The 45650-nt window shown below is 36.7% G+C and carries 42 protein-coding genes; 26 read left to right on the top strand and 16 right to left on the bottom strand.

From position 1 onward, the window contains the following. The first annotated feature begins 273 nt into the window (after positions 1-273). The 3 genes from ACEVFT_RS05290 to ACEVFT_RS05280 are packed head-to-tail and all read left to right on the top strand — an operon-like array spanning position 274 to position 2137. Positions 274-477 (top strand): PLDc N-terminal domain-containing protein, encoded by a 204-nt coding sequence (locus ACEVFT_RS05290; RefSeq protein WP_016992404.1) that lies wholly within the window; start codon positions 274-276, stop codon positions 475-477. Next, on the top strand, positions 474-1358 hold the full coding sequence (locus ACEVFT_RS05285; RefSeq protein ID WP_205446407.1) for an ABC transporter ATP-binding protein: 885 nt from the start codon (positions 474-476) through the stop codon (positions 1356-1358). Before ACEVFT_RS05290 ends, ACEVFT_RS05285 begins: the two co-directional genes overlap by 4 nt. Further along, on the top strand, positions 1355-2137 hold the full coding sequence (locus ACEVFT_RS05280) for an ABC transporter permease (RefSeq protein ID WP_393948571.1): 783 nt from the start codon (positions 1355-1357) through the stop codon (positions 2135-2137). The genes ACEVFT_RS05285 and ACEVFT_RS05280 overlap by 4 nt, the downstream gene beginning before the upstream one ends. Before the next feature lie 54 nt (positions 2138-2191). Here the strand turns inward: ACEVFT_RS05280 and ACEVFT_RS05275 are convergent, their stop codons facing one another. Both ACEVFT_RS05275 and ACEVFT_RS05270 read right to left on the bottom strand, forming a co-directional pair. After that, positions 2192-2845, bottom strand: coding sequence for a GAP family protein (locus ACEVFT_RS05275; RefSeq protein ID WP_393948569.1), 654 nt, complete (start codon positions 2843-2845; stop codon positions 2192-2194). Then, positions 2842-3594, bottom strand: coding sequence for a MerR family transcriptional regulator (locus tag ACEVFT_RS05270; RefSeq protein WP_393948573.1), 753 nt, complete (start codon positions 3592-3594; stop codon positions 2842-2844). The genes ACEVFT_RS05275 and ACEVFT_RS05270 overlap by 4 nt, the downstream gene beginning before the upstream one ends. Before the next feature lie 193 nt (positions 3595-3787). On the opposite strand from ACEVFT_RS05270, the gene ACEVFT_RS05265 reads away from it, so the two are divergent. Then, entirely contained in the window at positions 3788-4492 is a 705-nt protein-coding gene (locus ACEVFT_RS05265) for a CBS domain-containing protein (RefSeq protein WP_393948567.1), read from the top strand. A gap of 24 nt (positions 4493-4516) precedes the next feature. Here the strand turns inward: ACEVFT_RS05265 and ACEVFT_RS05260 are convergent, their stop codons facing one another. Continuing rightward, the gene (locus tag ACEVFT_RS05260; RefSeq protein WP_205446412.1) at positions 4517-5236 is read right to left on the bottom strand and encodes a YetF domain-containing protein; all 720 of its coding nucleotides are present in this window, start codon (positions 5234-5236) and stop codon (positions 4517-4519) included. 102 nt (positions 5237-5338) lie between these two features. Here ACEVFT_RS05260 and ACEVFT_RS05255 point away from each other — a divergent pair, with 102 nt between their 5' ends. Beyond that, positions 5339-6544: an MFS transporter gene (locus ACEVFT_RS05255; RefSeq protein WP_342533704.1), complete on the top strand. Its 1206-nt coding sequence runs from the start codon at positions 5339-5341 to the stop codon at positions 6542-6544. Between the two features lie 27 nt (positions 6545-6571). On the opposite strand, the gene ACEVFT_RS05250 is transcribed toward ACEVFT_RS05255, so the two are convergent. Beyond that, complete coding sequence (locus ACEVFT_RS05250; protein ID WP_205446414.1) at positions 6572-7258, bottom strand: adenine nucleotide alpha hydrolase family protein; 687 nt, start codon at positions 7256-7258, stop codon at positions 6572-6574. A gap of 564 nt (positions 7259-7822) precedes the next feature. On the opposite strand from ACEVFT_RS05250, the gene ACEVFT_RS05245 reads away from it, so the two are divergent. The 7 genes from ACEVFT_RS05245 to ACEVFT_RS05215 are packed head-to-tail and all read left to right on the top strand — an operon-like array spanning position 7823 to position 13598. Beyond that, complete coding sequence (locus ACEVFT_RS05245) at positions 7823-10234, top strand: Na+/H+ antiporter subunit A (RefSeq protein WP_342533705.1); 2412 nt, start codon at positions 7823-7825, stop codon at positions 10232-10234. Continuing rightward, positions 10224-10646, top strand: a complete 423-nt coding sequence (locus tag ACEVFT_RS05240; RefSeq protein ID WP_205446416.1) for a Na(+)/H(+) antiporter subunit B — start codon at positions 10224-10226, stop codon at positions 10644-10646. The genes ACEVFT_RS05245 and ACEVFT_RS05240 overlap by 11 nt, the downstream gene beginning before the upstream one ends. Before the next feature lie 3 nt (positions 10647-10649). Then, positions 10650-10988: a Na(+)/H(+) antiporter subunit C gene (locus tag ACEVFT_RS05235; RefSeq protein ID WP_004233143.1), complete on the top strand. Its 339-nt coding sequence runs from the start codon at positions 10650-10652 to the stop codon at positions 10986-10988. After that, positions 10981-12486: a Na+/H+ antiporter subunit D gene (locus ACEVFT_RS05230; RefSeq protein ID WP_342533706.1), complete on the top strand. Its 1506-nt coding sequence runs from the start codon at positions 10981-10983 to the stop codon at positions 12484-12486. The genes ACEVFT_RS05235 and ACEVFT_RS05230 overlap by 8 nt, the downstream gene beginning before the upstream one ends. Then, positions 12486-12968, top strand: a complete 483-nt coding sequence (locus tag ACEVFT_RS05225; protein WP_205446418.1) for a Na+/H+ antiporter subunit E — start codon at positions 12486-12488, stop codon at positions 12966-12968. Before ACEVFT_RS05230 ends, ACEVFT_RS05225 begins: the two co-directional genes overlap by 1 nt. Continuing rightward, positions 12968-13252, top strand: coding sequence for a Na(+)/H(+) antiporter subunit F1 (locus tag ACEVFT_RS05220; RefSeq protein WP_205446419.1), 285 nt, complete (start codon positions 12968-12970; stop codon positions 13250-13252). Before ACEVFT_RS05225 ends, ACEVFT_RS05220 begins: the two co-directional genes overlap by 1 nt. Continuing rightward, positions 13230-13598, top strand: a complete 369-nt coding sequence (locus tag ACEVFT_RS05215) for a Na+/H+ antiporter subunit G (protein WP_205446420.1) — start codon at positions 13230-13232, stop codon at positions 13596-13598. The genes ACEVFT_RS05220 and ACEVFT_RS05215 overlap by 23 nt, the downstream gene beginning before the upstream one ends. 542 nt (positions 13599-14140) lie before the next feature. Here ACEVFT_RS05215 and ACEVFT_RS05210 read toward each other — a convergent pair. Then, positions 14141-14857 (bottom strand): winged helix-turn-helix domain-containing protein, encoded by a 717-nt coding sequence (locus ACEVFT_RS05210; protein ID WP_342533707.1) that lies wholly within the window; start codon positions 14855-14857, stop codon positions 14141-14143. Positions 14858-14871: 14 nt separating this feature from the next. After that, positions 14872-17880, bottom strand: coding sequence for an ATP-binding protein (locus ACEVFT_RS05205; RefSeq protein WP_393948561.1), 3009 nt, complete (start codon positions 17878-17880; stop codon positions 14872-14874). A gap of 421 nt (positions 17881-18301) precedes the next feature. Here ACEVFT_RS05205 and ACEVFT_RS05200 point away from each other — a divergent pair, with 421 nt between their 5' ends. The 3 genes from ACEVFT_RS05200 to ACEVFT_RS05190 all read left to right on the top strand — a co-directional run bounded on the left by ACEVFT_RS05200 (position 18302) and on the right by ACEVFT_RS05190 (position 20604). Continuing rightward, positions 18302-19096 carry a transporter substrate-binding domain-containing protein gene (locus tag ACEVFT_RS05200; protein ID WP_205446423.1) on the top strand — a complete coding sequence of 265 codons (795 nt, stop codon included), beginning with the start codon at positions 18302-18304 and terminating at the stop codon, positions 19094-19096. A 133-nt stretch (positions 19097-19229) separates the two neighbouring features. After that, on the top strand, positions 19230-19889 hold the full coding sequence (locus ACEVFT_RS05195) for an amino acid ABC transporter permease (protein WP_036075291.1): 660 nt from the start codon (positions 19230-19232) through the stop codon (positions 19887-19889). After that, positions 19882-20604 carry an amino acid ABC transporter ATP-binding protein gene (locus tag ACEVFT_RS05190; protein WP_393948558.1) on the top strand — a complete coding sequence of 241 codons (723 nt, stop codon included), beginning with the start codon at positions 19882-19884 and terminating at the stop codon, positions 20602-20604. The genes ACEVFT_RS05195 and ACEVFT_RS05190 overlap by 8 nt, the downstream gene beginning before the upstream one ends. 50 nt (positions 20605-20654) lie before the next feature. On the opposite strand, the gene ACEVFT_RS05185 is transcribed toward ACEVFT_RS05190, so the two are convergent. The 5 genes from ACEVFT_RS05185 to ACEVFT_RS05165 are packed head-to-tail and all read right to left on the bottom strand — an operon-like array spanning position 20655 to position 24831. Further along, positions 20655-21698, bottom strand: a complete 1044-nt coding sequence (locus ACEVFT_RS05185) for a saccharopine dehydrogenase family protein (RefSeq protein ID WP_393948556.1) — start codon at positions 21696-21698, stop codon at positions 20655-20657. Next, a complete protein-coding gene (locus ACEVFT_RS05180; RefSeq protein ID WP_393948553.1) occupies positions 21695-22399 on the bottom strand; it encodes a class I SAM-dependent methyltransferase in 705 nt (234 codons plus the stop codon). Before ACEVFT_RS05180 ends, ACEVFT_RS05185 begins: the two co-directional genes overlap by 4 nt. A 33-nt stretch (positions 22400-22432) precedes the next feature. Continuing rightward, on the bottom strand, positions 22433-23101 hold the full coding sequence (locus ACEVFT_RS05175) for an ABC transporter ATP-binding protein (RefSeq protein ID WP_342442175.1): 669 nt from the start codon (positions 23099-23101) through the stop codon (positions 22433-22435). Positions 23102-23138: 37 nt separating this feature from the next. Beyond that, a complete protein-coding gene (locus ACEVFT_RS05170; RefSeq protein ID WP_393948550.1) occupies positions 23139-23882 on the bottom strand; it encodes an ABC transporter permease in 744 nt (247 codons plus the stop codon). Beyond that, positions 23857-24831 carry an ABC transporter substrate-binding protein gene (locus tag ACEVFT_RS05165; protein ID WP_393948548.1) on the bottom strand — a complete coding sequence of 325 codons (975 nt, stop codon included), beginning with the start codon at positions 24829-24831 and terminating at the stop codon, positions 23857-23859. The genes ACEVFT_RS05170 and ACEVFT_RS05165 overlap by 26 nt, the downstream gene beginning before the upstream one ends. A 112-nt stretch (positions 24832-24943) precedes the next feature. On the opposite strand from ACEVFT_RS05165, the gene ACEVFT_RS05160 reads away from it, so the two are divergent. From ACEVFT_RS05160 to ACEVFT_RS05120, 9 genes are all read left to right on the top strand, one after another. Further along, complete coding sequence (locus ACEVFT_RS05160; protein WP_393948546.1) at positions 24944-25996, top strand: helix-turn-helix transcriptional regulator; 1053 nt, start codon at positions 24944-24946, stop codon at positions 25994-25996. A 418-nt stretch (positions 25997-26414) separates the two neighbouring features. Continuing rightward, positions 26415-26876, top strand: a complete 462-nt coding sequence (locus ACEVFT_RS05155) for a GNAT family N-acetyltransferase (protein WP_393948543.1) — start codon at positions 26415-26417, stop codon at positions 26874-26876. An 80-nt stretch (positions 26877-26956) separates the two neighbouring features. Then, positions 26957-28021 carry a hypothetical protein gene (locus ACEVFT_RS05150; protein WP_393948541.1) on the top strand — a complete coding sequence of 355 codons (1065 nt, stop codon included), beginning with the start codon at positions 26957-26959 and terminating at the stop codon, positions 28019-28021. Positions 28022-28040: 19 nt separating this feature from the next. Then, the gene (locus ACEVFT_RS05145; protein ID WP_342442182.1) at positions 28041-29153 is read left to right on the top strand and encodes a hypothetical protein; all 1113 of its coding nucleotides are present in this window, start codon (positions 28041-28043) and stop codon (positions 29151-29153) included. Between the two features lie 27 nt (positions 29154-29180). Next, the gene (locus ACEVFT_RS05140; protein ID WP_393948539.1) at positions 29181-30299 is read left to right on the top strand and encodes a hypothetical protein; all 1119 of its coding nucleotides are present in this window, start codon (positions 29181-29183) and stop codon (positions 30297-30299) included. A gap of 41 nt (positions 30300-30340) precedes the next feature. Beyond that, positions 30341-30853, top strand: a complete 513-nt coding sequence (locus tag ACEVFT_RS05135; RefSeq protein WP_205446435.1) for a phage tail protein — start codon at positions 30341-30343, stop codon at positions 30851-30853. Positions 30854-30868: 15 nt separating this feature from the next. Continuing rightward, positions 30869-31369, top strand: coding sequence for a phage tail protein (locus ACEVFT_RS05130; RefSeq protein WP_393948537.1), 501 nt, complete (start codon positions 30869-30871; stop codon positions 31367-31369). Positions 31370-31383: 14 nt separating this feature from the next. After that, a complete protein-coding gene (locus tag ACEVFT_RS05125; RefSeq protein ID WP_393948535.1) occupies positions 31384-31908 on the top strand; it encodes a phage tail protein in 525 nt (174 codons plus the stop codon). 17 nt (positions 31909-31925) lie between these two features. Next, complete coding sequence (locus ACEVFT_RS05120) at positions 31926-37547, top strand: InlB B-repeat-containing protein (protein ID WP_393948533.1); 5622 nt, start codon at positions 31926-31928, stop codon at positions 37545-37547. Positions 37548-37596: 49 nt separating this feature from the next. Here the strand turns inward: ACEVFT_RS05120 and ACEVFT_RS05115 are convergent, their stop codons facing one another. Then, entirely contained in the window at positions 37597-38304 is a 708-nt protein-coding gene (locus tag ACEVFT_RS05115) for a response regulator (RefSeq protein WP_393948531.1), read from the bottom strand. Positions 38305-38840: 536 nt separating this feature from the next. On the opposite strand from ACEVFT_RS05115, the gene ACEVFT_RS05110 reads away from it, so the two are divergent. Then, positions 38841-39656, top strand: coding sequence for a metallophosphoesterase (locus tag ACEVFT_RS05110; protein ID WP_342442188.1), 816 nt, complete (start codon positions 38841-38843; stop codon positions 39654-39656). 14 nt (positions 39657-39670) lie between these two features. On the opposite strand, the gene tatC is transcribed toward ACEVFT_RS05110, so the two are convergent. The 4 genes from tatC to ACEVFT_RS05090 are packed head-to-tail and all read right to left on the bottom strand — an operon-like array spanning position 39671 to position 43233. Further along, positions 39671-40516: a twin-arginine translocase subunit TatC gene (tatC, locus tag ACEVFT_RS05105; RefSeq protein ID WP_342442189.1), complete on the bottom strand. Its 846-nt coding sequence runs from the start codon at positions 40514-40516 to the stop codon at positions 39671-39673. An 11-nt stretch (positions 40517-40527) separates the two neighbouring features. Then, the gene (tatA, locus tag ACEVFT_RS05100) at positions 40528-40731 is read right to left on the bottom strand and encodes a twin-arginine translocase TatA/TatE family subunit (protein ID WP_205446442.1); all 204 of its coding nucleotides are present in this window, start codon (positions 40729-40731) and stop codon (positions 40528-40530) included. A gap of 27 nt (positions 40732-40758) precedes the next feature. Then, the gene (locus ACEVFT_RS05095; protein ID WP_393948528.1) at positions 40759-42471 is read right to left on the bottom strand and encodes a GMC family oxidoreductase; all 1713 of its coding nucleotides are present in this window, start codon (positions 42469-42471) and stop codon (positions 40759-40761) included. Between the two features lie 12 nt (positions 42472-42483). Next, a complete protein-coding gene (locus tag ACEVFT_RS05090) occupies positions 42484-43233 on the bottom strand; it encodes a gluconate 2-dehydrogenase subunit 3 family protein (protein ID WP_393948525.1) in 750 nt (249 codons plus the stop codon). A gap of 329 nt (positions 43234-43562) precedes the next feature. On the opposite strand from ACEVFT_RS05090, the gene ACEVFT_RS05085 reads away from it, so the two are divergent. Beyond that, entirely contained in the window at positions 43563-45560 is a 1998-nt protein-coding gene (locus ACEVFT_RS05085; RefSeq protein ID WP_393948523.1) for a methyl-accepting chemotaxis protein, read from the top strand. Positions 45561-45650 lie beyond the last annotated feature (90 nt).

Here is a 45650-nt window from a genome sequence, read left to right as displayed (position 1 = left end):
AGGGGATTTAGCGTCACAGAGGAGACCCTGGAGCGAACGGAAGTGAGTAAAGCGGCTCATCGGACGCCCCCTGGAAAGGACGCTGGCGGAACGGAAATCAATCCCTCACCTTGCAAAGTTGTTTTTTCTGCTGTTGACACCATCTTTTTTCAACAACATGAGATGTACTAATTAAGGTACATCTTTTTTTTATGGTGTAAGAGATATTTTGTTCTATACATATTAGAACAAAGTTGTTATAGTTAGTATATAACAAATAATGAGGTGATCTGTATGATGGAGGAATTAGCAAAAGTTCCATGGGCAGTTATAGCACCGCTCATCATCGTTCAAATTATTTTGATGATCGTAGCACTTATTGATTTACGTAAAATTCATGCAACAAACGGGCCTAAAATTCTTTGGGTATTTATCATTATCTTTGCTAATCTATTAGGGTCAATTGCGTACTTTATAGTAGGGAGAAAGCAGTCATGACAACTTTACTTCAAGTTACAGGTTTGACCAAGCAATTTGCAGAGCACAAAGTTGTAGATAATATTCATTTCAACTTAGAGGAAAAAACTTCTACGGCTTTAATTGGTCCAAATGGAGCTGGCAAGACAACGACTTTATCTATGTTAACGGGGCTTTTAAGACCGACTGCTGGAAGTGTAAAGATGCTAGGTAATGATTTACGTGCGAATATAGGTTTTTTACCACAATATCCACAGTTTCATCCTTGGCTAACTGCGTTAGAGTTTACAGAAATGGCTGCAAGGTTGAATGGTGTAGCAGCCAAAAAGGCTAAATTAGAAGCACAAAAAACCTTAGAATTTGTAGGGTTAGGGGATGCCCAACATAAAAAGATAGCCACTTTTTCTGGTGGGATGAAGCAGCGACTTGGTATTTCCCAAGCAATAGTGCATAAGCCTAAATTACTGCTATTAGACGAACCTGTTTCAGCATTAGATCCCGTTGGACGTAGAGAAGTGCTCGATTTATTAAAAGGATTACAACAAGAGACGACTATTTTATACTCAACGCATATTTTAAATGATGCTGAAGAAATGACAGACCAACTCTTATTCTTGCAAAATGGCAAGCTCGTAGAACAGGGAACATTACGTGAGGTACGGCAACGTTTTGATGAGCAAAATTATGTCATTGAATTTGGCAGTGAAGAAGAGGCTAAGCTTTTTGCAAATCCATCTAATCATGTAATCGGTTGTTATGTCTATATTGAGATAGTGAATGAGGAGCCAACGATGAAGAAGTTGCTTCAACGTTTAAGTGAATGTCCTTATACAATTAGAAAGGTAGAGCGACAGACAGCATCTCTGGAAGAAATTTTCATGAAGGTGGCGAAAAAAGCATGAGAGGATTCAATGTACTTCTACAAAAGGAATTTAGAGAAGCATGGCGGAGTTGGAAGTTTCTATGGATTCCTCTTGTGTTTGCTCTGCTTGGAATGAATGATCCACTAACAAACTACTATATGATGGATATTTTAAATGCTGTTGGGAATGTACCAGAGGGCTTTGAAATGCTGATGCCAGAATTAATGCCACTTGATTTAATTCAAGCTGCTATCGGGCAGTTTCAAACGATCGGCTTATTGGTGATGATGGCTTCGTTTGTAGGGGCTATTAGTAAGGAACGAGCTAATGGTATGGCAACATTATTATATGCTCGGCCCATTTCATTTGGCGCATATTTTTTAAGTAAATTTGTTGTCATGAGCACCATTTGTTTTGTTAGTATTTTCGCTGGGTTTGCTGCTAGTGTCTATTATACAAGTATTCTATACGGAACGTTGGACATTGGTGCACTGTTAATAAGCTTTTCGACGTACTATATATGGTTGCTATTTGTGATAGCTGTTACGTTAATGATGAGTGCCAGTTTTAAAACCGTTATTGCTACTACATGTGCATTTACAGTGATCTTTGTTGGGCAAATCGTCGATATGATTGTAGGAATCTTTTGGACAATATCACCGTGGAAACTAGCAAGCTACGGAATTGCAAAATTTCGAGGAACAATAGAGGTGTCAGATTACTGGTGGAGCTTAATAATTACGCTAGCATTGACAATCATCTGTATCAGCATTGGCATCGTGATGATGAAAAGAAATGCGTCTATGACAAAAATCTAAAAGAGTATAAAACGGTAAAAACCAACTTATAATGGGTTTTTACCGTTTTTCGTTTTAAAACATCCCACCATTTATAAGTAAAATTAGTCCCAAAAAGAACATGATCCAAGAAAGGGTAGAACTTGTTCCTTGATCAAAAAGTGTTTGAATTTTTCTTAAAGGTTTATTCATAAATCGGCGGAATAATAGATGTAAGCACAGTAGGATAATCCCTGGTGCAATCATTACCAAATTGTAACCTGCCAATAAAGGTAACCATTCATAAAACGTTAATTGATTACTCGTTAAAATACCTATTGCGGCGAAATAAGGAAGGGCGGTTGCAACTTCTAAAATAGAAGTTGTGAAACCTAAGGCTACCATAGAGGTCACATGTAAAGACTTTGGTTTAGGTGCTCCATTTGCCTTTCTCTTTGGTACTAACCAACTGCCGATAAATAAAATTGCTCCCACAATGGTCATGATAAATCGAGCTGAGTAGCTAGTTAGCAAATTAGAAATCGGGTCGAAGATGACGCCTAGACCTAACATTAAAAAAATCCCAGTACTAAAGTAAAACAAGGCAACAGTCATTAAATAGGTTAATAAAAGGCGGATTTGCTGCTTTTTAGCTACAAGCAATACATAGACAGACACACCAATAATAGAAGGACTAAACATGTCTAATAAAGCTAAGGTACCTATCAGTAGCAACATTTCTATGTTCATGGTTGTGACTTTCCTGACGCCTGTTTTTTTGATTCATAAATATGAAAAGCCTGCTCAATAAAATGTAGAAATTCTTCCTCTAAAGGATATAATCCCATTTGCTCAGATTTGTGAGGTGACCTTCGTATAGTCCACATCTTCTCTAAAAACTCATCATTTCCTTTGTATTCTACTTCGGTCTTTTCCATCATTCGTTTGATAATAAACTGAACGGAATCTGCTTCAGGGCTTTCCTTACGAAGTTGCTTTAATTGACCCAATAAGCCAATCCACTCTAAAGAATTAGGATCATTTCGGTTTAAATTAGGCAATTTTTGAAAAAGGTCCATTTCGGCAGCTGCAAAAATCTGCTGGCGGAAAGCTTGCTTTTTATCTCGTTCTTGACTCGAAAGTTTAATGTACTTTTGGATAAGGGACTCTGTTAATCCACCTTCGATAGACGAAGCATTCTTTAATCCAAGGATGGCGTTCTTCATCTGCTGTAGTTTCTTTTGTTCCTCTGCTACAAAAGCTAGCTGATGGTCTAAACTTGCTTCCCACTCCCACGAATTATTGATAAGTGTCTGAATTTCTTTCAACTTGAAACCTAATGTTTTTAAAAATACAATTTGTTGTAATGTTTTTAGCTCATTCTCGTCATAAATCCTGTGTCCCCCCTCGGTCTTTGCTATAGGAAGTAACAAGCCAATCTCCTCATAGTAACGTAATGTGCGAACAGAAATACCAGTTTGTTTTGATACATGATGAATCGTAAGTAAAATAACGAATCCTCCTCCCTGTTAATGACATTATATAAAATGACGTAACGTCACTTTCAAGAGGGAATGTAAAACTACATTCTTGGAATCTCCATAACTTAGGAATATAATGGGGGTGTAACTCGAAATTTGTCAAATAACTCGGAAAATATATAAACTACTATAGAAAGAAGGGACATGAAAAGTGGGAACTGAAAATTCCAATCGTTTCCTGACAGCGTTTAATCGAATAGATCATAGATTACGAGATATTGTAGGTGCTAAGGATTTTATGCCTTTTTATCGACTTATTGATCAAGCAAAGAAAAAGGATGTCTTGGTGAAGAAATATGAAGATGATCTACGCTCCTATGCCGACTTACGAAATGCGATTGTGCATCATCGTACCTCTTTACATTATGTGATTGCAGAGCCACATACCGATGTTGTAGAACGAATTGAATACATAGATGCTACTCTCGCTAAGCCAACGCTTGTGGGGCAAATGTTCCGTAAAAGAGTACTGATTTTTCAAGAAAATGATTCTTTAAAACATGTTTTAAAAGTGATACGTCTGCGCAAATATACACAATTTCCCGTTTATTATAATAAGCAATTTAAGGGGCTAATCACGACAGTAGGAATCACCAATTGGCTTGCTTCAAAGATGGGTGGCGATCATTTACCAAAAAGAATTCCAACATTGCATGATATTTTAATGCATGAGAAAAATAGAGTGAATTATAAATTTGTCAGCAGATCCATATCCATCTATGAGGCTGAGGAAATATTTAAACAGGGGGTCGAAAGAGGGAGGCGATTTGAGGCATTATTAATAACGGAGCATGGTCAACCACATCAAAAATTACTCGGCATTATTACACCATTAGATATTGTCAAAATTGATTAACAAAAAACGAGACTAGACAAGCAATTAAGGGCTTGAATGTCTCGCTTTATCTTTTAAGCTAATGTACAGGGAACCATTTGTTTGGACTTGAGCAAAATAAACTTCTTCTACGGAATGCACATTTTGCTTTTTCAATTTCTTCATGACCCAGTCTTCTGTCAGCTCTATTTCAACAATATTTTCTATAATAAGTTGACCATCAGAAATGACTTCTGTAGGAAGATAAGTAGGCGGTGATACATCTGCTTTAACGTCCTGCTTTGTAGCCACCTGTTCAGAGGTTTTTTGTAGCACACTGAGTTTCCCGTTCGTTTCTAGTAAGGCATATTCAACGTCCTGTACAGAGAAAATGGCTTGTTCACGTAGCATCATTGTCAGCTCATCTAGATGAAGACGATTTTTTTGTAGTGCTGATTCTAATATAAGACCTTTTTGAATAACAATCGTTGGCTTATCATCAATGAGAACACGAGCTTTTTTAGATTTAATCGTAATAACGGTCATCAAATACGTTAAGGCACTCCACCAAACGAGGGAAATCATACCATCTAAAAATGGTGTTTCTTCCTGAGAGGCAATTTCTGAAGCGATCGACCCAAATGTAATGCCGGTAATATAATGGAAGAATGTTAACTGGCCCAATTGTTTTTTTCCAAGTATACGTGCCAGAATAAGTAATGCAAAAAATGAAAGTGTTGTTCGAAGAATCATTTCCCAAAAGTGAGCATGAATAAAGCTTTCCATGCATATATCAACTCCTTTTACAGCTGTCAAACTATAGCTTGTGCAAAATGGTCGATAGTATGCGACAATCATGTATAACCAAAATAAGAGTGAGGTGGCAACATGAATAAACAATTAAATGTAACAAATCCAATGTATCCAATTATGATTGCAATCGGTGTTGCTCACCTTATCAATGATACGATGCAAGCTGTTATCCCAGCGATGTTTCCCATATTTAAGAGTGAATTAGGTTTGACCTTTACACAAATTGGTATGATTTCTTTTGTTTTAAACATATTTGCTTCTGCCTTACAGCCTGCTGTAGGCTTTATCAGTGATAAAAAACCAATGCCCTATGCTTTACCTATTGGTATGATTAGTTCATTTATAGGGATTGCCATTATAGCGTTTACAACACAGTATTGGATTATTATTATTGCGGTATTATTTATCGGCTTTGGTTCAGCTATCTTTCATCCTGAGGGATCAAGAGTTTCATTTATGGCAGCTGGCTCTAAAAGAGGACTTGCTCAGTCTATCTATCAGGTGGGGGGAAATTCAGGACAAGCTCTTGCACCGTTAATTAGTGCTTACATCTTTGATATTCTCGGGCAACGTGGTGCTGCGATCATATTAGTTATTGCAACGTTTGGTATCATTTTATTAAGTAAAATTGCAACATGGTATAAAAAACAATTGGAGCAGGAGCGTATAGCGAAGAAAAAACGTGTACTCGTCTCAACATTGCCTCCTTTAACAAAGAAACAAGTAGGAATTGCGTTAACGTTATTATTTACAATTATTTTTGCACGATCATTTTATACAACAAATATAACTAGCTTTTATGTGTTTTATTTGATGGATCACTATGATGTCAGTCTTCGACTAGGGCAAATATTAATATTCACCTTTATGGCATTTGGGGTAGTAGGTACATTTTTTGGAGGCTCTTTATCAGATCGTATTGGTAGAAAGAATGTCATAATTCTTTCTGTTGTAGTACCAATGCCATTTTGTTTAGCATTGCCGTATGTACCATTATGGGCCGCTATGATATTTTTAGTCATTATCGGTACATTAATCATGATTAGCTTCTCCGTAACGGTGGTCTATGCTCAAGAGCTAGTTCCAACAAAAATTGGCACAATGGCAGGTTTAACAACGGGCTTTGCTTTTGGTATGGGAGCAATAGGGGCAATGGTTATCGGGGTTTTAATGGATCATAAAGGCATTGATTTTACAATGATTGTCGTTTCATTATTACCTTTATTATTGCTAGTAGCCTTCTTCTTACCGAAGGATAAACCTGCATCAGCTGCTGTCTAATAAAAAAACGCGTAGATACGCGTTTTTTTATTGTCTTAATGGAGCTAAAAATTCTGCTGGCAGTTTCTCCTGATCGACTACATAGCCCTCTGAAATATGAACTTCATGCATTTTATCGTTGTAAGTAAATTTAAAGATGCCATTGTCAAAATCTGTGCCAATTTCTTTGAAAAATATACCCTCAATCGATACATATTTAGGACATGTAAATGCTACTTTAAAGTTATCCTGCTCTTTAATTAGGTAAGCACGTACTCCTTTTTCATATGTTTCATTTGCATCATCGTCTGTTGGGCGTTGAACAGCTACAATATGAAAATCAACAAAAGGAACTTCTTTTAACAGTACATTTAGGAACGAACCTTTAGTAATTTCCTCCCAACGGCTTTGTGCGCTTTGCCCTACGATAATTTGCGAAATGCCATAATTCTTTGCGACTTCTGCAATAACTTTTTGTATGGGGCGTTTTTCATTATCTTGCAAAATAAATTTTTCAACCTCAAGCTCATCTGATAACTTCTTCCATTGCTCTATATAACTAGATTTCTCTGCGTCAAATGCATCAAGGGGTTGCGAATCGACTGAAAGAATATAGAGTGGGCAATCAAGCATTGTGGCCATCTTATGACCACGATGTATTAAACGCTCGCCATTTAAGCCGTAGTAAACACAAACTAATATACTTTCATCCAAACGCCCTTTTACATGCTTCATAAAAAATGTACACCTCTTATCTGTTGGTATTTTGTTAATTTCACTGTTGATTTTGAAAAAATTATCCTAAAACAGCTAAAATCAATGCTGTTACAGTGCATTATGCTCATTTATAATGTATACTTAAAAATGTATAAAAGTTAACGGAAATATATTGGAAAACCCTTGAAGGATGAAGCTTAAATCAATAATTTGAAATTATTTAATTTATGCATTCTGTGCATCAAAGCTAAATTGCTTTCATATGCCACACTATTATGCAGTGAGTTAAATAGATAGTCAAGTGTCTTCATTGTGCTGATATAAACTAAGTTGTAACTGTATAAATTATCTGATTTTCCACAAGTTATTTAGGCTTGCATCGGGTTAGAAGTGACTAAATAACTAAAATAACCATTTTTATAAACGATAAGGCACTTTAACACCCCACCACATTCCTTTAAAAAATTTCAAGAATACATCTAATATGTTACTTAGCTTGAACAAATTTCTAAAGTCTTAGCACTTTACATGCCAATCACCACAAAAATTTGCTAGATGATTTTGATAGTAGGAGGTTTTCATTTGGTCACAGTTCTCATCGCGATACTTTTGCCATTTGTTTGTGCTGCACTGATTCCATTGCTTTACAGGCGACTAAGGCGTGTCACACATCTTGGCTGGTTTGTTTTATCTGTTCCATTCATCTTATTTCTTTTACTCGCTCGCTATATTCCTCAATTAGCCGAGGGTAAAACGTTTATTCATACATATGAGTGGATTCCCTCTTTTAATATAAATTTCACAACTTACCTAGATGGACTCAGTATGATTTTTGGTCTGCTGATTACTGGTGTAGGTAGTTTAGTCATTTTATATTCTATTTTTTATTTATCAACGAAAGAATCTCTTCATCATTTTTACTGCTATTTATTACTATTCATGGGCGCTATGCTTGGTGTTGTTTTTTCAGATAACCTAATGGTATTATACACATTTTGGGAACTGACAAGTGTGTCATCATTCCTATTAATCGCATTTTGGCATCATAGAAAGGCATCTCGTGCAGGGGCCAAAAAAGCGATGATGATTACAGTCTTTGGCGGACTATCCATGCTTGCAGGCTTCTTAATGCTCTATGTAGCTTCACATACATTTAGTATTCGTGAAATTGTAGCGAATGTAGAGATTATACGGGATCATGCTCTATTTACGCCAGCCCTCATTTTAATTTTACTAGGGGCTTTTACAAAGTCTGCACAATTTCCATTCCACATTTGGTTGCCTGATGCTATGGAGGCCCCAACGCCTGTTAGTGCTTACTTACATTCCGCAACAATGGTTAAGGCAGGCATTTATTTAGTTGCTCGTTTTTCACCAGTTTTTGGCGGAGAAGCAACGTGGTTCTGGCTAGTTAGTGTTATCGGTCTAGTTACATTATTCTGGGGTTCATTTAATGCAGTTCGTCAAACAGATTTAAAAGCTTTATTAGCCTTTTCAACAGTGAGTCAGCTTGGCTTAATTATGAGTCTATTTGGTCTTGGGTCTGTTGGTCACTATTATGGCTATGGTGAAGATTCTATTTTATACACACAGGCAAGCTTTGCAGCACTATTTCACCTCGTGAATCATTCGACTTTTAAAGGAGCCTTATTCATGATGGTTGGAATTGTCGATCATGAAGTAGGTACTCGGGATATTCGTCGTCTCGGTGGCTTAATGTCTTTAATGCCTATCACTTTTACAATCGCAGTCATTGGTGGCTTCTCAATGGCAGGACTACCACCATTTAATGGCTTTTTAAGTAAGGAAATGTTTTTTGCAGCAGTATTGGCTATTCGCGATGTAGAAGCATTCTCTATTGCCGATATAGGGTTATTTTTCCCATTAGTAGCATGGGTGGCAAGTATTTTTACCTTTGTCTATAGTTTGATTTTAATTAGTCGTACATTTTTGGGTAAACTACAGCCTGAGAAGATCGATAAAAAACCACATGAAGCTCCACTTGGCATGTTAATTTCGCCAATTATTTTATGCTTGTTGGTAGTTGGTATCTTTTTCTTCCCGAATGTGTTAGGTCACTATATTTTAGAGCCTGCCATGGCAAGTATTTATCCTACATTCCCGACTACAAGTGAATTAACACCACATATCCATGCATGGCATGGCATTAATGCAGAGTTATTGATGACAGTAGGTGTCATTATTATTGGGATTATTTTATTCAAAACTTTAAAAAGCTGGAAGCCGCTCTATCGTCTGTTTTCACAAAAGTATACGTTTAATACGTATTACAATCGAATGATAGAGATGAGTGAAAATGGCTCACAGAAGCTTACTAATAAATATATGACAGGTAATTTAACACATTATTTTGTCTATATATATGTATTTTTTATTGCACTTATAGCTGGTTATTTTGTTTGGTCAGATGCTATGACTTTTAATTTTGACAAAGATTCCGCTATTGAATACTACGAGTTAATCCTTGTATTTGTCATGATCTTTGCAGCCGTTTGGATGATTTTCGCAAAGGGTCGAGTGACAGCGATGTTGCTTAATGGTGTACTAGGCTATTCTATTGCCTTCTTCTTTGTTATTTTCCGTGCACCAGATCTAGCTTTAACACAATTAGTTGTTGAATCGGTCACAACAGCTTTATTCCTTTTATGTTTTAAATATTTACCAGATTTAATGCCAGAGGTACCACGTAAAAGGGTTCAATGGTCAAAAGCATTGATTTCTATTTTTGTTGGGGCAACCGTAACAATTGTTGGTTTAGCAGTTGTACACTATGATCGCTTTGAACCAGTGGCTACTTACTTCAATGATGCTTATGAATTGGCTGGCGGTTCCAACATCGTTAATACAATATTAGGGGATTTCCGTGCTTTTGATACGATGCTAGAGGTTGTTGTTCTTCTGATTGCTGGCTTAGGGGTCTATGCTCTGACAAAGCTTAAGCCACGAAAGGAGGAAGCAGATCATGAAAATTAATGATGTGATTTTAAGAACCATCACCAAGGCAGTCGTGTTCATTATTTTAACACTCGGTGTGTATTTGTTCTTCGCTGGGCATCACGCTCCTGGTGGTGGCTTTATAGGTGGTCTGGTGTTAGCCTCGGGCATTGTTTTATTATATTTAGCCTATGATATTGAAACTGTGCATAAAGGGATGCCTTTCGACTTCAAAAAAGTTGCAGCTCTTGGTGTATTGCTTGCAACTGGAACTGCAATAGGTTCGTTGTTTTTCGATGTACCATTTTTAACACAAGCACATACGTATATAGATGTTCCTATATTTGGGAAAATGGGTTTTTCAACTGTCACTATTTTTGAAGCGGGTGTGGCTTTAACAGTGGTGGGGGTTGTTGTAACAATTATTTTAAGTATAAGTGAGGATGAGTAGCCAATGGAGTCTTTAATACTTGTTTTAGTAGGTATATTAGTAGCTGTTGCGACGTACTTAATCCTCTCGAAGCAGTTATTGCGTGTTATTTTAGGTACTGCTGTTTTATCACATGCTGCCCACTTACTGATTCTGACAATGGGAGGTCTAAAAAAAGGAGATGTACCATTATTAGGGGAATCAGAGGGACCATATACAGATGCGTTACCACAAGCATTAATTTTAACAGCTATTGTCATTAGCTTTGCTGTCACTGCCTTTGTTCTCGTTTTAGGCTATCGTGCGTACAAAACAAATGGTTCAGGGAATTTTGATGAATTGAGAGGTACGCCGGATGAGTAATATGATTGTTTTACCATTAATTGTACCGGTAATTACAGCTATTTTACTGGTGTTTTTAAAAGAGCATGTGATGTTACAACGTATCATCAGCTTATTGACATTGAGCTTTATTATTATCATTAGCATCATTTTATTAGTAGAGATTCAAGAACAGGGTGTGATGCGCATTGATTTTAGTGGTTGGGCACCTCCATTTGGAATCTCATTTGTTGCAGATTCATTTGCGACACTTCTAGTGTTAGTTGCAAATCTTGTAGCCCTCATTTGTATGTTATATGCAATTTTTACGATGGAGCTAAGGTATGAAAAAATGTATTTTTATTCATTTACCTTACTCATGGTAGCAGGCGTCAATGGTTCATTTTTAACTGGAGATATTTTTAACTTATTTGTATGTTTTGAAGTAATGTTGCTCGCTTCGTATGCACTTATCAGCTTAGGTGGCGAAAAAATTCAGCTACGTGAAGCATTGAAATATGTACTCATCAACATTGTTGCCTCTTGGATTTTCTTAGTGGCGTTAGCTTTTCTGTATGGAACAGTCGGCACTTTAAATATGGCTCATATTTCCGTTCGTGTAATGGAGGCAGGAGCTAATCCACTTATTACAACAGTGGCGCTTATTTTCTTAATCGTCTTTAGCTTGAAGGCTGGACTTTTATTATTCTTCTGGTTGCCAGGTTCATACAGCGTACCACCAACTGCCATTGCTGCTTTATTTGCTGCTTTATTAACAAAGGTAGGGATCTATGCACTTGTACGTAGTTTTACATTGCTGTTCCCTAATAATACTGAGGTCACACACACAGCGCTTGGCATCATGGCTGGAATTACAATAATAGCAGGATGTATCGGTGCTCTTTCAAGTCGTGATGTTAGAACGATAGCTTCCTACAATGTGCTAATTGGTGTTGGCTTTATAATAGTTGGACTAGCGGTTGGCACTGAGTCAGCATTACAAGGTGTTATCTATTATTTAATGCATGATATGGTAGCAAAGGCTATGTTGTTTTTAGCAGTTGGTATGATGATATATGTCACTGGGGAAACAGTAATTGATAAAATGAGTGGACTGATTCGTAATTATCCTTTCTTTGGGTGGCTATTCTTTATAGCGATGTGCTCATTAGCTGGTATACCACCATTAAGCGGTTTTTTAGGAAAGGTTTTAATTGGACAAGGTGCGATAGAAGGTGGCCATTTCGTTCTATTAGGTCTAGGGTTTTTCTCTAGTTTAATTGTTTTATATTCACTGCTACGGATATTTCTTTCTTCCTTTTTTGGCGAAACGATTATTAGCTTAGAAGATGAAAAACCTTTACCAAAACGTATATTGTTGCCATTAACATTACTGGCTGCTTGTACAATTGGTTTAGGTATTGGGGCAGAAAAATTGGCACCATTTGTAACAGATGCAGCTGAAACACTTTATACACCATCTATCTATATCGATGCAGTTTTAGATGGCGAACAATGGCAAGGTGAGGTGAATAAATAATGGCGATGCAGTTTATTTTAAATTTATTTATCGCAGCACTTTGGTTACTCCTACAGGATGAAGTGACACCACAATTTTCGACATTTTTGATGGGCTTTTTTGTAGGTATGGGTATTCTATATGCAATGCATCGCTTTTATGGTACTCAATTTTACTTGCGAAGAGTCTTTTCAATCATTAAATTATTATGGCTGTTTAACTGGGAGCTATTTTTATCAAGCTATAGTGTATTAAGACAAATCACTACACCTAAGCTAAACATTACGCCTGGTATTTTCACATATAAAACTGTACTAAAGGGAGACTGGGAGATTACAGCACTTGCATTACTGTTAACATTAACACCTGGCTCTGTCGTCATGGAAGTGTCTGAAGAGGGCGATGTTTTTTATATTCATGCCATGGACATAGAACAGTCTAAGGATGCTGTTATACGATCAATTGGAAAATTTGAGCAAGCAATAATGGAGGTGACACGCTAATGATTAACAATATATTACTTCTTGCACTTGCTTTCTTTAGTATTTCCATTGCGCTGTCGTTGTATCGTGTGATCCGTGGCCCATCAATGCCTGATCGAGCAATAGCTCTCGATACAATTGGTGTTAATCTATTATCGGCTATTGCGATTGTCTCTATTATATTGAAGACAAAGGCATATTTAGAGGCTATTCTTATTTTAGGTATTTTAGCGTTTATCGGAACGATTGCCTTTACAAAATATATAGAAAGAGGTGTGATTGTTGAACGTAAATCAGATGATTGAATGGGCGGCAGTTATCCTTATTCTTATAGGTTCCATCGTGAGTGTGATTAGCGCATTTGGAATGATTCGCTTACCAGATGTCTATACACGATCACATGCTGCTACGAAAAGTTCTACGTTATCAGTTTTAACCTGTTTATTAGGAGCGTTTATTTATTTCTGGGTGCATGACGGTTTTGTTAGTGTACGGCTCATTTTAGGTATTCTTTTCGTCTTTGTGACAGCACCAGTCGCTGGACATTTAATTTGCCGTGCAGCCTATCGTTCTCACGTTCCATTAGCAGAGGGCTCTGGAGAGGACGAATTAAAGTCAAAATTATTTCCTGAAGAACATTCGATAAAATAGAAGGAGGAGGCTGGGACAGAACTCGATTATCTTGAATAATAGCGAAAATTGATGATAACTTTTTCGCTTTGATGAGTAGAGTGTTCCTTCCTAAATCAATAAATGTTAGTCCGAAACAATCGGTCTAACATTTTTTCTTTTGGTCTCAGCCTCTCATAGTCTTGAAAAACAAAACCAATTGAATTTTTGTGAAAGGTGAAAATGGATTTCCGTTGCAGGCTACTTGCTTTCCTCCGCTATCGCTCCGTTTAGAGGCTCACCTGTCTCGCTATGCTACTATGAAAATTTTTTGCAGAACGGTTGATTGGAGTCGAGCCAGCGTCACTCCAAGGGGATTTAGCGGCTCATCGGACGCCCCCTGGAAAGGACGCTGGTGGAGCGGAAATCAACCCCTCACCTTGCTAAAAGGTTGATGGATAGATTTTTACAAGGGGGGATACAATTCTGAACTAGATGAGAGAGTAGTGGATTCTAGTCAGTAATCATTGGGCAATTCAAGTGGAAAAGGGAAGTTGATCGGTTTAATCAACTTCCCTTTCAAATTATTCAGCTTGAAAAACTAATTGATAGCCAGAGCCTCTTACCATAACAATTTTTGCTGTGTGTCCTGGGATCGTTTCCAGTTTTTTTCTTAAATTGCTGATATGAACTCGTAATGCTTGTGTTTGTCCAAAGCTATCCTCGCCCCATATAAGTTGATACAGCTCAGCAGCTGGAAAGGCTTGATTGCTATGCTGTGCTAAAAAGGATAAAATTTGAAATTCCTTTGTTGGTAAAGTTAATACAGTATCACCAATTGAAACTTTCCCTGAGTGTATATGAAAGTGTAATGTGTGAATAATTTTCGTTCCTTCATTCACAGAAGTATAATCAATTGGTTGTATCAACTTTTTATGACGCTTCCGTTCAAGTAGCCGCTCAATGGTTTTTAAAAGTCGGCTGTGGTCAATGGGCTTTAAAATATAATCTATAGCCTGTACATTAAAGGCCTCTAAAGCATAATTTTCATATGCTGTCACAAAGACAATATCCATGTAGCTTGAGACATCTTCTATTTTAGAAGCAAACTCAAGACCAGTCATTTCGGCCATTTCAATGTCTAAAAACAGAATATCAGGTTTTAATATATCAATATTTACTAAACCATCCTTTGGATTCTGGAAGGTTCCAATAATCTCTATAGAGCCACTTGCCTTTAGCATGGATTCTAATAAACGAATGGCTAAAATTTCATCATCTATAATAACTGCTTTTAACAAGCTGCTCACATCCTTTATGTAGTAATTATCGGAAATCTTATTTCAACAGTCGTTCCTTCATTTTCAAGGCTATCAAAATGGATAGTAGCGTTATCGAATTTTTTTAATCTTTTTGAAATATTTAGAATACCAATACCTTGACTAGCGGTTTTTTCACCGTTTTGAATTTGCTGTAAAAGCTCTGCAGATATACCAATGCCATTGTCTATCAGTTGGAAAATCACCATTTGCTTTTCCTCCTTTATAACTAATTGTAGCCTGCTATGCCCTTTTCCTACTTTCAGACCATGAAGAAGTGCATTCTCCACTAAAGGTTGAAGCAATAAAGGGGGAATAAGACATTGAATAGGCTCATCCATGCAAATTTTAAATTCTAATTGCTCTGGATATCTAGTTCGATGAATATTTACATAAGCCTCAATAAGACTAAGCTCTTTTTCTAAAGGAACAAGACTGTTGGCATTTTCAAAGGCAAAACTATTACGCAAAAATGTAGCAAAATCTGTAATCATTGTCCGTGATTTATCTAAGTCTAAATAGCTAAGTGAAAGAATGGAATTTAAGACATTATAAATAAAATGCGGTTTAATTTGTGCTTGTAAAAACGCGGTTTCCATTTTCACAGCTGTTTCTGCAGACTCCTTTAATAAAAGAAGATTACGAACTCTTGTCTTAAGCTCGGTAGCATCCAAGGGTTTATGTAAAAAGTCATTTGCACCAGATTGAAAGGCTGCAATCATATCCTCTGGGCGAATCGCTGCTGTCAACATTAAAATAGGTAGCTCTGTAGACGTGTAATTTTGTCTAACCTGTTGGCAAATCTCGTAGCCAGAAATAGTGGGCATCATAATATCCAAAATTAATAAATCAATACCAGGTTGTTGTGTAAGGTATTCAAAAACATGGTGTCCATTATCAATTGCTATAATGGAATAGTTTTCTTGCGTCAAAATATCTATTAACACCTTTAAGTTAACAGCGTCATCATCTACAATTAGGATTTTTTTCTTCCCTATATTTTCAACAATATGTGGGAATGTTAGGAAGGGATGTTGATATGTTTGGATTGGCATTGATGGTAATTCCTCGTTTGTCGGCTGTGCTTTTCGTAATTTGATTGAAAAGGTTGCGCCTTGTCCAACAATAGATTCTACAAAAATTTTTCCACCTTGCCGCTCAACAAGCTCCTTTGTAATATGTAAACCTAATCCACTGCCATCAATTGAATAGTTGAATTGTTGAAATGCATTAAAAATAGTTTTTAAATTTTCTGGCGCTATTCCACAGCCAGTATCCATTATTTCAATCACTAAAAATGACTGTTTCTCATAACAAGTTATATCAATTTTTCCTTCATTTGTATACTTCACTGCATTATGAATTAAATTATATAAAATTTGGCGAAGACGATTTTCATCGGCTTGGACAAAGGTTCCCCGTTCAATATGATTATAAATTTTTACATTTTTGCTGATCGTATAGGATAGCACTTCTACAGTCATATGTGTAATTGCATATAAATCTACAGAGGTCATACGCAATGTTAATTGGTTCTCCTTCAGCTTTGAAAAATCAAGTAAATCATTGACTAAATAGGATAGACGTTCAGCAATATTGAAAATAAGTGATACTTTTTCTTTTTGTTCGTCCGCTGAGATGGGAACGCTATTGTCTTTCAGCATAGACTGCGAAATGCCAATAATACCATGTAAAGGTGTTTGGAATTCATGGGATGTTTTAGCAAGAAATTCATCCTTTAATTTATCTACACGGATAAGTGCCTCTGTTAGCTTGCCTTTTTCTAAATAAGAATCTGCAAAACGATGAGAAATATATAGTGAAAGCATTGTTAGGCAAATAAATGGCAACAGCGGTGGTAGGGCATTCAGTTCTAGATTAATATTTGTATTTAACGTTGCAACGATAAAATAAAGCAAAATGGCTAATGAGCTTAAAGTTAAATACATTACACCAGTAGCACGTTGGTAAATTGCCATAATTTGCGCATAGAAAATATAAACAATATTTGCGAATACATATAATGAGTTAATATTCTGAAATAGCGAATTAATTGATGTGGGAAGCATTGCAACAAGAATAAGAAGGGTTCCTACAGCGCAAAGCACTTTCACAACCAAACGATTCATATGTTTTTTTAGAGCACGGTAAAAATATAACAATATGAAAAGACCGACAGCTATACTAGAGATCATTTGCATTTTCTGAAATGGTGCGTAGGGCATATCTATAAAGGCTAGTAATAACTTTTCGCCATGTGTAAGGGTGTAGAGACCACTTGAAAAGCAAAATAAAGCAAAATAAAGCTGCTCTATACCAAATTTTGAATAAAGATAAGAGCCAAAAAAGTAGATAAACATTGTTAAAAAGCCTGCTAAGGTAATTAAATCGTAGAATAGTGCACCCTCTCGTAGCTTGGCAATACTAGATTGATCTCCTAAAAAAATGGAGCTAATAATTCCTCCGCCGGGTGCATAATCAAAATTTGCCACATGTACAATCAATTCAAGTTCTTTTTTATCAGGCGAAAAATAAGCAGTATATGGAGTATTGTGTGGTATATAACTGCTATCCTCAGCTGGCTCTCCGCTGTGCCCAACTCGCTTTCCGTTAATATACAATGCGTTCGACATACGGATGTTACTTGTCTTAATCCCTAAAATATCTTCGGTATCATCGATTAAAACCTTGAGACGATAAGTCCCGCTATCAAATACAGGTATTTGTTGCCCATCAATTGTATATTTTGTCCATGCTGAAGGGACATCGACAAGATAGCTTTTATAAGTATCAAAGGCTTCACCGTCAACTAAATGATTCGGGATGAATGACCACTCCCCATCCAATTTGATAGGCGTATTATCGTTAAATGTATGATGGCGTAAATCCATCACACCTTTAATCGCTTGTTGCCCATGCGACTTAGGTTGAGTTAAGAAAAAGGTGATGCCTGCTATCAGCATTGAACCAATAATAATGGCGAACAACAGCGATAATTTTTTCATTATAAAAATCCCTTTCAAATGATTTAGTTGGATTATACAAGATAACTTACGCCATTAATATAAAATTCCTACTAACGATGAAATCTAAAAATTGTGAGCTTAAATGATGATGATCAATCCCTTTATATGAACCGCCTAATTTAAGTTGTTTTATGATCGAGGAATAAATAATGATAAAACGGAAAATAGTAAAGTTACCTTATAGAAAGAACGAAAGAAAAATAAATTGACTTATCAGAAAATTATGTATAAAACATTTAGCTAAAAATTTTTTAGTTTATCTTGATTATTATTTCAAAAGAGTATATCTTAATTAGCAGATAGATTTTTTATTCTTCAATATGAATAAATATCCAATCGACTATTTTCGAGAAATGTATTCTCATACACAATAAATTATAAATAAAAGGAGTTACTGAATATGAAGAACAAGTTATTCATCACAATGCTTGTATTAGTAATAGGTGTTCTTGCAGCATGTGGCACTAAAGATAATAATGCAAGTGATACAGGATCTACTACTGATACAGAAGGTAAGCAAGTATTAAAAGTTGGAACTTCAGCAGATTATGCACCATTTGAATATGTGGATGCAGCAAAAGGTGAAGAAATTATTGGCTTTGATATTGATTTAATTAAACTCGTTGGTGAAAAAATCGGTGTTGAAATGAAGGTGCAAGATATGGATTTCAATAGTCTAGTACCAGCTTTACAAGCAGGAAAAATTGATGTCGTTATTTCTGGTATGACACCGAACCCAGAGCGTGAAAAAGTGGTTGATTTCTCTGATAAATACAATGAAACAGAGCAAGTAATCCTTGTTAAAAAGGATAGCGGTATTAAAAAAGAAGCTGACTTAGCTGGTAAAAAAATAGGTGTACAGACAGCATCTATCCAAGAGAACTTAGGTAATGCAATAGCGAAAAAGGTTGATGTAAAAGTCGAAGGGCGTACACGAATTCCTGAGATCGTTCAAGATATGATGTCTAAACGTTTAGACGCAGGTATTTTAGAGGGTGGCGTTGCGAAAGGCTATTTAAAAACAAATGATCAATTAGAAGCTTTTCCTGTAGAAGAACAGCCTGAAGATTTCAAAGCAATCGCTGTGCCAAAAGGAAGCGATTTAAAAGATAAAATTAACAAAGCATTAAAAGAGCTAGCTGAAGAAGGCAAAATTCAAGAGCTAGAAGAAAAATGGCTAGAAAAAGTTGAATAATAATTGCGTGCGATAGCTCTATTTTTGGGCTATCGTTTGTGCTTTTCATTTTTATCCACTATATTTCTTCCAAATTTGTGTTTGGTACAAAAAACAAAGCTACATCATGATGAAAAAGAAAGGAGGGAGCGCTGTGAATTTAGATTTTACAGCTATTGTTCCCTCTATTCCTTATATTTTAAAAGGGATAGGTGTTACACTTCAAATTGCAATCGGTGCATCCATCATCGGTTTTATCGTAGGTATACTTTTAGCATTATGTAAAATTGGTAAAGTGAATTTTTTACGTTGGTTTGCCGATTTCTATACGTCGATTTTCCGCGGTACACCACTTGTATTACAATTATTAATTATTTATTATGCAGTACCACAATTACTAGATATCCAAATTGAGCCTATTCCAACAGCTATTATTGCTTTTGGTTTAAACTCAGGTGCATATATTTCAGAGATTATCCGTGCTGGTATCAATGCAGTTGATAAAGGACAAATGGAAGCGGCACAAGCACTGGGGATTCCATATGCAAAAATGATGAAGGATATTATTATTCCGCAAGCAGTAAAAAATATTTTACCATCCTTAGTAAATGAATTTATTACATTAAATAAAGAAACGGCAGTTGTGACAGTAATTAGTGCATTAGATATTATGCGCCGTGCCTACATTGTAGGGGGTTCGACATATCGTTATCTTGAGCCATTACTTTTTGCAGGGGTAATCTATTACATCATGACGCTTGTTTTAACGTTCCTTGGTAAACGAATCGAGAAAGGAATGAGAAAAAGTGATTAAAATTGAAGATTTACACAAATCCTTTGGACAGAATGAAGTATTAAAGGGTATATCAACTGAAGTTAAAGAAAAAGAAGTAATTGCGATTATTGGACCCTCTGGATCAGGTAAATCGACATTTCTTCGTTGCTTAAACTTATTGGAAACTCCTACAAGTGGAAAAGTAACGATTGCAGGGGATGTCCTTACAGATAAAGGGACAAATATAATGAAAATACGTGAAGAAGTAGGTATGGTATTTCAGCATTTTCATCTTTTCCCACATAAAACGGTGCTTGAAAATTTAACCTATGCGCCAATCAATGTAAAGGGTATGGATAAGGCAACTGCTATCAGCAAAGCAGAAGAATTACTAAAGAAAGTAGGTCTGTTTGAGAAGCGTCAAGAATATCCAAATCGCTTATCGGGGGGGCAAAAGCAGCGTGTTGCCATTGCGCGAGCACTTGCCATGGACCCTAAAGTTATATTATTTGATGAGCCTACATCGGCACTTGACCCTGAAATGGTGAAAGAGGTATTAGCTGTTATGAAAAACCTCGCCGATTCTGGTATGACCATGTTGATTGTGACACATGAAATGGGCTTTGCTCGTGAGGTTGCTGATCGTATTCTTTTCCTTGATGGCGGCAAGCTTATTGAAGATGCTTCACCAGAGCAGTTTTTTACAGCGCCATCAACACAGCGTGCTAAGGATTTTTTAGAAAAGGTTTTATAAAAAATAAAAGGCATTTAGCTCCCCGTCTAGGCGAATGCTAAATGTCTTTTTTATTGAATGGACAGTTCGAATTGAGCCTGTAAGGTTTCTAAAGTAAATAGCTCCTCAATATGATAGGCTCCTGATGGATGATTGTTGTTAAGGAGTTCTTTCGCAATAAATGCTGCAACTTTCGCTGTTACGAGAGATTCATCGCGTTCTAGAAAGTCTAATGTATAACTTGTTTCTTTGTGATGTTTTTTTCCAATGGCTTGTATTTGTATACTACACACATCAGAACCAATTTTAATTTTTTGAATAAGTGAAGCGAGCAAGGTTTGGATACGGTCAAATTTTAATAAGTAAGCAATTCTACTTTTTTGTAAAAAGGATACAAATCTATTGAGCGACTCTACATCAAAACCTAATCTTGTTTCGATAGGAATAGAAGGAAAATGCTTTGTTAATGTGTGCTGATCAGAGAAATTAAATTGATACACACTACGTTTTCCAATCTTCTTAAATTTCACGGTTCTCTTATTAGTGAAATTAGCAACTCTCTGATTGTTGTAGCTACTGAACGGTTTATTTAATTGATGCAATATCCAAAGAATTGCTGCAGTGCCATGCGTATCGCCTGCCCCGAGTAAGATAGAAATATGCAGCCCCTCTACGGAGGATAATTGCTTTGCAGCATGCATGGCCATTAAATTGGTCAATCCTGGAGCCATACCAACACTAAATACGGCTGTTGAATGATTCTGTTCAGCTAGTAAATGGAGTGCCTCTAACTTTTTTAGGAAGGTATAGCTTGCAGTAATATCGATATACATAATCCCTTCATTTAAGCAAAGCTGTGCAAATGCAGTATCTTTTTGCTCTAAACACATAATGACCAGTGCTACATTATCTAATTGCTCTGGGTGCACTTTTTTCGACACATCCAATTGTAGAGGTCTTACTAAGTTATTGTGCTGGGCGCAGAAATCCTTTGCCTTTTCTATATTTCTTCCGGCAATCCATATTCTGTTAGGATAGCTTTGCAACAATAATTTTGCAATTTTCCCTCCCACTTCACCATAGCCTCCGATGATTAAGATATTCCCATTTTTCATAAAGTAGTTTCTCCCTTAATAGCGACTAAAGCGTCAATCATATGTGTTTTAAAATATGGAAGGATTGTCGTAAAACCAGCCTCTTTCAGCAAATCAATAAGCAATTCAAGAGTAATCGGGTGAGTTGTCATGCGAAAGGATTGTTCAAAGCGTTCCCAATGATCCTCGCTTATGCCGTTATGAAGCATGGAACTTCGCCAATAACGAAGCTCGTGTTTGAATGTTGGGGAAGTTAAATCAGCATTAATCGATGAGATAAATAACACACCATTTTCATTTAAGCTATCCGCAATTTTTTGAAGCATTGCCCTCTTCTGGTCCAAGTCTTCAATAAAATGTAAAACTAAATGACAACTAGCTACATCGAATAACTCATTCACTCTTAGGGAGAGTAAATCCTTCTCAAGCCACTTAATAGTAAGCTCGTGTGGTAGCGATTCAATTTGTTTAGCAGCCAGATCCAGCATTACCTTTGAGGTATCGACTGCTGTGAAATGGGCAGAAGGAAAGGATTTGCCTAATGTGAGTAATTCCTGTCCGCCACCAGCACCTACTACTAAAAATTTATTTGCAGCAGTAAAATTGTGAAGTATACTGGCCATCATGTCATAGATAAGATCATAGCCTATGATTTTTTGTCGAATGGACTGTTGATATGTGTTGACAGAAGGACTGTCCCAGTTATGTAAAGATCTATTCATTAAAATACCTCCAAATTAATTAATTTCTATACGTTAAGATTCCGAGAGCAATTCCTTCATCTTTAAGCAATCATTCGGATGAAAGGCTGATGATTGTTTAGTGAAGTCACCCAGTATTTGTGTAGGACTATTCCCAAAAATAAGTATTCGTTGTCCAAGAAAAAGAGCCTCGTGTAAATCATGTGTCACTAATAAAACGGTTGGTTGATAGTCCAACCAAAGTGTATGGACTAACTGCAACATTTCCTTTTTTAAACGGACATCCAGTGACTGGAATGGTTCATCCATTAATAAAAGAGCTGGTTGATTAACCATCGCTCGAATAAGTGAGACTCGCTGTTTCATACCTCCACTTAATTGATGCGGATAGTGTGCTTTATTGTGATAGAGCCCTGCAATTTTTAATAATTGATTTATCCGTTCCACATCAACTGTCTCACTGACCCATGCAATATTTTCAAATACGGTGAGACTAGGAAGAAGACGTGGCTCCTGAAAAACATAGCCTAAAGATCCAGTAGGAGAGCTTATTAGCCCTGAATCGGGTGATATAAGCTTTGCAATAAGCCTTAATAATGTCGTTTTTCCGATACCTGAAGAGCCTAAAATACATGTCACTGTCTGAGGGGCAATTTGTAATTGAAACTGCTGAAAAATTTCCTTTTGATTTCTTGAAAAGGATAGATTCTCAAGGATTAACATAGGCTAAGCTCCTTTCTAAAGATGTACAGGAATAATACTAGATAGATTGCTTTAGTAGTCTTTGTAGGAAAAACTCCATAGTTAGACCAACTAATGCAAGTATGATCGTCCAGGCAAACACTGTTGGGGTATCAAAGAAAACACGTGCTTGACTAAGCTGCTGACCAATCCCTCCATGACCCACAATTAACTCTGACATGACAATTGTCTTCCACCCCATTCCAACTGCTATTAATAGGGCTGAATGTAAGTAAGGTGATACTTGTGGAAAATAAATATCTCTTATCACTTTCTTACGTGAAACTCTAAAACATTGAGCTATTTCGAGCAGTTCTTGAGGAGTTTGAAGTATCCCTTTCATGACATTAAAGAAAAAGATAGGCACTAAAGTGACGAAAATAATAAAGATTTGAGCACCACCCTGTTCTCCAAACCATAAAACCGTAAATAACATCCATGAAACGGGAGGGATGGATTGAGCTAATGTAATAAGCGGTTTTATAAAATCTTTTAACTTATTTGATAAACCTGCTGCGATTCCTAAAATACTACCCAATAACAAAGACAGCAGTATTCCAATAAGAAAGGACAGTATTGTAATAAAAAAGGCGGACCAAAACACAGGGTTTCCTAATAGTTTGAATAAGACAGAAACAACTACAATAGGGCTAGGTAATAGTACGTCAGGATATTTAGTAGCTAATATAATCCAGAGAAGTATTAGCACGATCATGCTACCTGTTGAACGAAGTAGGCTATTCATTGTAATAGAAGTCTTCATTAGGTAATGCACCACCTATAGAGTCAGGTGCAATCTCTAGTAAAATCTTAAAATAAGCTTCTGTTTCATTCCGCGCTTGTTGAGCTGTTTGAAAGTGTAAGGAGCTATTTGTTAATGCACGTTTCATGATTTTTTCATTGCTTTTGAAAAAATCACTCAATAAGGGCAAGGAAACATCAGACTGTTGATATAAATCAGTAATTGCTTGTTCAGAAAGCGCTTGAAATTGTTTAATAGCATGTTGATTACTAGATGCCCAAGCCTTATTTACAAAAATACCGGTTTGAGGTAATTGTTTGCTAAATTGTTTCTGCCATACTTCTTCAAAATTGATGGCAATATGTAAATCTGTCTGTAAATTAGCTTGCACTATACTTAACAATGGCTCTGGAATAACAACATGTTGAATAGCTCCTGATGCTAGTTGTTGACCAATTTCAGTTAGATTGACAAAGGAGAGCTTAACACCTGGGATATTATTTTGAGCAATTAAGTAATTTGTTAAAATATCTGGTGGACCACCTTGACTAGGTACGAAAATAGTTTGATGTGCTAAATCTTCTAATTTTTGAACCTTGTCATCCGTAGAAACAAGAAACATAGAGCCAAATGTATTGACTTGAATAAGCTGTAAAGGCATACCTTTTGCATATAGATTTGCCCCCATATTAAGAGGAAGTGCAATAAATTGTGCTTGTTTTTTTTGTATTTGAGCTAAAAGGGTATCTGCTGTTTCCCAGGTAATAAGTTCAATATCCTTCTGTTGCTCTGCCAATAAGATACTTGGAAAAATAGCTGGCGATTTAGGTGCACTAATAGTAGCTTTAAGAGTTTGCTGTTCTTCTGAATTCTGATCACCCGCAGTTGCTTGAGATGATTTCTCTGAGCAGCCACTAATAACGGCAGTTGTTAGTAAGACAATAAAAAATAAAAAATAAAATTTCTTCAAAATAGTATTCCTCCTTGTTGAACTTCTGTACAATTCAATTAAGAATTATTCTCAATTATAAACTTTCGGAAAAAAAGAACTATCCCATATTTCTGGGGGGAGGTAGGTTTTTATGAAGGAAGCACACTATTGGCAAAGAAAATCTGAACAATGCTTCAAGCACAGCAAAAATTCATTTGAATATCGTCAATTGATGATAGAAGCTCTACGAACACATATAAATTTTGATGCTTATTGCTGTACATTAACGGATGCACATACACTTTTTTCAGTAGGAGCAGTCACAGAACAATCAATAGAGGCGATTCATCAGAAGATTATGGAGTTGGAATATACGACAGAAGATGTAAATAAATATGGATTCTTAGTACAAAGTGGTCAAAACATAGGCAGGTTAAGCGATTCGTCAAGTCAAAGCTTCCGTTATAAAGAAGTGTTTATGCCCAATGGTTTTAGTGATGAAATAAGAGCTGCATTAACCTATCAAGGACAATGCTATGGGTTTTTAACACTTTTCAAAAGAGCTGAAAATGAGCAGCCTTTATTTCAAGATCAAGATCTAGTGCTTATAAAAATACTGATGCCAATTATGGGGGAATCGTTAAAGGAGTTCCATCATTATATTATTGAGGAGAGGATTCCAGCTGTAGAAGGAGAACAAGGCATTGTTATTTTTGATAAAAGGTTAAAAATTCTTTCAAGTAATACCAAAGCTTGTGAATTGCTCTCTATTTTAAGAAAGTATGAAAGTTTAGCCGATATACAAGTACCTAAGCCTATTCAAGCTATATGCGCAAAGCTACTAGCCGACAATTACAATTCAAATACTTCTTTAATAGTACCTATCAAAGATACAGGCTATATTGCTATTCGGGCATCACTTTTGATGACAAGCCAACAAGAACAGCAAATTGCTTTATTAATAAATGAAGCATCATCAAGAGAAATGCTCAATTTTTTAATAACGGCCTATAATCTTACCCCTAGAGAAAAGGAAGTAGTGTTTGAAATTATTAAAGGGATTCCTACAAAAGAAATTGCTCATAATCTTGATATTTCAACTTACACAGTACAAGATCATTTAAAGGTAATTTTTCAAAAAGTAAATGTCTCGAATCGGAATGAGCTAGTATGGAAGATCTTTTCCCGATTCCAATTAGATTAATAAGGTGAACAATCAAAAGAATCTGCTAGCTTTCTAGCAGATTCTTATTGTTTATTAACATTCCATCAGTAGGTGTGTGATTGGAAGCTATTAAGCTACATCAGTGATAGTTAAAAAGAAGCCAATAACTATACTTTAGCTACTAACATCACTAATCATAATAAAAGGTTAAGAAAAATTAACCTAAAAAATGGAATAAACTCATAGTGAAATCTATTGACCTATAATATAATGAAAAAAAGGCTGAAAGTCACCAAATAAATGCAATAATAGACTTTAAATTTGGGTATTAAGGATTAGTTATTAATAGGGTTTAAAAAATCTGAATTTTAAGATAAATGAAGTAGGAGAGATATAACAGACATGGGTTATAACTCTATAATCATTAAGATTTTCAAGAAAAGAAGGGGGTGAGAGGATGAAAGTAGAGCTTAAATCTACTACAAAAGATGATGAGCCATTCCTTTACGAAGTCTATGCTTCTTCTCGTAGGAAAGAAATAGATTCATGGGGATGGTCTGCTGAACAAATACAGCACTTTTTAGAAATGCAGTGGTGCGCACAGCAGACCTCATATAGACAGCGATTCCCACAGGCAAACCACTGTATTATTACTTCAAATGAGCAATATATAGGGAGATTGTTAACAGAAGACTTACCTGAGCAACTACATATAATTGATATCTCTATTCTGCCAAGTTTCCAAGGTAATGGAGTAGGAACTTATCTAATTAGCGATCTTCAGCAAAAGGCAAATGAAGAAAATAAACCAGTGATATTGCAAGTTCTTCATACAAATCCTGCAAAAAATCTATATGAGCGATTAGGATTTCAAGTAGTGTCAACGGATGAAATCTATTTAAAAATGAGATGGCAATAAACAAAATAGATTTGAGTGTTTCTACTCTTTTAAAGCTGCAACCCGTCCATTATTAAAAACTAAAGAGAGGTGAATGTGAATTGCCAATATCAAATACGGCTTTACAGACATATGAAGAAGATTTACGGCAAACGATTCAGTGCTTTTTTAATTTAGAGGGACAAGTCGAAAGTATCATTGTTCACATTGACAGCAATATCAAAAGCTATATTCGAAAAAAAGAAAGAGGATTTTTATTAGCGAGTAAAAAGAAAGAAAAATACCTAGGAGAACTAAAAATACTACAATCGGATTTACAAAAATCTTTAATCAGTATTTCTCATATCAAACAGCTACTTGTCAATGAAATAAACACTTTGCTAAAAGATAGCAGAGAATTTCAGCAAGCTTTTAAGGAGATGCTTCCCTTACTGCCATTTGCACTATCAAGCTATCCCTTTGAGACAAGCCTTTCTTCAAATGTTCAATTTAGCGTATTTCTGTCCCCCTTAATTGAAAAAGAGATAGTAACAAAATTGCCACTACTAACTGCAGCATTTGAATCGAGCCAAGTGAACGGGATAATAGTAACTCTAGAAAAATTTGATGTGAACATAAAAGAGCAAATAAATGAAGCCAAAAGCAGTGTAGCTAAATTAATGTCTAGCGTAACGGAAACAGAAAATGAATTGGATAGGCAATTTGGTAATGTCATCTCAAATTTAAATCAAAGTGATAGATTGTCAGAATCGCCCTCTACTCAACAGGACTTCATTGCTGAGATTAAAAGCAAGGGAGAGCAGTTGAAAATATGGGCGGACCATTATCAAATGTTTCATACAATGCTTGGAAAAGATATGGAATTCCAAGAAGCTATACATCTAACGGCAAAAGTATTAAGCGAAAGTTTAGAGGAACCAGCGCAAATCTATCAAAACCAGAGAATTTTACAAGGAGCTTATCTACTTGAAACAGGCGCGACCTATATGACATTAGCACAAGATTTAAAGCTTTCTGAACAACAGGCAAAGCTGTTAGTAGCAGCATACTTATTGCTAAACCAAGAGAGCATAGTAGTAGTTGCTGAACAAGTGAATTTGGAATTGATGGAGATTGAAGCTTTTTATAAAGAAAATAAAGAATTTTTTTCTTTAATTATTTCCTAAACAGAAAGGAGAAAATGCTATGCCAATTTCGGAATACCAATTAGACAATTATGTGAAGGAACTTCAACCCAGTATTAAAAATATAATTGAACTAGAAGACAAGCTTGGAAAAGCTGGTGGAGATATAGACAGTATTTTATCCAAATTAAACGATGAAGGATTTGATCTTGGTGCATGGCTTGGTGACAATCTATTTCGGACAGATAACCCGAAAAGGAAAGAAACAGCTATTCAACTGTTAAATGACTTAAACAATGAATTAAGTTATGCAAAAATTGATTTAAATATTTTAAAGCATGATATCCAAGATGAATTAAATACTTTATTAAAGGAATATGGGGAATGGAAAACTTACTTTGATAATAGGTTACCATTCATTGCATTTTCCATAGCTGTACCTAAATTCCAGGCTTCTAATCCCTTTCATCGATTAATGCTAGGATTTGTATTAACCATCGTATTGAAAGATATATTATTACCAATATTTGAGGTGTTAGGGTTAGGTGTTGTAGGTCTTATCGTGGTGGTGGTGTTAATAGATGGAATAATTCAAGGCGAAAAAAGAATGGAGCTATTTGAAAATATCCAAAAAGAAACAAAAGTAGCGATGGAAGATGTTAAAAAGCTAAGGCAGGATATCAATGATGTGCAGGTACAAGTAAATACCTTTTTTGAAGATGTGGCAAAGAGCTTTCAAGAAACAGGCTTGTTAACGAAGCCATATACAAACCATCAGGAGCTAGTATCGTTTGTAAAATTACAGGCTGGGACATTAAGACGTTGGTCGGATCAATATGATTCGATGAAGCGAATGATTAATAAAGGCTTAGATATTGAATTTTCAGCAGAAGTGGTTGCTGCAAATCTAGTAAATAAACAAGATGATAAAAGTGAATTAGACAATTATACCAAGCTGTTAATGGGTGCATACCTTATTGAAATGGGAGAGTCCAATAGTGTAGTGTCTCAAAAGCTTGATATGTCCTTAGAAAGAATTAAAAAAGTAAAAGCAACCTACATGTTATTTAAAATGCATACACCAGATGAAATTGCACAAGTCTTGGAAATGGATGTAAACGAGGTCATGACGATTCAAGAGACGAATAGCGATTTAATAGCAATTGTTAGCTAAAAAATAATCTTAGAATGGATGGATAATATGGCGATTACAGAAGCGACATTAGCAACCTATGTAGAAGAATTACAGCCTGCTCTAAAAAATATTTATGAGGTAGAAGACAAGCTGGCTGAGTGTAAAGAGGGCATTGATAGCATCATTTCTAAGCTATTAGACGAGGATTTAGAAATTAGTGCATGGCTTGGTGATAATCTATTTCGTACAGATAACCCAGAGCGAAAAGCACAAGCAATTAAGCTTTTAAAAGAGCTGAAAAATGAGTTAAGTGGTACATCAATTGACTTAAATATTTTAAAGCATGATATCCAAGATGATTTAAATAGTTTGCTAATGGAATTCCTCGAATGGAGAAAATGCTTTAAAAATACGTTGCCGCTGATTTCTTTATCAATCGTTGTGCCTTCTTATAAAAAAATCGCTTTAGATAAATATGTGGCGCTTACATTATTTGTAGTTAATCAATGGATTGGAAAAATAAAAGTGCTGGATAGCTTAGTTGCGAAACTAGGTACGCTTGGTGCAATAGCTGCTGTCCTTTACCTTATTACAGGAATTATTCAAGGTGAATTGCGGAAAGAGTATTTTGAAAATATTCAAGCAGAAACGAATAAGGCAAAAGAGGATTTAACTAAGACTAAACAAGAGATTAATCGTGGACAAAGTCAAGTTAATGCTTTCTTTAAAGATCTTGCAATGACATTTAAGGAGACAGGACTTTTACAAGATACTGTTGTAAATCATCGAGAGCTAGTTTTCTTAGTAAAGGAGCAAAACTTTACATTACGCAAATGGTCTGATCAATTTAATGCTATGAAACGGATGCATGAAAAAGGGATGGATTTATCCGTGGCAGCGAGTATAGCTGCTGAAGCATTAAGTAAAAACACAGCGGATCCAAATGAGTTACAAAAAGTCACTAATACTTTATTAGGCTCGTATTTAATAGAGAGCCATACAGATTTAGCTGAAATCTCCAATACCTTAAAAGTTTCTGGGGATCAAGCAAAGAAAATAAAGGCTATGTATATGTTATTTACGAAGCATACACCATCCGAGATAGCAAGAGTCTTAGAAATGGAAATCCAAGAAGTCGAATCTATTAAAGAAGAAAATAAGGATATTTTAGCGAGTGTTGCTTAATATAGCATTCATCGAAATCACAATAAGGGAGGATGTGCATAATGTCAGATCAATATGTAGGAGAAATACGCATGTTTAGCGGTAAATATGCTCCAGTAGGGTGGGAATTATGCAATGGTCAATTATTGACTATTACAGGTAATGAGGCACTTTTTTCATTAATAGGTGTCAAATATGGGGGAGATGGTAGAACGAATTTTGCATTGCCAGATTTACGTGGAAGACTACCAATTCATAATAGTTCCCAGTTCCCATGGGCAAGTAAAGGTGGCACAGAGACAGTTACATTAACAGAGGAAAACTTACCTGCCCATACACATGGAGTATATGCCAATAATATACCAAATGAAGCAACCGAAAACTCACCAGCTAATAATACCTGGGGAATATCTAGCCTGACAAACTATCAAACGAATGTTTCCAGTAATATTGTACAAATGAACAACGAGTTAGTTTCTAATGTAGGCGGAAACCAATTTCATAATAACATTATGCCTTCATTTGTCCTTAATTTTATAATAGCAACGCAGGGACTTTATCCCGATTTCCAATAAAAAGGAGTGAGTATAATGGCAGAGCCATTTTTAGGCGAAATACGTCTTTTTAGTTTCAATAAAATACCGAGAGGGTGGCTTCCTTGTAATGGTCAAATATTACCTATAAATGGAAATGTTGCGTTGTATTCATTGTTAGGAGCTACGTATGGAGGGGATGGCAAGACAACCTTTGCGCTTCCGAATTTACAAGGTAGAGTACCATTACATCAAGGTAATCAGATTGCTTACGGAACAGTAGGAGGAGAGGAAGCACATACATTGACAGTTAACGAGATACCCTCTCATACCCATGAAATAACAGCAGATTCTTCGACAACAGATAAGCCTTCACCAAAAGACAATACATGGGGTGCAGTTAATGGAAAGAATATTTATGCTAAAAACCATAATACAGCTATGAATGAAACTGCTTTGTCAAGTACAGGACAGAATAAAGCGCATAATAATATGCAGCCCTATTTAAGCTTATCATTTTGTATTGCAACAATGGGCATTTTTCCAAGTAGAGGATAAGGAGGGACTACAGAATGGATCCGTATTTAGGTGAGATTAGAATTTTCGCAGGAAACTATGCTCCGAGAGATTGGGCATTTTGTGATGGCAGTCTATTGTCTATTGCTCAATACAATGCTTTATACTCCATTATCGGAATAACTTATGGTGGAGATGGTAAGACAACATTTCAGTTACCTGATTTAAGGGGACGTGCCCCCATGCACTATGGCGATGGTCCTGGTTTAACGCCAAGGACATTTGCCCAATCAATAGGATCAGGTACAGTAACTCTTAATGAAACACAAATGCCTATTCATAAACATATAGCACAGGGGTCCTCTGTAGTAGCAGGTGGCATTAACAACCCCACTAATGCTATTTGGGGTAGTGAGTCAGCGCTTTCGGCAAAACCATATGTTAATTTAAAAAATGCAATTGCAATGAAAGTAGATATAGTAAATCCACAAGGTGGAAATCAACCACATAATAATATGCAGCCATTTGTCGCAATGAATTTTATTATTTGTTTAGAGGGAATTTATCCTCCTAAGCCATAGAAAGGGGGAGAAGAATTATGATTTTTTTTTATCAAATTAGTAAGTTTACAAAAAAGGTAGTAGTCACTTGTCTGATTTTATCTTTATTAATAAGTAATGGGATGTACTTAACTGTAAATGCATCAACTGGAGATTCAGTAATATTGTATCCAACTGAGGAATTAAATGTTCAATTTAATAATGGAGTTGCTACAACGAAATTTAATGAAGAAGAAGTATTTAGTCTTGGAGGTGCAGGAGCAGATTTAGATGATAAACAAGCAATGAAATTTAAAATCCAACCAGGTAGATCAATTGAATCAGCTTCACTTGTTGTTTATGAAGCTATTCAATGTGGTGGTTCTTATAAATTGAAAATAAGAGTTATGAGTGGAACAAATGACTGGGATAGTGGTGAAGTTGCAAGTGAATTCCCAACAATTATAAATAATAGTGAAGTTGTTGAAAAAGATATAGCGCAGTGTGATGCGGAAATGAATATGTATCCTACAGAAATCGATGTTAAGAGCCTATTAAATTCAACTGGAGCTATTAGCACAGATGGGCAGGTTACATTTGTGTTAGAATCTGACAATGTATATTCTAATTATTTATCAATGATGTTTCCACATTCTCAATCATCGTATATTACTAACCGTCCGCGTTTGGAAATTGAGTATGGATCTGCACAAAAAGAGATTTTATTAAACTCAACATCAGTAGCAGAAAATCAGCCACCTGGGACAACAGTGGGAGTGTTAAGCACAACATCCCCCGATGCAGGAGGTACGTATAGTTTAGTAAATGGTCTAGGCGATAATAATAATAGCAGTTTTAACATAGTAGGTAATGAATTACGGACAAATAGTTCATTTGATTATGAAACCAAGAATAGCTACAGTGTGCGGATTAAATTCACAGACAGTGCTAATAATTTTTATGAAAAAGAGTTTACAATTACAGTTACAGATATCAATGAAAGTCCAACTGATATTTTATTAAGCTCATTGTCAATAGAAGAAAACCAACCAACAGGAACAACCGTGGGAACGTTAAGTACTACAGACCCCGATGGAGGAGAGACGTTTACGTATAGTTTAGTAAATGGCCTAGGGGATAACGATAATAATAGCTTTAGCATCGACGGAACACAGTTAAAAACAGCAGGTGTGTTTGACTATGAAGCCAAGAGCAGTTTCAGTGTACGAATAAGGGTAACCGATAAGGGTGGTCAAGGTCTAACGTTTGATAAATCGTTTACCATCGATGTAACAAAGATCAATAAAGCCCCGACAGATATTTTATTAAGCGCAACTTCAGTAGTAGAAAATCAACCATCAGGAACCAAAGTCGGAACATTAAGTGCTACTGATCCTGATGCAGGTTCCTCTTTTACGTATAGTTTAGTAAATGGAGCGGGTTCAACAGATAATAGTAGCTTTAGCATAGTAGGTAATGAACTCCGAACAAATAGTTCGTTTGATTATCAAACAAAGAACAGCTATAGTGTTCGAATTCAGGTAACGGATAATAAAGGATTAACGTTTGAAAAAATATTTACCATTTCGGTGACAGAATTGAATGAGGGTCCAACAGATATTACGCTAAGCTCACTTACAGTAGCGGAAAATGAGCCTGTAGGAACGGTTGTTGGTACATTTAGCACTACTGATCCTAATGTTGGAGACACATTTACTTACAGCTTAGTGGCTGGCACAGGAGCTACAGATAACAGTAGCTTTACCATCGATGGGAATCAGCTAAAAACCGCAGAAATATTTGATTATGAGACGAAGAATAACTACAGTGTGCGGATTCAAGTATCCGATAGTACCAATAATTTATATGAAAAAGCATTCACTATAAGTATTTCAGATGTCAATGAAGCCCCAACAGATATTTCATTAAGCCCAACATCAATAGCAGAAAATCAACCATCAGGAACCAAAGTCGGAACATTAAGTACCACTGATGCTGATGTAGGAGAGACGTTCACGTATAGTTTAGTAGTTGGTACAGGTGATACCGATAATAGTAGCTTTACTATAGTCGGGGATGAACTGCGTACAAATAGCTCATTTGATTACGAAACCAAGAATAGCTATAGTGTTCGGATTAGGGTAACAGATAAAGGTGGCTTATTTTATGATAAGGAATTTACTATATCGGTTACCGATGTCAACGAAGACCCAATACCTACACTGATATCAACAGCACCAGCCAATAATGCAACAAATATTCCGATTAACCCTACACTAACTTTAACATTTAGCGAAAATGTGAGTGGTGTTGCAGGAAAGAACATTCGTATCTATGGTCCAAATAATAGTTTAATAGATACAATAGACGCTACTAATGCAACAGTAAATGGCTCTACGGTATCAATTCAACCAACTAATACTCTATTAAAAGGGATAACTTATTATGTATTAATGGACGATGGGGCATTTGTAGACACAGCCAATCAGGGTGTAGCAGGTATAACAGCAAATAATATATGGCATTTTACTACGTTATCTCCTAGTGATAATGCCAATTTAAGTAGTTTAGTTATTTCATCAGGTAATTTAAATCCTAATTTTACAGATAGTACAGTGAATTATCAGGTTAATGTTGCTTATAATGTTGAGAATATTGATATAACTCCAACGACCGCAAATAGTAGTGCAATCCTTAAATTGAATGGTACCTCCATTGCAAGTGGACAATTGAGAACAATACCTCTAAATGTAGGTAGTAACACGATTACCATTACTGTGACTGCTGAAAACGGAGTAGCAACTAAAACATATACCCTCACGGTGATAAGAGCATTACCTACTCTCGAACAAGTAGACAATGTGGCATTAAGCACTAGTGGTATTGCGACATGGACAGATATAGCAGGTGAATCTTCCTATGCTGTACAGCTCTATAAAGATGGCTCTCCGATTGGTAGTGTCGTTGACATATCAGCAGATACAACAACGCATAATTTCCTAACAGCAATGCGTGCTGCTGGTGTGGGAGAATATACAGTAACCGTAAAAGCCAAGGGAGATGGGTTAACATATTTAGATGGTGTTCCGTCAATCTCTTCTAACACACAAACGATTATTAAACTAACAAGCATTACAAACGGTTTGAACTGGGATGGAGATATTGCGAAATGGCAGGCTGTTCCTAATGCGGTGAGCTATGATGTGCTTCTGTATAAGGGTGATATAGCAGTTGGAACAGCAACAAATGTATTAGCTACAAATATCAATGATGGTGTTGACTTTACTACCGCATTCCAAACAAATGGCATAGGAAGCTATACTTTTTTTGTACAGCCTAAAGGTGATGGACTACTAATTTTAGATGGGGATCAAGGAGTATCGTCTTCAACAAAAATCATTTCACCTTTAACTTATACAGTTTTATACGATGGTAACGGTAATACAGGTGGAACTGTACCTCAAGATAATGCAATATATAGTCAAAATGACGATGTCACTGTAGCTACTAATGATGGCGGTCTAGTTAAAACTGGGCACTCATTTATAAGCTGGAATACAAAGGCGAATGGTACAGGTACATCTTATCTGCCAAATAATACATTTAAAATAGCAACCGAAAATATCACACTTTTTGCACAATGGGCAATTAATCATTATACAGTGAGCTTTGATGTAGATGGAGGAAGTACCATCTCGAATCAAACAATAGATTATGGGGAAAAAGCAAGTCAACCAACCCCAGAGCCAACGAAAGCTGGTCATACATTTGTCGGCTGGTACACAAGTAGTACTGGGAATACACATTTTAATTTTGATACTGCCATTACAGGAGACACCGTAGTCTATGCAAAATGGAGTCCAGTGGCTGTGACACATACGGTAAGCTTTGATGTAGCAGGAGGAAGTGCCGTATCAAATCAGACAGTGGCACATGAAGAAAAAGCAAGTCAGCCGACACCAACGCCAACAAAAACTGGTCATACATTTGGAGGCTGGTATACAAGTAATGCCTACACAATGCCATTTGATTTTAACAGTGTCATTACAGGGAACACAACAATCTATGCAAAATGGAATCCTGTGACGTATACGGTGAGATTTGATGTAGACGGAGGAAGTGCCGTATCAAATCAGACGGTGACACATGAAGGAAAAGCAAGTCAACCGACATCTGCGCCAACAAAAGCTGGCTATACATTTGGAGGTTGGTATACAAATAATGCCTACACAACACCATATAATTTTGATACTGCAATTACAGCCAACACAGTGATCTATGCAAAATGGATTAGTAATAATACAGGTGGAGGTAATACTGATCCTTCACCAAATCCTGATTTAGATTCATCAACACCTTCAACCAATGTAGAGGAAATTGTGGTAGATGTTGAGTCTGGTGAGGGTGACCTAGTTTCTAAAACAACAATAAAACGAACAAAAAATGTAGATAACACTATAAACGATGAAGTGACATTAACTGCTGAGAGCGCAACAGAGACAATTAGAAAATTAAAGGAACAAGTAAATGATAAAGCAAGAATCATCATTCCGGATCAGCAGGATCAAGTAAATCAAGTTCATGTGTCTATACCCAATAATGTGGTGACACTTCTACAAAATGGTGCAGTCCATCTTGAAATTGTCACAGATAACGTCAAAATTGAAGTGCCAAAAACTTCGTTGGAAATGTTTAATGATAATCTCTATTTCAGACTTATTCCTATAAGAGGGCAGGCTGAACAATTGGATATCCAAGAACAAGCAAAAAAAGAAAGGGTTGTGCAGCAGTTGGCTGGAAGTGCAGTTGTTGAGTTGCTTGGTCGTCCAATGATCATTGAAACAAATATGCAAAGCCGTCCCGTCACATTAACCTTACCTTTACCTACAGATTTAACACAGGAACAGCTAGATCATCTGGCTATCTATATAGAGCACAGTGATGGCACAAAAGAAGTTGTACGTGGAAAGGTTGTAGAATATGAAAAAGGAATAGCTGGTTTACAGTTTGAGGTAAATAAGTTCTCTACATTCTCTATTCTTTACTTACCAGAAAAGGAAGAAGTGAAGGAGCCAACTACTGACGCCGTTACACATTCACCTTATATCCAAGGCTATCCAGATAGTACCTTCCATCCGAATGCCCCTGTTACACGAGCACAAATGGCAAGTATGTTTGCCCGTCAATTAACAGGTAATGCAATTCCGCAAGCGAAGGCGACCTATACAGATACCATTCAGCATTACGCAAAAGATGCGATTGAATTTGCAAAGGAAAAGGGTTTGTTTACAGGGGTTACGGCAACTAACTTTAATCCAAACGGCTTGATTACGCGTGCACAGATGGCAACAGTAGCTGCCCGTTGGATAAAACAGCAATGTGTAGATCGTCCTGATGCAGATTTTTGTCAGCCAACCTTACAAAGTGCAGTATTCAAAGATGTGAGCGTCAATCATTGGGCAGTGAAAGCGATTGATACTGTCAATACAACGGGAATTATGACTGGAGTAACAGCAGATACATTCAATCCAGAGGGCTACTTAACACGTTCACAAGCGGTGAAAGTATTAAATCGACTGTTTGAGCGTCAAGTTATAACAGAAGCCCAACCACCATTATTTACAGATGTGCCAAGACAGCATTGGGCATTTTATGAAATTCAAGAAGCAGCAAAAAAATAAGCTGAAAATTGGGCGCGACGATTCGTTATGTAATCGCCGTGCCTTTTTTTCATGATTCAAATAGAAATTGATACCCAGAACCTCTCACGGTTACAATCCTAGCTCTATGGCCAGTGACAGATTCCAGTTTTTTTCGTAAATTACTAATATGAACCTTTAATGCCTGAGTATGCCCGATACTTTCCTCTGCCCAAATAAGCTTATACAATTCTGAAGGATGAAAAATTTGTCCTGGCCGTTGTGCTAGAAAGAAAAATATTTGAAATTCCTTTGTGGATAAGGCTAAAGCTGTGTTACCAATATAAACTCTTCCTGAGTGAACATGAAAGTGAAAATCTTCTATAGTACGAGCATCTTCATCTATTGGGTGTACATCGGCTTTTAATTGAAACTGCTTTCTACGCAAAGAAATTCTTTCAATTGTTTTCATTAAACGTTCTTTCTCAATAGGTTTTAAAATATAATCAAAAGCCTGTACAGTAAAAGCCTCTAAGGCATAATGTTCATAGGCAGTTACAAAAACAATGTCTATTAAATGCACAAAGTTTGCAAATTTACTGGCCAATTCAATACCATTCATTTCGCCCATTTCGATATCTAAAAAAAGAATATCTGGTTTGAGTGTAGGGATGTTTGCTATAGCTTCTAGTGGATTTAGAAATTTCCCCACAATAGTAACAACACCATTGTCGTTTAATGTAGCTTCTAATAAATTGATTGCCAAAATTTCATCGTCTACAATGATGGCTTTTAACATTTTTTCACCTCTTTTCATCTAAAATTAGGGGGCTTTTTCAAATATCACTAAGAAGTTGGTAGAAGTAAAACTTCTGTCACCAATGCTATGCTTTGTCCTCAGCAACGGGACATCCACTAAATAATTACATGTTTTTGAAAATTCAATAATTTTGAGGTGGCAGAACGCCGTTCGCCGTCCAATTTAATTGGAATATTATCCTGCAAATTTTACTAGCGCAGGTCTATTACTCCTTTAACTGTTTTAGGTTTATTAGTATTCTCGCACCTTAGTAAATGAGATGCATCTCTCAAATCGTGATGTATTATGAATGGATACTTAAATATGCCATTCTACCCATAGTATAGCATGTCAAAAGTTAACTAAGAATAGATAAAACCGTGCATCCTTATCTAATGATAGAAACTTTAATCAAAGGGATTTTGTGCATTTTGTGTATTTAAAGTGCATATACTTACAATCACTCTGTTTTTTGCTTATAATAGGAAAGTCAGAATTTTTTCTGAAAAAAGTAGCCACAAAGTGAGCGATTGCGATTGAAAAAATTATTATATGGTATTTTCTTTGTTGTTTTTATAGTCATTTTTTTGTACGTAAACAATCACTGGCTAGTCGTAAGTAAACATGTGTTTGAATCAGAAGATGTACCTGCTAGCTTTGATGGGCTACGCATAGTACAAGTTTCGGATTTACATGATGCCGTCTTTGGTGACAGTCAACGAAAACTGATTGCAAAGGTGAAGGATACAAAACCTGATTATATTTTTATCACAGGTGACGTAATCGATAGTAATCGCTATGATTTAAAACAAAGTCTACAGGCAGTGAAAGGACTAGTTGAAATAGCGGATGTTTATTATGTACTAGGTAACCATGAGGTAGCGACGAATAAGGTGAGTGAAATTTATGAGGCGCTGTCATCGTTAGGGGTACATATAATGGCCAACGAATCGACCGTGTTAGAGCGCGACGGGGAGCGCTTGGCGATTGTTGGAATTGAGGATCCGTTAATGGGTAGAACAACTGAAGACATGCTGGACATTGCAACGGCCTATTTGCCAGACGATATGTTTAAGTTGTTACTAGCACATAGACCAGAAATGTTTAATACGTATGTAAATTATCACATAGATCTAGTATTTTCGGGGCATGCGCATGGTGGACAAGTTCGTATTCCTGGACTAGGAGGACTTGTTGCACCAGGACAGGGATTGTTCCCAAAATATACAGCCGGTGTCTACGAAGCAGGCGCGACGAAAATGGTGGTTAGTAGAGGGCTAGGCAATAGCTCCGTACCGTATCGTATTTTTAATCTACCAGAAATTATTGTGATGGATTTAAAGAAAAAATAAGCACTGCGTAAAATCTACGCAGTGCTTTCAATTTGTTTGCGTTCTATACGTTTAACGAGATAGATACTTATTTCATATAAAATAATCATTGGTATTAATACAAGTAGCTGGCTTATAAAGTCTGGTGGCGTGATAACAGCAGAGCCTACGCCCATTGCGATATAAGACCAGCCCCGTATCTTTTTCATGGATTCAGCAGTCAGTACACCAATGGCTGATAAGAATAGGGCAACAATCGGTAACTCGAATAATAAACCAAGCGGTACTGTGGTCATGATTAAAAAGTGCATATATTCATTTGCTGATACCATGACATCGAAATTGGTAGCCCCAACGCTTACTAAGAATGTATAGCTAAGTGGGTTTACGACGAAATAACCAAAAGCTATCCCTACTAAAAAAAGAATTAGCATGATCGGTGCATAGAGGCCTAAAAAGCGACTTTCCTCTTCCTTTAAGCCTGGTTTTATAAAGCTCCACAGAAAATGGACAAGAAAAGGCATTGCAAGACCAAAAGCTAAAGTAGTTGAAATCGTCATGTAAAATTTAACCACTTCTAGCGGTCCTAAAATAACGAGTGAGTGACCTCGCGTTATGAAAGGAAACCAAATATTAATTGTGGAAAAGACAACAATGAAAAATAGAATAAAAACCGTTAGCCCTTTGATAATCTGCTTACGTAAATCAGTAAGATGCTCCAATAATGAAGTAACAGGTATCAGGGGCTCAGCTGAAACATGCTCCTCTTCAATTGCTACCACAGGTATTTCAATTAAAGCCTCCACAGGTGCTGGAGGCTCGGCTTGAGGTTTATCAAGAGGGCTTAAATATTTTCTTTTTCCGTCTTCATATGGATCCATAGGAACCCCTCCTACGAAGCATCAGATTTTTTTTCGACCTTTTTCACGGTATCCTCTTCATCATCCATAAGCCCCTTAGTAGACTTTTTAAATTCTGCAAACGTTTTACCAACTGCTCCACCGATTTCAGGTAATTTTTTCGGACCAAATACAATTAATACAATAACTAAAATAATGATTAATCCAGGTACTCCAATTGCTCCAAGACCTCCCATAAGTCTTGCCTCCCTTATAATGTTTTTTTACACTAAAGACCCACCTGATTGACTATATTTAATAACCCCTTCAGCACAACGGTAGGCAAGCGCACCTAATGTGCCTGTTGGATTGTAACCACTATTGTGTGCAAAGTTGCCCGCACTTACTGCGAAAAGATTATCAACATCCCAGTGCTGTAAGTAATTATTCACAACGCCTTGTTCGGGTGTTAAACTCATCACCGTTCCACCAGTGTTATGCGTTGTTTGGTAAGGTACGATATTATAATCGGTAATTTCCGCGTTAGGGACGATTGTTTTTGCACCCATTTCCTTCATAATATCCGCTGCACGTGCAGAGATATATTTATGAAGTGCACGATCCTGCCCAGTAAAATTGTACGTTAATTGCATTAATGGCAAGCCGTAAGCATCCTTATAGGTAGGATCCAGTGATAAATAGTTTTGCTTATGTGGCATAGATGCTCCTTGCGCACCAATACCGAATGAGCGTGTATAGTAATAAATAGATTGCTTTTTAAATTCTGGTCCCCAAGTAGGTGTATCTGGCGGTGTTGGATTGGAACCGATTGGTCGAGTGCCTGTCTGTGTAAGCGCAATATTTCCTCCGTGAATAAAATCTAAATCACTATGGTCAAAATTATCCCCATTGTAGTCGTCTATACACATGCCTAATGAACCTGCGCCCATAAATGTATTGTATTGTTCCTCGAAGAACCCAGCGGCACCAGGCAAGATTTGATAGCAATAGTTTCTGCCAAGTGTTCCTTTACCAGTAGTAGGGTCATATCTTTCACCTATGTCAGAGACCATTAATAGCTTGGCATTATTAAAGACATAACTAGTTAATACAACAGCATTAGCAGGCTGAATGAATTCTTCTCCCGAAACGGTATCGATATATCTAACACCTGTAGCCTTATCACCCTGCTTTAAAATTTCTACAACATTGGAATTGAAGCGTAAATCAAAATTTCCTGTCTTCAGAGCAGTAGGGACAACCGTAATTTCTGCAGATGATTTTGCACCGTATTCGCATCCAAAACGTTCACAAAAACCGCAATATTGGCAAGCGTTGATCGTTTCGCCATCTGGATTTTTATAAACCTCTGACACGTTGGCTGATGGTACCATATAAGGTGTTAGCTTCAGATTTGCTGCAGCTTTTTCGAATTGTGCAAGCATAGGCGTTTTTTTCATAGGCGGTGTTGGATAGGGATTCGAGCGCTTCCCACTAAATTTATTTTTATCATCACCTGAAATACCAGCTGTTTTCTCGAACTTATCGAAATAGGGCTCAAGTTGATCATATGTTAAACCCCAATCCTGAATCAGATAATCTGGCCCAAGCTTATTAGGCCCGTAACGTTTATCTGTTAACGTTTTGATTTGAAAATCATAGGGTAAAAATCGATAAGTCATCCCATTCCAGTGTGTTCCTGATCCGCCCAGACCCTCTCCAAGTAAGAAGGAGCCAAGCTGACGCATTGGCAATGCTTTCATATTTCGATCATTACGAAAGCTTACCGTTTCTTTGGATAGATTTTGCATTAAATCATAACGAATGGCATAACGGTATTCATCATGAACATTTAAGTAATCCTCGGTACCACGCTTTTGCCCACGCTCTAAACCGACTACCTTTAAGCCAGCTTTGGCACACTCGGCAGCAACGATACCGCCTGTCCAACCTACACCAACTGTTACCACGTCTACACTTGGTAATGTTTTAACCATTTCCTAACCCCCTTAATGGTTGCCTAATGGATTAGGCTCAATTTTTTGGAATTTTGCATCTTCTATTTGTGTAATATAGGCCATTTGGTGACCAGGGAAGCCCTTCATGCGCCAGCCATCCATATTACGATTTCCTCCATACATTGGGTCAGAATAAGCTCCCTCTAATGTAGCCGCGCGTAATAGTGCAAAGAAGAACGCGGATGTAACCCCAACCATTTCTATGTCACCCTTTTGAAACGCTGTTAATATCTCATCCATTTGTTTGCCATCTATATCGTTAAAGCTTTTTTTATAACGCTTTTGTGCTTCGTCCTCCATTTTTTGAATACCCTGCCTAAAAATTTCCGCTCGCGTTAAGCGGCTCTGATAGCCTTGAGTTGGGGCACCCGCATCGAATGGACCTTGCATATATTCTTTAGAGTTACTCCCATAATTTCCTGCAAGCTGATGATCGATAAAATAGGGAACATCTAAACCTATAGCACCTGGTCCCAAATCGTCTTCTGGGAAGATACGTTCTGTGGCCTTTGATAAGATACTAAAATCTCTTTCGTTTCTAAAAAACATCTTAGCCTTAGGTGAACCTGTTTCCTCATTCGTTGTTTCATGACCACCATGCTTCAAGGTAGAAGTGCCTTTACCATGGATGTTGTAGCCTACTAGACCTCCAATTAATCCACCACCGACTAATGTACCAGCAGCAATACCTGTTGTTTTTAAAAAGTCTCGACGAGAAACATTGTTTTTGTCTGAACTCATAGAAATCCTCCCCTCAAAATGTTTTAAACCGATCCTATCTTTAATAATCAGCAAAAAATGTGAATTATAATCAATTTTTGTTGGAAAATGTTTTAATTTCATCCATTGGATTTATGTACCCTGTCTTTTTATAACAAGATGGATCAATGAATTGAAAATTTTGTAGAAAATTGTTAGCACTATAAAGATAGTGTTAATGGTATTATTATACATTTATTAATCATATTGGAAAACTTTTGTTGACTTCTACTTTTAGTGACCTTACTCTGAAGTTATGCATAAATATGTGAATGATATAGCTAAAAATGGAAGAAGTGAGAAAAAGGGAAATGTGGTTAAAAGGTATTGGTGGTAAATTAATTGTTGCAATTATAGCTCTTGTAATTGTAACATGTGGCACACTAGGGTTATCTACTTGGATAAATAGTACAAAAGCTATGAATGAACAAGTGGAATCAAATTTGGTTTCTAGAGCAGAGGATGTTTCACAATACATAGAAGAACACTTCCAATTAACATTAGTAGAAGTTGAAGCAATCGCAGAGCAAGAGGCAGTTCGTAGCATGGACTTTGAGAAGCAGAAACAATATTTATCGAAACGTCTTGCTAATAATGAAAATTACTTAGGTTTTGGCATTATTAACGCTGATGGAGTTGCTCATTACCTTGATGATACAACAGCTGAACTAGGGGATCGTGATTATGTAAAGGAAGGTTTTACTGGTAAGTCTGTTATGTCAGAAATTACGATTAGTCGTGTAACAGGTGAACCAGTCATTTTAATCGTTTCACCAATTGAAACAGCGACTGGTGAAAAAGCCTTATTACTAGCGCGTATCGATGGCTATTACCTATCTAAAATAGTAGAAGGCATTAAGGTTGGAGACAGTGGCTACGCATTTATGTTAGACGCTAACGGAACGATTATTGGACATAATAATCACTCGTATGTGAAGGAGCAATACAATCCAATCAAGGAAGCAGACGAAACAGGTATCATAACAGGCAGAGCATTGGCTGCTAAAGAAATGCTTGCTAATGATAACGGTTATTTTTCTTTTGAAACAGAAGATAATGGAACTAACTTAATGGGCTATCACACCCTTGATAATGGTTGGAAAATGGGTGTTATCGCATTAGAGAATGAGATGTTTTCAGGGCTTTCTAAGCTTAAGACGAACTTTATTGTCACAACAATCATTGTTTCGATACTAGGGCTATGCATCTCGTTTGCCATTTCACGTTCTGTTAGTAGACCACTTCGACATGTACTTCGCATTAGTGAGGGCTTATCAGAAGGAGACTTTACACAAGAGATTCCAGAAAAATATTTGAAACGTATTGATGAAATGGGAACGATGGCACGTGCATTAGATCGCATGACTGATAATATGCGGGAAATGATAGCTAAAGTGAGTCAAGAAGCAACTGCAGTGAATGAAGCTTCATGTGATTTAATGGGAGATGTAGTCGGAGTAACAAAGCATTCGAAGCAAATTGCTGGTGCAATAAGTGAAGTAGACCGCGGGGCACAAAGCCAAACTGTGATGGCAGAGGAAAGTGCCTCAGCAATGGAGCAAATGGCAATGGGGATACAAAATGTAGCTGAAGTTGCCTCAACCATTGCTTGTAATACAGATTTTATTTCCCAGAAAATTAGTGAAAGCAATTATGCAGTCCAGCAATCCATTCGACGTATGAATGAGATTCAGCAAGGCACAACGGATGAACTAACCATTATTCACAAACTAGAAAAAGAGTCAGAAGAAATTAGCTTAATTTCAAAAATGATTACCGATATTTCCGATCAAACGAATTTATTGGCATTGAATGCTTCTATTGAAGCAGCACGGGCAGGGGATGCTGGTAAAGGCTTTGCCGTTGTGGCGGAAGAAGTTCGCAAGCTATCAGAGCAAACAGCAGAATCAGCTACCAAAATTAATGTGCTAATTGAAAGAGTTCAATCTTACACATTAGAAGTAGTAAAAGCTGCGGAATCAGGCGAAGATAATGTGGAGCGTGGTTTAGCTTCCATTGAGGCAGTAGGAGAGCGCTTCGAGGAAATGGTTCAAGCAGTGGGAGAAATAGCAGGTCAAATTGAAGAAATGAATGCTTCGGCTGAACAAATGTCTGCCAATACGGAGGAAGTTTCAGCGTCTATGGAAGAAATGGCGGCCACTGCACATGCGGCAAGTGATTATGTGCATGAGGTAACAGATGCAACAGCCAAACAATTGAAGACTGTAGCAACAATGAACAATCAAACTGAAAAACTATCAGAAATGGCAAAACGTTTATATGAAGCCATTCAAAAATTTAAATATTAAATTAGAGGAGAAGCTGTCTTTTAATGACAGCTTCTCTCATAGTGTTGAAAAACAAAACAATCAATAGAATTTTTGTGAAAAGTGAAAATG

The organism is Lysinibacillus sp. PWR01 (assembly GCF_043359455.1).
GTDB lineage: Bacteria > Bacillota > Bacilli > Bacillales_A > Planococcaceae > Lysinibacillus > Lysinibacillus fusiformis_F.
The sequence above is the reverse complement of the archived record's forward strand: the minus strand, read 5'-3'. Positions and strand labels throughout refer to the sequence as shown.

What these genes read in the sequence shown, in the direction of transcription:
- ACEVFT_RS05125 (WP_393948535.1), top strand. Translation starts at nt 31,384, where the DNA reads ATGGATCCGTATTTAGGTGAGATTAGAATTTTCGCAGGAAACTATGCT.
- ACEVFT_RS05220 (WP_205446419.1), top strand. Translation starts at nt 12,968, where the DNA reads ATGATTAACAATATATTACTTCTTGCACTTGCTTTCTTTAGTATTTCC.
- ACEVFT_RS05225 (WP_205446418.1), top strand. Translation starts at nt 12,486, where the DNA reads ATGGCGATGCAGTTTATTTTAAATTTATTTATCGCAGCACTTTGGTTA.
- ACEVFT_RS05200 (WP_205446423.1), top strand. Translation starts at nt 18,302, where the DNA reads ATGAAGAACAAGTTATTCATCACAATGCTTGTATTAGTAATAGGTGTT.
- tatA (WP_205446442.1), bottom strand. Translation starts at nt 40,731, where the DNA reads ATGGGAGGTCTTGGAGCAATTGGAGTACCTGGATTAATCATTATTTTA.
- ACEVFT_RS05170 (WP_393948550.1), bottom strand. Translation starts at nt 23,882, where the DNA reads ATGAAGACTTCTATTACAATGAATAGCCTACTTCGTTCAACAGGTAGC.
- ACEVFT_RS05130 (WP_393948537.1), top strand. Translation starts at nt 30,869, where the DNA reads ATGGCAGAGCCATTTTTAGGCGAAATACGTCTTTTTAGTTTCAATAAA.
- ACEVFT_RS05240 (WP_205446416.1), top strand. Translation starts at nt 10,224, where the DNA reads ATGAAAATTAATGATGTGATTTTAAGAACCATCACCAAGGCAGTCGTG.
- ACEVFT_RS05155 (WP_393948543.1), top strand. Translation starts at nt 26,415, where the DNA reads ATGAAAGTAGAGCTTAAATCTACTACAAAAGATGATGAGCCATTCCTT.
- ACEVFT_RS05145 (WP_342442182.1), top strand. Translation starts at nt 28,041, where the DNA reads ATGCCAATTTCGGAATACCAATTAGACAATTATGTGAAGGAACTTCAA.
- ACEVFT_RS05280 (WP_393948571.1), top strand. Translation starts at nt 1,355, where the DNA reads ATGAGAGGATTCAATGTACTTCTACAAAAGGAATTTAGAGAAGCATGG.
- ACEVFT_RS05285 (WP_205446407.1), top strand. Translation starts at nt 474, where the DNA reads ATGACAACTTTACTTCAAGTTACAGGTTTGACCAAGCAATTTGCAGAG.
- ACEVFT_RS05115 (WP_393948531.1), bottom strand. Translation starts at nt 38,304, where the DNA reads ATGTTAAAAGCCATCATTGTAGACGATGAAATTTTGGCAATCAATTTA.
- ACEVFT_RS05230 (WP_342533706.1), top strand. Translation starts at nt 10,981, where the DNA reads ATGAGTAATATGATTGTTTTACCATTAATTGTACCGGTAATTACAGCT.
- ACEVFT_RS05175 (WP_342442175.1), bottom strand. Translation starts at nt 23,101, where the DNA reads ATGTTAATCCTTGAGAATCTATCCTTTTCAAGAAATCAAAAGGAAATT.
- ACEVFT_RS05205 (WP_393948561.1), bottom strand. Translation starts at nt 17,880, where the DNA reads ATGAAAAAATTATCGCTGTTGTTCGCCATTATTATTGGTTCAATGCTG.
- ACEVFT_RS05135 (WP_205446435.1), top strand. Translation starts at nt 30,341, where the DNA reads ATGTCAGATCAATATGTAGGAGAAATACGCATGTTTAGCGGTAAATAT.
- ACEVFT_RS05120 (WP_393948533.1), top strand. Translation starts at nt 31,926, where the DNA reads ATGATTTTTTTTTATCAAATTAGTAAGTTTACAAAAAAGGTAGTAGTC.
- ACEVFT_RS05290 (WP_016992404.1), top strand. Translation starts at nt 274, where the DNA reads ATGATGGAGGAATTAGCAAAAGTTCCATGGGCAGTTATAGCACCGCTC.
- ACEVFT_RS05140 (WP_393948539.1), top strand. Translation starts at nt 29,181, where the DNA reads ATGGCGATTACAGAAGCGACATTAGCAACCTATGTAGAAGAATTACAG.
- tatC (WP_342442189.1), bottom strand. Translation starts at nt 40,516, where the DNA reads ATGGATCCATATGAAGACGGAAAAAGAAAATATTTAAGCCCTCTTGAT.
- ACEVFT_RS05260 (WP_205446412.1), bottom strand. Translation starts at nt 5,236, where the DNA reads ATGGAAAGCTTTATTCATGCTCACTTTTGGGAAATGATTCTTCGAACA.
- ACEVFT_RS05255 (WP_342533704.1), top strand. Translation starts at nt 5,339, where the DNA reads ATGAATAAACAATTAAATGTAACAAATCCAATGTATCCAATTATGATT.
- ACEVFT_RS05085 (WP_393948523.1), top strand. Translation starts at nt 43,563, where the DNA reads ATGTGGTTAAAAGGTATTGGTGGTAAATTAATTGTTGCAATTATAGCT.
- ACEVFT_RS05250 (WP_205446414.1), bottom strand. Translation starts at nt 7,258, where the DNA reads ATGAAGCATGTAAAAGGGCGTTTGGATGAAAGTATATTAGTTTGTGTT.
- ACEVFT_RS05185 (WP_393948556.1), bottom strand. Translation starts at nt 21,698, where the DNA reads ATGAAAAATGGGAATATCTTAATCATCGGAGGCTATGGTGAAGTGGGA.
- ACEVFT_RS05090 (WP_393948525.1), bottom strand. Translation starts at nt 43,233, where the DNA reads ATGAGTTCAGACAAAAACAATGTTTCTCGTCGAGACTTTTTAAAAACA.
- ACEVFT_RS05235 (WP_004233143.1), top strand. Translation starts at nt 10,650, where the DNA reads ATGGAGTCTTTAATACTTGTTTTAGTAGGTATATTAGTAGCTGTTGCG.
- ACEVFT_RS05095 (WP_393948528.1), bottom strand. Translation starts at nt 42,471, where the DNA reads ATGGTTAAAACATTACCAAGTGTAGACGTGGTAACAGTTGGTGTAGGT.
- ACEVFT_RS05160 (WP_393948546.1), top strand. Translation starts at nt 24,944, where the DNA reads ATGAAGGAAGCACACTATTGGCAAAGAAAATCTGAACAATGCTTCAAG.
- ACEVFT_RS05275 (WP_393948569.1), bottom strand. Translation starts at nt 2,845, where the DNA reads ATGAACATAGAAATGTTGCTACTGATAGGTACCTTAGCTTTATTAGAC.
- ACEVFT_RS05180 (WP_393948553.1), bottom strand. Translation starts at nt 22,399, where the DNA reads ATGAATAGATCTTTACATAACTGGGACAGTCCTTCTGTCAACACATAT.